Below are 57,391 nucleotides of genomic sequence, written 5' to 3' on the forward strand. Positions count from 1 at the left end.
GGGCTGTGCCCGTACCCGGGCTGTGCCCGTACCCGGGCTGTGCCCGTACCCGGGCTGTGCCCGTACCCGGGCTGTGCCCGTACCCGGGCTGTGCCTGTACCCGGACCGGAGGCCCGCACCCGGGCCGTACCTGGGGCCCGGATCCGGGCCGGGGCCCCGAGCGTCGGGAGCGCGGCCCCGCCCGGCCCCGCGGGGCCCGCCGCCGGGCGGAGGAGGGACGCGGTGCCGGGACCCGGGCCGCCCTCCCGGCCGTTCGGCAGGGCGCGTGGCGCGGCGGACGCCTCCACCGCCTCCTCCCCGTTTCCGCCGCCCCCGTTCCCGGCGCGTCCACGCGTGTCCGCCGTGCCGCCGTCCCTCACCGACCCCGCCGCCGTCGCGCGCGGGCGCTCCGAGTCGCCCCCTCCCCACCGTTCCTCCGCCTCGCGCCCGTGCCCGCCGTCCCCCGTCCGGCCGGGTCCGAACACGCCCTTCCCGGGCACGACATGATCCACAATGGCCCCGGGCCGGGGCGGCCGGGAACCGGTGCCGTCCGCCGCATGGACACGGCGAATGGTCTAGTCCACAATGGCTCTTGAGACCGGGCGTGCGCACGAGCACGCCGACGTAGGGCTTCCGCCTTCCCCGCACAGGAGGGCGGACCGAGGAGCCGGGCTCTCTGCCCTGACTGCCGGGTTCCTCACCCACGGCCGACCGGGACCGCACACCCCACGGCCGTTGTTTGCTCCGGGCTGCGGTGCCGGGAGGGCTGAGGGTCCCTCCCAGGCGCCGCGGCCCGTGGGTTCTCCCGGGGCCGCCGGACACCGCGGGGCGGCTGGTTTCGATCGCCTCCCCGACCGCCGGGTACGCTCGCCCCGTGCCCTCCATGAACGAACTCGTGCGCCAGCACACCGCCCTGGACGACTCCGACCTCGAGTGGCTCCACCTGCTGGTCTCGGAGTGGCAGCTCCTCTCCGACCTCTCCTTCGCCGACCTGGTCCTCTGGGTCCCCACCCGGGACGGCACGCGCTACGTGTCCGTGGCGCAAATGCGGCCCAACACCGGCCCCACCTCGTACCAGGACGACATGGTCGGCCATCTGGTGCCGCGGGGCCGCCGCCCCATGCTGGACATCGCCCTGGACGAGGGGCGGATCGTGCGCGAGGGCGACCCGGAGTGGCGCGAGGAGGTCCCGGTCCGCGTCGAGTCGATCCCGGTGCGCCGCCAGGAGCGGGTGCTCGGGGTCATCGCCCGCAACACCAACCTGTTGACCGTGCGCACCCCGAGCCGCCTGGAGCTCACCTATCTGCAGAGCGCCTCCGACCTCGCGCAGATGATCGCGGCCGGCGCCTTCCCGTTCGAGAACCAGCAGGTCGACATGGACGCCTCGCCCCGCGTCGGGGACGGCCTGATCCGCCTGGACGCGGACGGGATCGTCCACTACGCGTCACCGAACGCGCTGTCGGCCTATCACCGGATGGGGTTGGCCGCCGACCTCGTCGGGCACCACCTCGGGCGGACGACCGCCGAACTCGCCCCGTCCCGCGGCCCGGTCGACGAGGCGCTCGCCAAGGTGGCCAGCGGCTGGGCACCGCGCGAGTTCGAGGTCGAGGCGCGGGGCGGGGTGATCCAGTTCCGGGCCATCCCGCTCAAGCCCAAGGGCACCCGCATCGGTTCCCTGGTCCTGCTCCGCGACGTCACGGAACTGCGGCGCAGGGAACGCGAACTGATCACCAAGGACGCCACCATCCGGGAGATCCACCACCGGGTGAAGAACAACCTCCAGACGGTGGCCGCGCTGCTGCGGCTCCAGGCCCGCCGGATCGAGTCCGAGCGGGGGCGTGAGGCGCTGGAGGAGGCGGTGCGCCGGGTCGGCTCCATCGCGATCGTCCACGAGACGCTGTCCCAGAACCTGGACGAGCGGGTGGAGTTCGACGAGATCGCGGACCGGGTGCTGGCGATGGTGGCGGAGATCGCGCCGGGCAAGGTCATCGGCCGGCGCACCGGCCGCTTCGGCATCCTGGACGCCGAGGTCGCCACCCCGCTGTCCATGGTGCTGACCGAGGTGCTGCAGAACGCGCTGGAGCACGGTTTCCGCCAGGGGGAGACGGGCACGGTGGAGGTCTCGGCCGTGCGCGGCGGGACGACGAAGCAGGCCCGCCTCCTGGTCACCGTCCAGGACGACGGGGTGGGACTGCCCGCGGACTTCGACCCGCACCGCTCCGGCAATCTCGGGCTGCAGATCGTCCGCACCCTGGTGGAGGGCGAGCTGGGCGGTTCCTTCGACATGGTGCCCGCTCCGGGGCGGGGCACCCGGGTGATCCTCGACATTCCCGTGGCGACGCGGAAGGAACGGCCGAAGTAGCGGGAGCGCGGCGCGGAAGGGTCCGCCGCGCCGACCGGGGGTGTCCATCGGGTCAATCGGATGCGGGAGAGGGTGGCCCCGTCAACCTGATGTGGTGAAAGACAACGCCAAAGGGTTGTCGGCGGAATGCCTTTCCGGAAACGGCCCGGGACAGCGAAAAGCCCCGGACCGTGAAGTCCGGGGCCAATGCTCGTGCTTGCGCATCGGGGTACTGCGCGCTGCGGCTCGGGGGCGGGAGTTGCGTACACGCTGTACGCGCCGCCAAGCTCAGGCTGTCAGCAGGGGTGGCTGGTCAGGCGGAGGCCTGACGAGCCCGGTTGCGGGCGGCACGGCGCTTCATCGCGCGGCGCTCGTCCTCGCTGAGACCACCCCAGACGCCGGAGTCCTGGCCGGACTCGAGCGCCCACTGCAGACACTGCTCCATTACCGGGCAGCGACGGCAGACGGCCTTGGCTTCCTCGATCTGCAGCAGCGCGGGACCGGTGTTGCCGATGGGGAAGAAGAGCTCGGGGTCTTCCTCGCGGCAAACGGCGCGGTGACGCCAGTCCATGGCTGCTACCTCTCCTTGGTATTACGTGCAAGTGCTTGTGAATGTGAACGCTTTCACGAATCCCTCAACAAGGGAAGGGCCTACCGCCAGGTTCCCTGGCGCGGTCCTGTGTTTTGAGGAGGGGTTCCGGTGATCAGTGGAGGCCGGTGTTGCGGGCCGTCCCGATCGCCATGTAGAGATTCGCAAACCTCGGCGGCGGATACAACCCCTTCCGGAAAGTTTTTTTTGATTCTTCGGTGTCGACTAGGTCACAGCCGTACTTCCATGGGGTGGACCCTGGCCTAAACGTTCGAGTGAAAGGACTTTGGGCCCTTCTGCTCACACAATCACACGCAGTGCACGGCGTACGCCTGTGAACGTCACGCTGGTGCGCAGCCCCAGATGGTCACCGTCCATCTGGAGAGGCAGTGGCGCCTTCGAATGCAAGGTGAAGGCGCTCAGGTCGTGCAGGGAGACCGCGTGCCTGCCCCGGGGGCCCCGCTCGGGGGACGAAGTGAGCAACTGGGTGCCATACCGGGCAACCGCGGCGGTCGACAGGCGGCTGAGGCCGAGCACGTCGAGGCCGGTATCGAACGAGGCCTTAGGCGACGCGTAGATCGGGCGATTGCCGAGAAACGTCCAGGGGCACGTGTTCGAGACTATGGAGAGCACCAGACCCGTGACCGGGTCCTCGCCCTCCCGCTCCAGGGTGATCGTCCCGCTGCGGCGGTGCGGCTCGCCGATGAGCTGACGCACCACCTGGCGCACGTACAGGGCGTGCGTCGACTTCGCGCCCTGCTCGCGGTGCTGCTCGACCCGCCCGACCACCCCCGCGTCGAAGCCGAGCCCGGCGTTGAAGGTGAACCAGCGGGACGGCACCGACTCGTCGTCCGTGCCGGGGGTACCCGAGGCCACTCCGAGACCGACGGTCCGCTCGCGGCCCTCACGCAGCGCGTCCAGCAGGGCGCCGGTCGCCTCCACCGCGTGGTTGGGCAGGCCCAGGGCGCGTGCGAAGACGTTGGTGGAGCCGCCGGGGACCACCGCGAGGCGGGGCAGGCGGTCGGGGTCGGGCCCGGCGTGCAGCAGTCCGTTGACGACCTCGTTCACCGTGCCGTCGCCGCCGAGGGCCACCACCAGCTCGATGTCCGCGCTCTGCGCCGCCAGGCGGCCGAGGTCGCGTGCGTGGCCGCGGTACTCGGTGGTGACCGCCTCCAGCTTCATCTCGCTCGCGAGCGCGTGGATCAGGACGTCGCGCGTACGCGCGCTCGTGGTGGTTGCCGCCGGGTTGACCACGAGAAGTGCACGCATGGGGTGCAGGGTACCTACTGCGGGGTACCCGTCCCAGCCCGAGGTGGGTCTCCGGTGGGAGAAGCGGCGGAAGCGCGGGCGTAAAGGGCGGGGGAGAACGGGACGGACGCCCGGGGCGGGAACCGGCGGACCCGGGGCGGTGCGGAGCCGGGGCCGACACGGTGGACAGGGGGTCCGCCACGGCACCCGAGCGGTCGGCACCTGGCGCGGCGGTGCGCTCGGCCGGGATGCGTAGCGTAGGCCGTGACCCGCCCGGCCGGGATGTGTGTCCCGGAACACGTGCCGCTCAGGGAGGGGCCGACGCGTGGGGCGGGACGGTGCGCGTGCGGCGCGCGGCCCCCGCACGCCCCGGGCGGGGAGGGCACCCGCGTGGCCGCGCCGTCGGCGAACGCCCTTCGCGGGACGCCACACGTCCCTTCGCGGACATGTTCACCAGGGGACGGCGCGTCAGGAGAGGGCGCGCGAGGGGCACCCTTCCCCGGCGGGTGCGCGAGGCGCGCCGCCCGGCACGAACGCCGCGGGCGCGGAAGCCGCGTCGCTCAGGAGAACGCGTGCGCGCGAGAGGGCGGTACGGCGCGCCCGGCGGGCCCTCCGTGCCGGGGCTCGCCCGGGGAAGCGGGGCGCCCGGGGGCTACCCTTCCAGGGTGAGCAGTGAGCAGACCCCCGCCCCCGAAGCCCCCGCCGACGCGCCGGAGCCCCGCCCGGGCCGGCTGACCGCCGTGGCGGCGCTCGCCGCGCTGGAGGGGCTGGTGCTCGTCGTGGGCGGTGTGTGGGTGCTGGTGGAGGGCCTGACCGGGCATCCCGACGACCGGACCACGGCCCTCACCGGCGGCGTCACCCTGATGGTCCTCGGACTGCTGCCCCTGATCGCCGCGCGCGGGCTGCTCGCCTGCCGGGGCTGGAGCCGGGGCCCCGCCGTCATCACGCAGATCCTGGCCCTGCCCGTGGCCGTCAACCTGATCGGTTCCGACGGCGTGGCCGTCCCCGCGGGCGTCGCGCTCGGCGCGGTGGCCGTCACGGCGCTGCTCATGCTGGTCAACCCGGCCACGACGCTGGCCCTGGGGATCAAGGGGCCCGGCGGGAACAGGAAGTGACCGCTTCCTGAGCCCCGGGCGTCCGCCGCCCCCCCCGGCCGTCCGCGGCCCCGCCTCCCGGGCGGTGGGCCGCGGCGGCCGTCCCGCCCGCAGGCGCCACCGGGACGCGGCCCGGCGGCGCCTCCCGACGGGACGGCGGCTACTCCTCGACGAGGAGCTTCTCCCGCAACTGCGCCAGGGTGCGCGCCAGCAGCCGCGAGACGTGCATCTGGGAGATGCCGACCTCCTGCGCGATCTGCGACTGGGTCATGTTGCCGAAGAAGCGCAGCAGCAGGATGCGCTTCTCCCGGGGCGGAAGGTCCTCCAGCAGCGGCTTGAGGGACTCCCGGTACTCGACCCCCTCCAGCGCCTCGTCCTCGGCGCCGAGGGTGTCCGCGACGGCCGGGGACTCGTCGTCGGTGTCGGGGACGTCCAGGGACAGCGTGGAGTACGCGTTGGCGGACTCCAGGCCCTCCAGGACCTCCTCCTCCGAGATCGCCAGCCGCTCCGCCAGCTCGTGGACCGTGGGGGAGCGGCCGTGGAGCTGGGACAGCTCCGCCGTGGCCGTGGTGAGGGCCAGCCGGAGCTCCTGGAGCCGGCGCGGGACGCGCACCGCCCAGCCCTTGTCCCGGAAGTGCCGCTTGATCTCGCCGACCACCGTCGGGGTCGCGTACGTGGAGAACTCCACCCCGCGCTCCGGGTCGAAGCGGTCGACGGACTTGATCAGCCCGATGGTGGCGACCTGCGTCAGGTCGTCCAGCGGCTCGCCCCGGTTGCGGAAGCGGCGGGCGAGGTGCTCGACGAGCGGCAGGTGCATGCGGACGAGCCGGTTGCGCAGCTCCGCGTACTCGGGGCCGTCCTTCTCCAGCGTGCGCAGCTCCGTGAACAGGGCGCGCGCCCCGCTGCGGTCCTGAGGGTCGTGCCGCGCGTCCTGCGCGCCGCGCACGGCCGGCGCCGCGTCCTCGGAGTCCCGCTCGTGCTCGCTCATCGTCCCGTCCGTCGCCCTTTCCCGAGCAGGCGCCCCGCCCCGGCCGGGCCCGACGGGGGTGCTCCCCGCCGGTCCCTCCGGGGGCGCGTGCCGTACGGCACCGTCGCCGGGCCGCTGCCCCGCGCCGGGGACGCCGGCCTCGGGCGCGGCCTCGTCCTCCGGATGCGGCCGGGCCTGCTCGGGGATTCCGTCGATGCCGTCCGCCACGCGCCGGGCCTCGCTCGGCACACCCGTGCCCTCGGCCGACAGCTCCCGTGTCCCGCGCTCCTCGTCCCGCACCGGCCCGTCCCCGTTCCTCACGCCGGCCCGGGTCCGGCGCCGCGCTGTTTGTAGAGGCTGATCGAAACGGTGTTGTCCTCGTCCACGGCGGAGGAGACCTTGCCCGCGAGGGCCGACAGCACGGTCCACGCGAAGGTGTCCCGCGAGGGGGCGTGACCGTCCGTGGTCGGTGCCGAGACGGTGACCTCCAGAGAGTCGTCGACGAGGCGGAAGACGCAACTGAGCACCGAGCCGGGCACGGCCTGCTGCAGCAGGATCGCGCAGGCCTCGTCGACCGCGATGCGCAGGTCCTCGATCTCGTCGAGGGTGAAGTCCAAACGGGCCGCGAGGCCGGCCGTCGCCGTACGCAGCACCGACAGGTAGGCACCCGCGGCCGGCAGCCGGACTTCCACGAAGTCCTGGGTCGCGGGCTCGCCTGCGATCTGGGACACCCTCACCTCCAAGGTGGTACATGCGCTACCGGGCCGGGACGACCCCGGGGTAGCACGACACGTGGTTCAGCGGTGACGTTATCGCGCTCCGATGTCTCCCGTCCCCGGGACCCCGGCCCTTGCTGTCACTCATAGTAAACACGTGAACACGTACAGTGGCTAGGGGTTCGGCGGGTCCAAATCGGAAGAGCGCGCGCCGGGTTGACGTACCCATGGCTCAGACGGTCGAACCGTCTCCGGCACAGGTCACGGGCCGGTCACACCAGAACATGATCGACAAAGCACCAGCGCCAGTCCTCCCCGGGTTCGAAGGTCCGTATCACGGGATGGCCGGTCTCCTCGTGGTGCGCCGTCGCGTGCCGCCGCGGCGAGGAGTCGCAGCAGCCGACGTGACCGCAGGTGAGGCACAGCCGCAGTTGAACCGGGTCCGTGCCCTCGGCCAGGCATTCGGGACAGGTGCCGCCAAGCGGCTGCGGTTCCGGGTGCGGCAGCGCGTCGACGTGCGTGCACTGTTTCATGATGCCCAGGTTACGACGGGTGCGCGGGTGAGCGCGCGAACGCGGAGGACGGGCGAGGCCGATGGACGTGATGCCGCTCCTGCTGCTGGTGGCGGGGAGCGCCGCGGTCGCAGCCGCCGGCCGCCGCACCCCGGTCCCGGCGCCCCTGCTGCTGGTCGCGGCCGGCCTGGCGGTCAGCTACCTCCCCGGGGTCCCCGACTACACCCTCGACCCGCACGTCGTCCTGCCGCTGCTGCTGCCGCCCCTGCTGTACACGGCGGGCACCGACAGCTCCTACCTCGACCTGCGGGCCCACGTGCGGCCCGTGGCGCTGCTGTCCGTGGGGTACGTGCTCTTCGCGACCTTCGTCGTCGGCTGCGCCGCCTACCTGATCGTGCCGGGACTGCCGCTGACCGCCGCCCTGGTGCTCGGCGCGGTCGTGGCACCGCCCGACGCGGTCGCGGCCACGGCGGTCGCCCGCCGGGTGGGTCTGCCGTCCCGGATCACCACGATCCTCCAGGGCGAGTCCCTGGTGAACGACGCCACCGCGATCACCGCCTTCAAGGTCGCCCTCGCGGCGGCGGTCGGCGAGGGCGCCACCTGGGCGGGGGGCATCGGCGAGTTCCTGCTCGCGGCGGTCGGCGGCGTGGGTGTCGGACTGGTGCTGATGGTGCCGCTGCAGTGGCTGCGCACCCACCTGCGGGAGGCCCTGCTGCAGAACACGCTCTCCCTGCTCATCCCGTTCGTCGCGTACGCCGCCGCCGAGCAGGTGCACGCCTCCGGGGTCCTCGCGGTCGTCGTCGTCGCCCTGCACCTGGGCCACCGCGCCTGGGAGGTCGACTTCGCCACCCGCCTCCAGGAGGACGCGGTGTGGAGGATGGTCGCCTTCGTCCTGGAGTCGGCGGTCTTCGCCCTCATCGGGCTGCAACTGCCCGTCGTCCTCAGGGGCCTCGGCACCTACGCCGTCGCCGACGCGGCCTGGTACGCCGTTGCCGTGTTCCTGGTCGTCGCCGCCGCCCGCTTCGTCTGGGTGTACCCCGCGACCTTCCTGCCGCGCCTGCTCTCCGCCCGCGTGCGCGCGCGGGAGGACGATCCCGGCTGGAAGGCGCCCTTCGTCATCGGCTGGGCCGGGATGCGCGGCGTCGTCTCCCTGGCCATCGCCTTCTCCGTCCCGCTCACCGTCCACGGCGGCGGGCCCTTCCCCGAACGGAACCTGATCCTGTTCCTGACCTTCACCACGGTCATCGGCACCCTGGTCGTCCAGGGGGTGAGCCTGCCGCCGCTGATCCGGCTCCTGGGGTTCCCCGCCCACGACACCCGGGCCGAGACCCTCGCGGAGGCCAACGCCCAGGCCCAGGCGTCCCGGGCCGCCGAGGAACGCCTGGACGACCTGCTCACCGACGAGCGCAACGCCCTGCCCGGCCCGCTCGCGGACCGCCTGCGCATGGTCATGGAGCGCCGCCGCGACGCCGTCTGGGAACGGCTCGGCCAGGTCAACCCCGTGACCGGGGAGAGCGTCGACGACACCTACCGGCGGCTGTCGCGGGAGATGATCGGCGCCGAGCGCGCGGTGTTCGTCCGGCTCCGGGACGGCCGGTACATCGACGACGAGATGCTGCGCACCCTGCTGCGCAGGCTGGACCTGGAGGAGGCGGCGGCCTACCGGGAGGCGGCGTAGCCCGCGGGGGACGGCGGGCCGGTGCGGGGGCGCCACTCCGTCCGCCCTCCCGCGTGGGTGCCGCGGTACGGGCGACTCCGCCCCGACCGTCCACCGCGTCCCCCTCCCGCGCGCGGGTGCCGCCGTGAGGGCCCGCGAGGAGTCGGAGAGGCTCGCGCGCCCCCTCCCGCGCGCGGGTGCCGCGCCGCCCGCCCTCCCGCGCGGGTGCCCGGACGGCGCCCCGGTCAGGCGAAGGGCCGCCCGGTGACGACGGCCGCCAGCGTCGTCCCGCGCGCGAAGGCGTGCTCCCGGGTCAGGGCCAGCAGGCCGTACAGCATCTTGGCGACGTAGACGCGCTCCACGGGCAGCCCGTGGCGGTCCTCGAAGTCGTCGGCGAAGGCGTCCAGCCCGGGGGTGGAGCGGGCGTACCCGCCGCAGTGGAAGCGGTCGTCCAGGCTCCAGGCGCCCCGGGGGCCGCCGAACGCCTCCTCCTGGAGGCGCCGTATCTCCCCGGCGAGGAAACCGCCCCCCTTGAGGACCGGTATCCCGAGCGCCCGGCTCCCCGCGGGCAGCCCGGCGGCCAGGCCCGCGAGGGTGCCGCCGGTGCCGCAGGCCAGCGCCACCACGTCCGCCCGCCCGGCCAGCTCCACGCCCAGCTCCCGGCAGCCCCGGACGGCCGCCGCGTTGCTGCCGCCCTCCGGGACGACGAACGCGCCCTCCGCGCCCGCGGTCCGCAGCAGGGCCGCCAGGGTCCCCGGGTCGGACTTGCGGCGGTATGTCGCGCGGTCGGTGAAGCACAGCCGCATGCCGTCGGCGGCACACCGGGCGAGGGAGGCGTTGAGCGGCCGGTGCGCCAGCTCCTCGCCGCGCACCACGCCGACCGTGGGCAGGCCGAGCAGCCGTCCGGCGGCGGCCGTGGCCCGCAGGTGGTTGGAGTACGCCCCGCCGAAGGTGACGACCGCGCGCCCGCCGGCCCGGGCGAGGTTGGGCGCGAGTTTGCGCCACTTGTTGCCGACCAGCTCCGGGTGGATGAGGTCGTCCCGTTTCAGCAGCAGCCGCACCCCGTGCTGTTCGAACCGCGCGTCGGCGGCCGGCACCAGTGGCGAGGGCAGCCGGGGGCGCGGCAGGGAGGGCCTGCCGCTGCTCCGGCCGGTGCTGTCGATGCTGGTCACACGGCCATTGTGCCGTGCGCCGGGCGGCCCTGCCGGGTCACTTCAGCCGGTCCCGGACGCGCTCGCGCATCGACGCCATGGTGAACCCCCTGGGGTCCGACTTCCCGGGCTGCCACTCCAGGTGGCCGATGACGGACCGCTCCGTCCAGCCGTGGTGGCGGCAGACCGCCGCGGCGGCCCGCTCGACGGCCTCCAGCTGCGCGCGGGGCCAGGGGTCCTCCCCGTCGCCCAGGTTCTCGCACTCGAAGCCGTAGAAGTACCGGTTGCCGTCGGTGTTCGCCTCGTTGTCGCCGGGCAGGCGCTTCTCCGCGACGACCGCGCGCAGCACGTCGTCGTCACCGGACCCGGCGTGGTTGACGCGGCCGTAGCCCACCAGGTGGACCCGGCCGTCCTTGGTGATGACGCCGTGGCACAGCGGCCCCGGCAGGTCCTCGTGGCCCGTGCGGCAGATCTCCACGGTGCGCGCGCCGCCGCTGGTCACCGTGTGGTGGACCATCACGCCGTGCACGGGCCCCCAGGGGCCCTTGTGGTCGCGGTTGTGGTGCCGCCAGTCGCCGACCTCGACGACGGTGAGGCCCTCGGCCCTCAACGCCCCGAGGAAGCTGTCCGCGGACATGGGTGAGGCCATCGCCGGCTCCTCCGTTCCGTGCGACGGCCGCCGGACGCGGCCGCCGGGTACCGGGCTTGTACCGAAACGGAGCGATCCCTACTGCTTGTTCGAGCCGCCTTCCCCGTTGTTCGTATCGCGTGCGAACGATTTAAGACGAAATGGCGAATGAGTGACGGTGGAAGGGCCGTTGAGGGCCCTCGGGCCGGTACTTCGAACGAATGATCATCCCTGCCCCGCGCACCGATGATCCATTCTCGCTCTTTCGTGTAATAGCACTGGCGGGCTCCGTCGTGAAGGCTGACCCGTGCACATTGATGCCGGGCGCAGCCGTCCGGCATGACCGGGAGGGCAATTCCATATGTCGGTAGGCGAAGAGGTCCGCACCGAGCAGACGAGGCCGCAGCAGAGCCTCGGCACGGCGGCAGCGCGGAACCTGGCCACCACGACCAAGTCCGTGCCGCAGATGCAGGAGATCAGCTCGCGCTGGCTGCTGCGCACCCTTCCCTGGGTGGACGTCCAGGGCGGCACGTACCGGGTGAACCGGCGCCTGACGTACGCCATCGGCGACGGCCGGGTGACGTTTGTGAAGACCGGCGACCGCGTCGAGGTCATCCCCGCGGAGCTGGGCGAACTGCCCGCCCTGCGGTCCTACGAGGACGAGGGGGCGCTCGCCGAGCTGGCCCGCCGCTGCCAGCAGCGCGAGTTCGCGCCCGGCGAGGTGATCGCGTCCTTCGGCACCGAGGCCGACGCCGTCTACCTGCTGGCGCACGGCAAGGTGGAGAAGGTCGGCACCGGCCCCTACGGCGACGACGCCGTGCTCGGGGTCCTGGCCGACGGCGCCTACTTCGGTGACGGCGCCCTGCTCGACCCGGGGGCCATCTGGGAGTACACCGCCCGCGCCGTCACCGCCTGCACGGTGCTGGTCCTGCCCCGCCAGGACCTCGAACAGGTCGCCGAGCGCACGGAGTCCCTGCGCGACCACCTCCAGCAGCTCCGTTCCCTCCCCGAGCAGCGCACCAACAAGCAGGGCGAGAAGGCCATCGACCTCTCCGCCGGCCACACCGGTGAGCCCGATATCCCGCAAACCTTTGTCGATTACGAAGCCCGCCCCCGCGAATACGAACTGAGCGTCGCCCAGACCGTGCTGCGCATCCACTCGCGCGTGGCCGACCTCTACAACCAGCCGATGAACCAGACGGAGCAGCAGATCCGCCTGACCGTCGAGGCACTGAAGGAGCGTCAGGAGCACGAACTCGTCAACAACAGCGAGTTCGGCCTGCTGCACAACTGCGAGTACGACCAGCGCATCCAGCCGCACGCCGGGGTGCCCGGCCCGGACGACCTGGACGAGCTGCTCAGCCGCCGCCGCGGCACCAAGCTGCTCCTCGCCCACCCGCGCGCCATCGCCGCCTTCGGCCGCGAGCTGAACAAGCGCGGACTCGTCCCCGAGACGATCGACATCGCCGGCAACCGCATCCCGACCTGGCGCGGTGTCCCGATCTACCCGTGCAACAAGATCCCGGTCACCGAGGCGCGGACGACCTCGATCATCGCGATGCGTACCGGTGAGCAGGACCAGGGCGTCATCGGCCTGCGCGCCACCGGCATCCCCGACGAGATCGAGTCGAGCCTCTCGGTGCGCTTCATGGGCATCAACGAGCAGGCCATCATCAAGTACCTGGTCACGGCCTACTACTCGGCCGCCGTCCTCGTGCCCGACGCCCTCGGGGTCCTGGAGAACGTCGAGATCGGCCGCTGGCAGTGACGTCCGTCCCCTCCGCGCCGTGTTCCCGCCCTCCGGGGCGGGTACACCCCGGGGGTACGGGCAAGCACGCGGGCTGACGGGAGAGATGAGTCCATGACGGACGCTGGGTACGGCGCCACCGAACTGTCCCCTCCCACGGGAACGCTGGAACGGCACGAGCCCCTCGGGATACGCGGGGGCACGGAGCCGGGGGCGGTGCCCGAGGGGCAGGACGGTCCGGCTCCGGGCGGTTCCGGTACGGGGGCGTCCGACGAGGCGGCGGAGCTGCTGCGGCGGTCCCGGGCCTCGGTCGACCCGGAACTGCGGGACGCCGTGGCGTCGTTGCCCGCCACCATGCGCCGCATCGGGCTCTACCACTTCGGCTGGCAGCACGCCGACGGCAGCCCCGCCGACGGCAACGCGGGCAAGGCGATCCGCCCCGCCCTCGTCCTCGCCTCGGCCGCCGCGCTCGGGGGGCCCGCGGCCCGTGCCGCGGCCGTCCGGGCCGCGGCGGCGGTGGAACTGGTCCACAACTTCACCCTGCTCCACGACGACGTGATGGACCGGGACGCCACCCGCCGCCACCGGCCCACCGCGTGGACGGTGTTCGGCGACGCCGACGCCATCCTGGCGGGCGACGCCCTCCAGGCGCTCGCCCTGCGGCTGCTCGCCGCGGACGCGCATTCCGCGTCCGCGGCGGCGGCCACCCGGCTCGCCGACTGCGTCATGGAGCTGTGCGAGGGGCAGCACGTGGACACGGCCATGGAGCGGCGCCGCCCGACCGAGATCACCCTCGACGAGACGCTCGCCATGGCCGAGGCCAAGACCGGCGCGCTGCTCGGGTGCGCCTGCGCTCTCGGCGCGCTGTACGCGGGCGCCTCGGCCGAGGACGTGGCGGCGCTGGACGCCTTCGGTCGCGAGGCCGGGCTGGCCTTCCAGCTCATCGACGACGTCATCGGCATATGGGGCGACCCGCGCCGCACCGGCAAGCCCGCCGGGGCGGACCTGGCGGCCCGCAAGAAGTCGCTCCCGGTGGTGGCGGCGCTCACCTCGGGCACCCCGGCCGCCGCGGAACTCGCCGAGCTGTACGCGGCGCCCTACGCGGAGGGCACGGAGGACCTGGAGGAGACCACCAGGATCGTGGAGCGGGCGGGCGGCCGGGACTGGGCCCAGGCCCAGGCGGCGGACCGGATGGCCCGCGCCATGCAGGCGCTGTCGCGCGCCGTGCCCGATCCGGAGGCCGCGGGCGGTCTGCTGGCGCTGGCCGAGTTCGTCACCCGGCGCAGCGCCTGACGGCCGCCGCCCGGGCAGGACCCGGGGCCCGTGCAGGGCCGTGGGGCGTCGGACCGGCGTACGGCCGCACCGCCGAGGCCCCTGGCAGCGGGCCCCGCACTGCCCCACGGTGTGCGGGGCCCGTCACTCGCCCCGGCCCTGCGGAGCCGTGCGTCACCAGGAGCGGCCGGACGGGACGCCGCACCCGCCGGTGGATGCCCCGCGCCACCCGTTAGGCTTCAACGGCCGTGCAGACAGGTGAGGTTGAACCGAAGGGCGGGCGGACATGGGCGTGGCGATCCGGACGGCGGGACCCGGCGACCGGGAGTGGGTCGTCCGGCTGCTCGACGAGGCGTTCCAGGACGATCCGGTCAGCGGCTGGGTCTTCCCCGGCGCGGAGTACCGCCGCCGCACCCACCACCGGCTGATGGCCGCCTTCGCCGACGTGGTCCTCGCCGAGGGCCGCGTCGACCTGACCGAAGACGGCGCAGCCTGCGCGATGTGGCTCTCGCTGCCCGCCGCCGGGGAGGACGACGGCGCGGACGACGACACCCCCGTCCGGATACGCCTCGCCGTCGATCCCGGGAACGACCGGATCGAGCGGATCGCGCGGCTGACGGCGGACGTCCACCCAGCCGGGCGGGCGCACGAGTACCTCTGGATGATCGGCGTGGCACCCGGGCGGCAGGGCGAGGGCCTGGGCACCGCGCTCATCGGCACCGTCCTCGACCGCTGCGACCGTGAGGGCCGGCCCGCCTATCTGGAGGCCAGCAGCGACCGCAGCCGGTTGCTCTACGAGCGCCTCGGCTTCGCGGTCGTCGGCCAGCCCCTGGAACTGCCGGAGGGCCCTCTGATGTGGCCGATGTGGCGCGAGCCGCGCGGCTGACACGCGGTCTGCCAGGGGCTGCGGTGGCCTGGGGCGCTCGGAGGCTGGGGCCGGGGGCTCTTGGGGCTTGGGAACGCCGGGGCCCGGGGTGTCCGGGGTGTCCGGGGAGCCCGGGGCGGTTGAGCGGGCCGGACCCTGCGGGAGCCGCGCGCGCCCCGGTCCGAGCCCCGGCAACGCTGCCCTGCGCCGGGTCCCGGGCCTCCCGCGGAGCCACGTCGCAGGCCCGCCGCCCGGTCCGGGCCCGGAGGTCTGCCCGGGTCCGGTTCCGGACATCTGCCCGGCCAGGGCCCGGACGGCCGTCCAGCCCGCGCTCCGGACCTTTCCTCGGACCGGAGGCCGGACGCCGGACGCTGTACGCGCCCCGAGCTCCGTTCCGGAGATCCGACCGCGCCGGCTCCGGTGATCGACCCCGGCGTGGCGCGCGGCTTCCCTTCCCGCCGGGTGCCGGGTGCCGGGTGCTGCGGCGGGGTTCCGCCCGGCGGCCGGGGGCGGACCGCTCTACCCTGGAACCATGGACAGCGACGCACCCGTCTGTCCCGTCTGCGGACAGCCGGTCGGAACGGTCGTCCGGCGGCACAAGACGCTGGGCGCCTGGGTCCCGTCCTGGACGGCGGGCCCCTGCCGCAACCCGCGCTGCGAGGCGAACCCGGACGCGAGCACGGCCGGGCGCCCGCCGGAGCCGACGCGGAAGGCGACGCGCGGTGGCTAAGGGCTCTCCCGTAATCCCCGGCGGGCGTACGACGACAGCTACGGCGCCTCGCCGCGTTGTTGGATCGCCCGAATGCGCAGTATGAGGACGATCCTCCACCTTGCGATGCACCGCATCTGAGCCGCGCGCTGATCCACCGGGGATCACGGGACAGCCCTTGGTCGGGGCGTGGAGTTCCGGGTCGACGCGTGCCCCGTCGGCGGCGGAAGCGTGAAACAGGTCGATGAGCCCGGCCTTCTTGATGGCCTTCGCCGCGCGGGAGGCCCTGGCTCTTGGCGCTCGGTAGAACAAGGCTGACCGTTCGGAAGCCCACACCGGCGAGCGAACAGGTGCGTGGTGAGTACAACTGCCCCACCGGGCGCACGCCGCCGGACGATCGCGGAGCGAGCTCGATCGGTCGGTCAGGGCGTAGCCCTCACGATCTGACGACCCAACGCGGCGTCGGATCAGCAGGGGTGCTGATGGGTGGCGCACCGACAAGGTTCCGGGGAGACGGGATGACCCGAAACGGAGCGCCGCGAGCAAAACGGGCAGTACGGCGCCCACCCGGATCGCCCCCCTCCCCCCAAGACAACCGCACCCGGTCCCCGTGAGCGCCGGACGTGGCGGTCTGGGGCCGGGTGCGAATCAGCCGGGGATGGATTGGGCCAAGCCATCTCCGGCTCCTGGTGGTGGGCTGCGTCGGTGCCTGTGCGGACGGACCGCGTCGGCCTACAGATCTTCTTCGTCGAGTGGTTCGGGCTCGCGGATGTAGGCGAGATCCAGGACGTATCGTTCGGTGACAGGAGGGTTGTTCCACGCCTGGGTGAGGTGGTCCTCGAAGGTGTCGTCGGTGGGGTGGTCGAGCGTCCCCGCGTAGTAGTCGGCTGTCGCCTGCCGGTTCTCCCACCAGGCATGGCCTTCGTAGACACCCGGACGGGGCAGGGTCATTTCCCCTGCGGGGCCGTATTCCAGTTGGTTGACGACGAGAATGCCGGATTCCGATTCAATACTGACAGGAACATGTCCTTCGGCTTCGGCAGGCGGGTCAGGCGCGATGTCCCAGACGCGGATGGCCACCTCGACGTCGATGTCGGGTTGCAGGCTGAGCAGGTACAGGTGGTAGCCGTTGCCGGCCACCACCTGCGTGTGGGCGGCGGCCATGGCGTCGTCATCGCTGAGGTGGGCGTCGGCCTCGTAGACCTCGACGACGCGGCGGGCCGGTGTGGCCCTGCAACGGTATTCAGCCAGGAGCACCATGGTGCCGCTGCCCTTTCTGCTAGTTGGTGATCTTCATGTAAAAGGCGTCGCCGCTCAGCATGCGGTTGAGGGTGTACATCTGGTCGAGCCTGCGACCGCCGGTTTCGTTGTCGGCGCCGTCGATCAGTCGGACGGAGAACCGGTTGTCACCCTTGGTGGAACCTTCCTGTGTGGAGGCGAAGGGATACTCGTCACACTGGAGTTTGGTCCCGCTGTAGTCGCCCCACACCTTCTCGCACTCCTTGATGGAGCGCTTACGGTTCTCCTTCTGTTTCTCCTTGTTGACGAGTCGGTGCAAGGGCTCCTTCGTCCCTGGCACGCTCTTGCCGGGCCAGGAGGGGAAGGTCCGCTCGGGCCGGTTCAGGGCGTCGTGGATGTGAAGGGCACTTTCGTTGACGCCCGGGTCCTTCTGGCTCATCACGAGTTCCACGCGGGCCCGTGTGAAGACGGTGCCCTTGTGCTTGCCTGCTATCTTCCCGGCGTAGTCGTAGCGGACGCTGGAACTGTAGACGCCCCTGCCTCCGGTGAAGGGAGCGGCCTTGGGGGAACTGGCGCTCAGGTCCATGGACACGGTGGAGTACACGCGCTGCTGGTTGCCCTGGTCGAACAGGGCGCCCTTGTCGGGGGAGGTGTAGGAGAGAGACCATTGGGGCTTGCGGTCCCACCCTCCGAGCAATTCGTCACGCTCCTTCGTCCGCGGTGCGGTCACCCTGGGGTCGGGATCGCTCTTAGACGCGTTGATGTTGTGGCGGAAGTGCTGGCCGAGTCGCCACTTCGTGGCATCTTCGGTAGGTATGGGCTGGACACGTATGTTCTCGATGCTGGCGACATAGTCGACGCGGCGGCTGCCGTCGTAGGTGAAGCCGAGGATCCACTGGTCGAACCAGAGGCGGCCGAGCGTCGTGGTGCCTCTCACATCACGCAAGACCAGGTCGAAGGGGCGCTTCTGGCAGCTCTCGAAGCGGGACTTGACCCAGCCGGTGACGGCCTTGGCCTGCGTCGCATGACTGGCGCACTGCCGTCGCAGGTCTATTTCGTCGCCAGGCTCGGCGCCGGCCGCACTCTGTCGGGCTGCGGTCCTCGGAGTGCGGGTTCCAGCGTATTCGGCGTAGGGGATGGGCTGGTCGAGACTCCGCAGCTCGTTGGCGGGGAGGGACACTGCTTCGACGAACACTGTGCCGTCGACGGCCGTGTCGCTCGCGATCGGGGTGGCCTGAACGGTCGCGGTGCCCGCTGCGAGGAGTATCAGGACCGCCGCGGTGGCGCCGGCGGTGCCGCGGGCGAGATGGATAAGTGCAGTGACTGGGTTCACCGGTGGACTCCTTGGGCGTGTCGGGAAGCGACGGAACGGCGACGACGATCCGTGGCGATCACGAGACATCGCAGAGGTCGCCCCAGCACGCCTCCAGCAATGCGCCAGTGTGTGTGGAGTAGCGGGCGGTGAATCCGTCGAAGCGGCGGTCGGTGTGCTGCAGGCCGGAGGTGGGACCGGCGGAGGTGACCGTCCAAGAGCCGTCGTCACTGTCGGCGGCTGCGCGGAAGCGGGCCTTCAGTGCTCCCGCAGGCGAAGCGGTCGGCCTGACGCTCAGGGAGTCAGCCGGAACATTGAATGCGGCTGCCGCGCGCTCCCGGACAACGGCGGCCGATACGCCAGCATCGGGTCCGGTGCCCGTGGACGACTCGCGAGACGACAAAGCGGCTGCGTTGCACATCCGTACGGTGACCACGCACTCCGACAGGCCAGGCACGGTAGCCAGGCAACTGTCGGGGTTGTTCTCCATACAGGAGTGCAGAGCCCGCTGGTCCACTCCGTTGAATGTGGCGGGCAGGCTTTGCGCTCGGGTGGCGGCCGGACTGACCGCAGGGGCCGTCAAGGTGGTGGGTGAGTTCATGGCGGCGGCTTGCCGGCGGGGCTTGCTCGCGGTCCATTGGGTGAACTTGCTGTTGTCGGTCAGTTTGGTGGTGAAGCAGGTCGGCGGCTTGTGGCTCGTGCTGCACGCGGGCAGAGTGATGGACTTGGCCACGTTGGCTGTCGCCGTCTGCTGCCACACCTTGTTCCCCGTCATGAACTGCATGCGGTTCGCGATTGAGGGGACATCCACGTACTTCGGTCCGGTCACCTCAAGGCCGATGTCGACTCGGTTTGTGTTGCCACTGGTCACCTTGAGCTGCTTGGTGGTGGAGCCGACCTTGTTGAAGTCGTAGAGCACGTCCCACTGGTTGCCACTGTCCTGACGAACGGTCATGTAGGTGTGGTTGCGCTTGTCGGGCTTGGTCGGGTTGACTCCTGCCTTGATGGCCTGGGTGCGGCCACCGCTGGTGGTCAGCTCCGACCAGCGGGGGCCGTAGGCAGAGGTTGTCCTTCCTGTTTTCTCCGCGTACAGGCCGAGCTCGATGCTGGGGGCCAGCGGGCCGCTCGAAGTGTTCGGGCTGACGCGCAGATAGTTGGCCACCTGGACGGCGGCCGACCCTGTGTCGGTTTGATCGAACGTGATCGGCATGTTCCGCCACGTGGCGAAGTCGCCGATCATCGGCTCGCCTGGCTGGCTGCACGTCATCGCCCAGAACGTGCTACGGGCGCTGTAGAGACCGGCGCAGGCTTCCTTGGGTGCGGCAGCGCTAGCCGAAGGAGCAATGCCGAAAGCGGTGAGTGCGGTGACTCCGGCACAGACCGAGGCCAAGAATCTCGCGCGCGAACGCGACAAGGGTCCCCCTAGAAACGATCAAAAGTGGTCGCAGGGGAACTTACAGCTCTCCTTTCCCGATCTGTCCGTTAATAAGATAGGTTGACTTGATCTCGATGCGTGATCTGTGTCATGTCGGCACAGTCCAGGTGGAGGAGCTTGGAGCCTCCACGCAACGGTTTCCTTCCCGGCCTTCTGCCGAAGAGGAGCACTGATGCCGCTGGGACGACCGTTCTTGAGGAAGGGAAGGCTGCTCTCCGCTGCCGCCAGCCATCGAGAAGGGCCGCGGCCCGCCACTGAGCCCTTTCCGGCCTACGCCTGAAAGTGGAGCGGTTGGGCTGACAACGTGGTGAAGCCCTTGGCAGATGGGATTTCGGCCAAGAGAACTGTCTCGACCAGAGGTCTCACGTGCTTGTCTGTCCCGTCGGGCATCGACGTGTTCAGCTCTGCCCTCCGGTTCCTCGCGCAGCAGTTGCAGCGGCGGCGCCGCACGATCGGCTCCCGTTGACGGCGCCTGACCGCTGGCCGCCAGGGCCTGCTCGCCCTTGCCCATCTGAGGATGGGACACACGTATGCCCAGTTCGCCGCCGGGTTCGACGTCGGCACCACGACGCCATGCCGCCGAGACGGCCGAGCGCCTGGCCGCTCTCGCCCCCAGCCTCACCGAGGCGGCTGACCGCATCGGTGAAGGCGTTCTGATCCTGGACGGCACGCTACTGCCGATCGACCGCGTTGCCGCAGACCGGCCATTCCGCTCTGGCAAGCACAAGGAGCACGGGATTACATGCAGGTCATCGCCGATCCCTTCGGTCGGCTTCTGTGGGCATCACCGGCCCTGCCCGGGGCCGCCCACACCATCCGCGTGGCCTCTTCGGCAAGGGCCCGAATCATTGCGTGTTCACTGCCATCTGTCCTGCTGGGCGGGTCTCTCATCGTCCTCAGCACGGAATACGGACCGTGCAAATGGACGCCTCGGGGGACCGCGGGCCACGCCGTCGCCACCCTCAAGACCTGGCGACTCCTCAGCAAGGTGCCATCCGGATCACCAGCCCTGTCCGGACCGTCCTCATCCTTCATCTGACCAGCTCAGAGTGAAGATGGAAGAGACTTACCGGCACAGGGGCGGATGCCTTCGGCAGCGGTCTTCACGAAGTCCCTGGTGATAGCGCCGACGTGAACCCGGCGGACGAGGTCGGCGTGGAGCGGGGCGTGGACGCGTTCGTACTTCATGGGGTCCCAGCGGACGAGCGCGTCGAGACAACCGCACCCGGTCCCCCGTGGGCGCCGGAAGTGGCGGCCTGGGGGCCGGGTGCGGAATCAGCCGGGTGGGCCGGGATCAAGCCTTCTTCGTCTCCCAGAAGATCTTGTCGATCTGGGCGATCAGGTCCAGGGCCTTCTGGCCCGTCGCCGGGTCGGTCGACGCCTTCGCGGCCGACAGGGCCTTGAGGGTGTCGTTGACGAGCTGGTGCAGCTCGGGGTACTTCTCGAAGTGCGGCGGCTTGAAGTAGTCGCTCCACAGGACGGAGACGTGGTGCTTGGCCAGCTCGGCGCGCTGTTCCTTGATGACCGTGGCGCGCGCCTGGTAGTGCGGGTCGTCGTTGCCGGCCATCTTCTCCTGGACGGCCTTGACCGACTCCGCCTCGATGCGGGCCTGGGCCGGGTCGTACACACCGCAGGGCAGGTCGCAGTGGGCGCTGACCGTGACCTTGGGGGCAAACAGGCGGGAAAGCATGCAGCATTCCTTCCTCGTGATCGTCTTCTCAGGGGGGACATTACTCCCTGGGAGACCTGATTTCGCGGGTGCCCCCGTGGGCTTAGGACAAAAGTCCGTGGTGAGACTGAGACTGGCGGAGGAAGAACGGGGAGGTGCCGGGTGATGCCGGAGCTGTCGCGGGAGAACGGACGGTCCAGGGGGCTGCTGCCGTTGGGGCCGGCCGAGGTGACCGGGCCCTCGATGGTGCCCACGCTGCACCACGGGGACCGGCTGCTGGTGCACTGGGGCGCCAGGGTCGGGCCCGGTGACGTGATCGTGCTGCGGCACCCCTTCCAGCAGGACCTCCTCGTCGTCAAACGGGCGGTGGAGCGGCGCGGCTCCGGCTGGTGGGTGCTCGGGGACAACGCCTTCGCGGGCGGCGACAGCACCGACTACGGCGTCGTCCCCGAGGAGCTGGTGCTGGGCCGGGTGCGCTTCCGGTACCGGCCGCGGCGAAGGGGTCAGCGCTCGCCGCTGGCCGCCGCCCGCTGGGTGCTCTCCTCGTTCCGGCCGGTGCTGAGCGACCGCTCCGCCTCCCGGCGCTTGCGGGCGCGGTAGGCGGCCACATTGGCCCGGGTGGCGCAGCGGTCGGAGCAGTAGCGGCGGGAGCGGTTGGTCGACGTGTCCAGGTAGGCGTTGCGGCAGGGCGCCGCCTCGCACAGGCCGAGCCGGTCCACACCGTGCTCCGTCAGGTGGAAGGCGAGACCCATCGCGGCGGTGGCGGCGTAGCCCGCGGTCGCGTTGGACGGGTGGTCCGCCAGGTGCATGTGCCACAGCGGGCGGCCGTCGTCGTCGCGGTGGTCGTGGCCGGAGATCTGCGGGCTCACCGGGAACTCCAGCAGCAGGGAGTTCAGCAGGTCCACGGCCAGGGTCTCGTCGCCGCCGTCGGCCGCCTCGAAGACCGCGCGCAGGCGCCCCCGGACCGCGCGGAAGCGGGTCACGTCCGCGTCCGTGGCGCGGCGGGCCGCCGACTGGTTCACGCCGAAGAGATCGCGGACGGCCTCGACGGACGTCAGGCCGTCCCGTCCCCGGACCGGTTCCTCCGTGTTGACGAGACGCACGGCGTAATCCGAGTAATAGGCCAGTTCCACTTGTAGTCCTTACGAAGGGGCTCTAGGGTCGTGCCTGCGATCAGGTAATGGCTGATCGTGGCTACAGGGTATTACGTATGCGGGTGCGACGGAGGGTTTCATGACGGACACGGACACCGGGCGCGGCACGGAGGCGGGCACGGACACCGCTACGGGCGCCGGCGGCGCCACCGGCACCGGCGGGGGCGCCACCGCCGACTGGGCGACGGGCTGGCAGGAGAGCTGGGACCGGCAGCAGGAGTGGTACATGCCCGACCGCGAGGAGCGCTTCCGGATCATGCTCGACATGGTCGAGGCGCTGACCGGCCCCGCGCCGCGCGTCCTCGACCTCGCCTGCGGCACCGGGACCATCACCGCCCGTCTGCTCGCCCGCCTCCCCGAGGCCACCAGCACCGGCGTCGACCTCGATCCCGCGCTGCTCGCCATCGCCGCGGGCACCTTCGGGGGCGACGACCGGGTCTCCCTCGTCACCGCCGACCTCAAGGACCCCGACTGGACGGCGCAGCTGCCGTACGACTCCTACGACGCCGTGCTCACCGCCACGGCGCTGCACTGGCTCCACGCCGATCCCCTCGCGGACCTCTACGGCCGGATCGCCGGACTCGTCCGCGACGGCGGTGTCTTCATGAACGCGGACCACATGATCGACGACACCACACCCCGGATCAACGCGGCCGAGCGCGCGCAGCGGCACGCCCGCATGGAACGCGCCAAGCGGGCGGGTGCCGTCGACTGGAACGCGTGGTGGGAGCTGGCCGCCCAGGACCCGGTCCTCGCCGGCCCGACCGCCCGCCGTTTCGAGATCTACGGCGAGCACGCCGACGGCGACACCCCGCCGGCCGCCTGGCACGCCCGGGTACTGCGGGAGAAGGGCTTCGGCGAGGCCCGGCCGGTGTGGTGCTCGCCCTCGGACACCCTGCTGCTGGCGCTCAAGTAGCCCACCGGCCGGTCAGGACCGTCCCGTCCACCAGGTCCGCCCGTCCCTTCCGTCCGGCTCGCGGGCGCGGGGAGCCGGCCGGGTCCCGGGCGTGGGGGCCCCGGCGGGTCCGTATGCCGCGGCCGCGCCGCGCCCCTGCCGTACGCGGGTCGGGGGCGGTACGGGGACGCCGTACCGCCCCCGACGCGGGCCCCGTGGACGGTCTGCCGCCGACGCCGGCGCGCCGGTCAGAGGACCTTCGACAGGAACGCCCTCGTCCGCTCGTGCTGCGGATCGGTGAGCACGTCGCGCGGGCTGCCGGACTCGACCACCACCCCGCCGTCCATGAAGACCAGGCTGTCGCCGACCTCGCGGGCGAAGCCCATCTCATGGGTGACGACGACCATGGTCATGCCGGTGCGGGCCAGGTCCCGCATGACGTCGAGCACGTCGCCGACCAGCTCGGGATCGAGCGCCGAGGTGGGCTCGTCGAACAGCATCAGCTTCGGGTCCATGGCGAGGGCGCGGGCGATGGCGACCCGCTGCTGCTGGCCGCCGGAGAGCTGCGAGGGGTAGTTGCGCGCCTTGTCGGCCAGCCCGACCCGGTCCAGCAGCTCCATGGCGCGCTGCTGGGCCTCGCCCCGGCGGACGCCCTTCACCTGGACGGGCGCCTCCATGACGTTCTCGACGGCCGTCATGTGCGGGAACAGGTTGAAGCGCTGGAAGACCATGCCGATGTCCCGGCGCTTGAGGGCGACCTCGCTGTCCTTCAGCTCGTGGAGCCGGTCGCCCTTCTGGCGGTAGCCGACCAGCTCGCCGTCGACGTAGAGGCGCCCGGCGTTGATCTTCTCCAGGTGGTTGATGCAGCGCAGGAAGGTGGACTTGCCCGAGCCGGAGGGGCCGATCAGGCAGAACACCTCGCCCGACCGCACCTCCAGGTCGATGCCCCTGAGGACGTCGACGGCGCCGAAGGACTTGTGGACGCCCTCGGCCTTGACCATGGCGGGGGAGGACTCCGTCATGCCGCGGCCTCCTTGGTACGGCGGGTGGGCAGGACCGCGGCGCGCAGACGCTGCCAGGGCGTGGGCGGCAGGGAGCGGCTGGAACCGCGGGCGTAGTGGCGCTCGACGTAGTACTGCCCGATGCTCAGGACCGAGGTCATGATCAGGTACCAGGCCGCGGCCAGGAAGTACATCTCGACCGTGGAGCCCGCGTTCTGGCCGATGTCCTGGGCCTGTTTGAACAGGTCGTAGAACTGCACCGCCGAGACGAGCGAGGTCGTCTTCAGCATGTTGATGACCTCGTTGCCGGTGGGCGGCACGATGACGCGCATCGCCTGCGGGATGACGATGCGGCGCAGCGTCTTCGCGTGGCTCATGCCCAGGGCGTGCGACGCCTCCGTCTGCCCCTCGTCCACCGAGAGCAGCCCGGCCCGGCAGATCTCGGCCATGTACGCGGCCTCGTTGAGCCCCAGCCCGAGCAGCGCCGTGAGCAGCGGTGTCATGAAGGACGACCAGTAGTCCTTGTAGACGGGCCCCAGGTTGATGTACTCGAAGACCAGGCCGAGGTTGAACCAGACGAAGAGCTGCACCAGGACCGGGGTGCCGCGGAAGAACCAGATGTAGAACCACGCCACCGACGAGGTCACCGGGTTCTTCGACAGCCGCATCACGGCGAGCACGACACCGCCCACGATGCCGATCGCCATCGAGAGCACCGTCAGGAGCAGGGTGTTCCAGACACCGTCGATGATGCGGTCGTCGAAGAAGTAGTCGGGGATCGCGCCCCAGTTGATCCTTCCCCGGGCGAACGCGTAGACGACCGCGCCCAGCAGGGCCAGCGCGACCACGGCGGACACGTACCGCCCCGGGTGCCGGACCGGAACGGCCTTGACGGCCGTCGGTCCGGCGGGGGGCGTCGCGTCCGGACCGGCCGCCTTGTTGACGTCAACAGTCACGGAGGGAGCCTTTCAGCCGCGGCGATCGGGGCGCCTCAGGAACCGCCGTTGATCGTGGACTTGGTGACGGCGCCGTCGGCGACGCCCCACTTCTCGATGATCTTCTGGTACTCGCCGTTGTCGATGACCGCCTGGACGGCCGCCTGGAGCGCGTCCCGCAGTTCGTCGTTGCCCTTGGCGACGGCGATGCCGTAGGGGCCGGCCTCGACCTGGTCGCCGACGATCTCGAAGTACTCGCCGCCGCCGGAGTTCTTCACCGAGTACGCGGCGATGGGGAAGTCGGCGGAGACGATGTTCGCGCCCTTGGAGCGCATCCGGGTCTCGGCCTCGGGGTTGGTCGCGAAGTCCTCGATCTTCAGCGTCTTCTTCCCCGCCTTCTCGCACTTCTTCGCCTGGTCCTTGGCGAGGTCGTGGGAGAAGGTGTTGCGCTGCACGGCCATGGTCTTGCCGCACAGGTCGTCCCAGGTGGTGATCGACTGGTCGTCGCCCTTGTTGGTGTACAGGGAGACGCCCGCCGTGAAGTAGTCGACGAAGTCGACGCCGGCGCCGACCTTCTTGCCGGTGTCGCCGTCGATGCCCTCCTGGCGGTCCTTGGTGTCGGTCATGGCGGACATGGCGATGTCGTAGCGCTTGGCGGCGAGGCCGCCGATCAGCGTGTCGAACGTGCCGTTCTGGAACTCGAACCGCACGCCGAGCTGCTTGCCCAGGGCGTCCGCCAGGTCGGGGTCGATGCCGACCGTCTTGCCGGAGCCGTCCTTGAACTCGACCGGCGCGTACGCGATGTCCGAACCGACCTTGATCACGCCCTTGTCGCGGATCGCCTGCGGCAGCTTGTCCGCCAGCGGGGCCCCCGACTCCTTGGTGCCGCTGTCGCCGGAGTCCTTGGACTTCGTCTGGTCACCGCAGCCGGTGACCAGCAGGGCGCCTGCGACCGCGAGCGTGCCGACCACCGCCAGCCGGGAGTGCGCGGCGCTCGTACGACGGGTGAAGCGTGCGGTCATGGGGTTCCTCCGGCGGATCATGGGAGTTGCCGATGGGACGGGGCGCCGGCCGGGGACCGGCAGGCGCCGGAGGCCCGCGGAGCACATCTCTTCGAGTGCCGCTGCCTTGTGTGATTACGGCATCTTGCCATTCGGACTCCGCCGTTCAGGGGCCGTGCGATGTCAAAATCGGATAACGGGTCGCGGACCGAACCGGAGCAGGTCGGGACATCACGACCGAACCTTTTCGGGAATCCGGGCTTCCGGCCGGAAGATCTCCGGTACCCGCCGGTAATCGAGCAGGGTCGTCGGGCCCCGGCCGCCGCCGGGCGGACGCTCCCGCGGCCGGTCGAGAGACGCCGCCGGGCCGCCGGAACCCGGTGATGAGTCGTGTCACCGTCGTACCGCCTTCGGGGTCCGACATGTGAGCTTGCGCTTATCGGACTCGTCGGGGGAGGCATCCGTCGGGTAAGAAGGTTCATTACACCCCTCATCAGGGGCTCAGGGCGCGTGTGCGGCGCGCCCGTCGCGCGGGGACTCATGTGCGACCAGCGGTCCTGTTCCTGCGCGGTGCCCGCCCGCTCCTCACCTGGAGTGGACAACCCTCAACCATGAACACTTAAGGGGTAACACAAAGTGGCAGCGGAGATCGTCAATCCTCGCAGCGACACCGGTACGGAGGCGGGCGCCGAGCCGCTCGATTCCTTCGACCCGGCGTTCGCGCTCCACCGCGGCGGCAAGATGGCCGTGCAGGCCACCGTGCCGGTCCGGGACGCGGACGACCTGTCCCTCGCCTACACGCCCGGCGTCGCGAAGGTGTGCACCGCGATTGCCGAGCAGCCCGACCTCGTGCACGACTACACCTGGAAGTCGTCGGTCGTGGCCGTCGTGACCGACGGCACCGCCGTCCTGGGTCTCGGCGACATCGGCCCCGAGGCGTCCCTCCCGGTGATGGAGGGCAAGGCCATCCTCTTCAAGCAGTTCGGCGGCGTGGACGCGGTCCCGATCGCCCTGGACTGCACGGACACCGACGAGATCGTCGAGACCGTCGTCCGGCTCGCCCCCTCCTTCGGCGGCGTGAACCTGGAGGACATCTCGGCGCCGCGGTGCTTCGAGATCGAGCGCAGGCTCCAGGAGCGCCTCGACATCCCGATCTTCCACGACGACCAGCACGGCACGGCCGTCGTCACGCTGGCCGCCCTGCGCAACGCTGCGCGGCTGAGCGGGCGGACGCTGGGCGAGCTGCGGGCCGTGATCTCGGGCGCGGGCGCGGCCGGGGTGGCCATCGCCCGGATGCTCATCGGGGCCGGCATCGGCGACGTGGCGGTCGCCGACCGCAAGGGCGTCGTCTCGTCGGACCGCGAGGACCTGACCCCGGTCAAGCGCGAGCTGGCCTCCTTCACCAACCGGCGGAACCTCTCGGGCTCGCTGGAGTCGGCGCTCGCGGGCGCCGACGTCTTCATCGGCGTCTCCGGCGGTACGGTCCCGGAGCCCGCGGTGGCCTCGATGGCCGAGGGCGCGTTCGTGTTCGCGATGGCCAACCCGAACCCCGAGGTGCACCCGGAGATCGCCCGCAAGTACGCGGCGGTCGTCGCCACCGGACGCTCGGACTTCCCGAACCAGATCAACAACGTGCTGGCCTTCCCCGGCATCTTCGCGGGGGCACTCCAGGTGCGAGCCTCCCGGATCACCGAGGGCATGAAGCTCGCGGCGGCCGAGGCGCTGGCCTCCGTCGTGGGCGACGACCTCGCCGCGGACTACGTCATCCCGTCCCCGTTCGACGAGCGGGTCGCGCCGGCCGTGACCGCGGCGGTCGCTGCCGCCGCCCGCGCGGAGGGCGTCGCGCGCCGCTGACGGCGCCGCCGCACGAGCGCCGACGGCACCGCCCCTTCCAGGGGGCGGGGCCGTCCGACGTTCCGGGACCGGCCCGTCTCGCGGGACCGGGAGGGCGGCGCGGGGCACGGTGTGGAAATCCGTGAACACTCCGCCCCGAAGTGTTCACCGTTTTCGGACACCTGCCCCACCCCCGGGCCGATCCCCTCCGTGCAGCCGGGGCGCGCCCGTCGGCAGCACCTGCCGTGGGGCCGTGGCAAGAGGGGGTGTGTCACAGGGACGCGCGGTTTCGGATGTCGGGCGCGGAACCTATCGTCGAGGACATGTTCGCCGTCTACGCCGCCCGAATCGACCGCGACCACCCGCTCTCCGGCCTGGAGACCGGGGAGCGCCCGGCCCCCGGGGACCGCCCCGGCTGGAGCGTCGTCGATGTCCGGGCCGCCTCCCTCAACCACCACGACCTCTGGTCCCTGCGCGGCGTCGGTCTCCCGGAGGAGCGGCTGCCGATAATCCTCGGCTGCGACGCCGCCGGGGTCGACGCGGACGGCAACGAGGTCGTCCTCCACTCGGTGATCGGCCAGAGCGGCCACGGCGTGGGCCCCCGGGAACCCCGCTCCATCCTCACCGAGCGCTACCAGGGCACCTTCGCCGAGCAGGTGGCCGTGCCCACCTGGAACGTCCTGCCCAAGCCCCGGGAACTCTCCTTCGCCGAGGCCGCCTGCCTGCCGACCGCCTGGCTGACCGCGTACCGGATGCTGTTCACCAACGCCGGGGTCCGTCCCGGGGACTCGGTGCTGGTGCAGGGCGCGGGCGGCGGCGTGGCCACGGCCGCGATCGTGCTGGGCCGGGCCGCGGGGCTGCGGGTCTTCGCCACCAGCCGGGACGAGGCGAAGCGGCGGCGGGCCCTGGAGCTGGGCGCGGTGGAGGCCGTCGAGCCGGGGGCACGGCTGCCGCAGCGGGTGGACGCCGTCATCGAGACCGTGGGCGCGGCCACCTGGTCCCACTCGGTGAAGTCGCTGCGCCCCGGGGGCACCCTCGTCATCTCCGGGGCCACCAGCGGCGACCGGCCCTCCCACGCCGAGCTGACCCGGATCTTCTTCCTGGAGCTGAAGGTCGTCGGCTCCACCATGGGCACCAAGGACGAGTTGGAGGACCTGCTCTCCTTCTGCGCCGCCACCGGTGTGCGCCCGGTCATCGACGAGGTGCTGCCGTTGGACCGCGCCCGGGAAGGCTTCGCACGGATGGAGTCCGGAGACCACTTCGGCAAGATCGTGCTCACCACCACTTGACGCACCGTCATCCCCGCCCCGGAGACACGCGGCATCCTGGAGGCACGCGGCATTCCGGGGGCACGCGGCATTCCGGGGGCACGCGGCATCCCGGGGGGCACGCGGCGCCTCCCGGAGGCACCCGCCGTCCCGGAGGCGCACTCAGTCCGGGGGCGCACTCCGTCCGGGGGTGAGACACAGTCATGAGACCTGCGAGTCCCGCCCCTTGCGGTCGGCCCTCCTACCGGTCGCGCTCGCGGCCACCCCGACGGCGCCACCGTCCGGCCGACGGACGGCATCACCGCCCCGCCCAGCCCCGGCGCTGGCTCTGCCCTCTGCGCTCTGCCTCGACCCTGCTCTCCCGCCTCGAACCTGCTCCCTCCGGCCCTCCTTCCGGCTCCGGTCCTCCTCCCCGAGCTTGGACCGACGGTGGCACCGCCCCGGCGGCAGCCCTCGGTCCGGCGGGCACTCGGGTTGGGGGTGCCGGGCCGCGGGCGGCGAGGGTTTCGACGGCCATCGGCGTGTGGCCCGAGCGGGAGCCCTCGGTCGGTCTGGGCGGGCACTCGGACCGCGCCCGGCGCTCCGGGCGACCGGGCAACCGAGTGTCGGCCGGGGCTCGACGGTGGGACCGCCCTGGGGGTAGTCCTTGGTCCGGAGGACATCCGGGTTGCGGTTGCTGGGCCGCGGGCGGCGAGGGCTTCGACGGCCATCGGCGTGTGGCCCGAGCGGGAGCCCTCGGTCGGTCTGGGCGGGCACCCGGGCCGCGCCCGGCGCTCCGGGCGACCGGGTGTCGGCCGGGGTGCTCGACGGTGGCATCGCCCCGGCGGGAGCACTCGATCCGGGCGGGCACCCGGACCGTGCCCGGCGCTCCAGGCAGCCTGGCGTCGGCCGGGATTCCGGACAGGCGAGCGTCGGTCAGGGCCCAAGGGAGTGTTGGAGGTCTCTGTGCAGCACGTGGCGGGGCCGGTACATCGGCGATGAACACGTCCTCCTGATCCTCGTCGTCCGGCCCGGGACTCCGCCGAGGTGTCGGCCGATCACGGGGTGTCCCACGGCGCCCTCACCCGGGTGCTGGGCGGAGGCGGAGGCAGACGGCGCGCCTGAGGCCCGCCCGCCCGGATGCCCCTGCCCGGGGCAACCCCGCCTGACACCCGGTTGCCCGGACCGCGCCCGGCGCTCAGGGCAACCGGGTGTCGGCCGTGGGACTCGACGGTGGCACCGCCCCGGCGGGAGTCCTCGGTCCGGGTGGGCACCCAGGCCGCCATGGTGCTCCAGGCAGCCGAGCGTCAGCCGGGGCCCCAAGGGGGCTGGAGAGATCTCTGCGCAGCACGTGGCGGGACCGGTACATCGGCGACGAACACGTCCTCCTGATCCTCGTCGTCCGGCCCGGGACTCCGCCGAGGTGTCGGCCGACCACGGGGTGCCCCACGGCGCCCTCACCCGGGTGCTGGGCGGAGGCGGAGGCAGACGGCGCGCCTGAGGCCCGCCTGCCCGGATGCCCCTGCCCGGGGCAACCCCGCCCGGCTGCCCCGCCCTCCGGGAGAGCACCCCCCGCCATCTGGGAGCACCCCCCACCCGCCGGGCGTCAGGGCCTGGGTGTGTGCAGCAGGGCCGCGATGCGGGCCGCCGTCGCGGCCAGCTCCTGCCGGGCTTCGCGGAGCTGCTCGGGCGTGACCCCGTGGTCGCGGGCCGCGTCCCGGATGTCGTCCCGGAAGCGGTCCAGCAGCCGGTCCAGATCGCGGGCCGGATCGCCGCTCGACGCGGCGGCGTCCTCCTCGGCCCAGACGGGGGCGTACTCCGCGGGGAAGTCCTCCTTGGGCCAGTCGTACGTCGGCCCGTCGGCGCGGGCCCCCCGCTTCTGCTCCCCGCCACCGGCGCCGAAGCCCCACTCCTTGCCGAACTCGCCCATCTCCTTGGCCAGTTCGCCCAGGCCCTCCTTCAGCCCCGTCGGCCAGTCGCCACGGGAGAAGTGGTCCTGCACCTGCTCCTGGACGCGCTGGGCGATGCGCTGCATCTCCTCCTGGGCCCGGCCACGCGCCCACTCCTGCGCCTCCTTGGCCTGGCGGCGGGCGCGCTGGGCCTCCTCGCGGGCCCGGCGGCTCTCGTCCTTGGCGCGGCGGGCCTGCTCCTTCCACTCCTGCTTGACGCGCCGCATCTCCTCCTTGGCCGCGCGCCACGCCTCCTTCTCGCCGGTCTGGGCGGCCCCGTCGGTCTCCCCGCCGGCTTCTCCCCGGCGGGCCGCTCCGGCCGCCGCGCGCATCTCGCGGCGCAGATCACCCGCGGCGCCCCGCACGTCGGCCCGGATCTCGGCCGCCAGCTCGGCCACCGAGTCGCGGATCTCCAGCTCCAGATCGGCCAGTTCGCCGCTGCGGCCGGCCAGCTCGGCGCGGCCCGCGTCGGTGATGGCGTAGACCTTGCGGCCGCCCTCGGTGGTGTGGGTGACCAGGCCCTCCGCCTCCAGTTTGGCCAGCCGGGGGTAGACGGTGCCGGCCGAGGGGGCGTAGAGGCCCTGGAAGCGCTCCTCCAGGAGCCGGATCACCTCGTAGCCGTGGCGGGGGGCCTCGTCGAGCAGCTTCAGCAGGTAGAGGCGCAGGCGGCCGTGGGCGAAGACGGGGGGCATGTCAGAGCACCTTCTTTTCGTTCGTGCCGTCGTCCGGCGTGCCGGACGCACCGCCGCCGTCCAGGCCGGTGGCGGACGTGTCGTCCGGGCCGCCCTCCGGGCCGTGCTCCGGCTCCGCCGGGGTGCCCGGGGTGTCCTCGTCGTCCCGGCGAAGGAGGGCGATCGAACCGGTGACCGTCGTGGCCTTCAGCCGCCCGAGGCCCGTGCCGAGCCGGCCGGTGATCCGCTTGGTGCCCCACTGGCCGCTCACCCGCAGGTCCTCGAAGGTGCTGGAGACCGAGCCGCTGGCGCTGTTGGCCTCCACCCGGGCGTCCCCCGCGTGGGGCAGCCGGATGGCGATCTCGCCCGAGACGCTGTTGAGCCCGATGTCGGCGGGCCCGCCGGAGCCGGCGATGTCGACGATCATGGAGCCGCTCATGGAGTCGGCCCGCACCGAGGAGGAGCCCGCCTCCACCACGGTGAGGTCGCCGGAGACGGAGGAGAAGCGCAGGTCGCCGGTGAGGGCCTGGGCCTCCACGCTGCCCGTGACCGTCTCCGCGCGCACCGGGCCCGAGAGGCCCACCAGGGTGCTGTCCCCGCTCACGCCCCGGACCTCCGTCCGCCCGCCGATCCCGGAGACCACGGCCGCCGCGCCGACCACGCCGACCTCCACCCGGGTGTGCGCGGGCACGGCCAGCGAGACCACCGCGGAGCGGCGCCGACCGCCCCCGTCGAGCCACTTCAGGAAGTCCTTCCAGGGGAGGTCCTCGTAGCTCACGGTCAGGGTGTCGCCCTGCTGGGTCACGACCAGCGGCGGCCCCTCCAGCTCGGAGACCTCCAGGCGGGCGGAACCCTCCTCGACGCCCATGACGTTGACCGTTCCGTCGACGACGCGCACGCGGAGCCGGGCCACGGGCTCGTCGAAGGTGAGTTTCCCGGGCTCGGCGACGGACCATTCAGGCATGGCGCAGACCTCCTCGACCGAACGCGCCATATCGCGTTCTCATGTTCACGATATATCGCGGGTCGCGAAAGTCAAGACACCTGTTCTGATGACGTGCGGAGCGCACCGGGGGCTGCGGCGGGCCGGAACGGGCGCGGCGAAGGGGCCGGGTGCGGCCGGGGGAGGGGCGGCGCGGGCTGCGCGGGGGCGGACGGAGGCGGTCTTCGGACGCGCGCCGTGCCGTGGGGCCGCCTACCCGGGCGGCGGGGCGGGCCGACCGTGCCGCCGGAAGCCGTGCCGCCGGCCCCTGCCCGGTGCCGGGCCGTACCGCCCCCGGCCGTCCGGAGCAGACCGCCCCGGAGCCCGGTCGCCCGGAGCCAGACCGCCCGGCTCGCCGTCGGGCTCCGCCCGCCCCGCCGCCCGGGGAGGCGGCCCCGGAGGCCGGGCGGGTCCTACTCGTCGTCCTCGTCGTCCAGCCGGGCGAGCCAGGTCGCCAGCCGTTCCACCGGCACCTCGAAGTCGGGGTTCAGGTCCACGAACGTCCGCAACTGCTCGGCCAGCCACTCGAAGGTGACCTCCTCCTCGCCACGCCGCTTCTCCAGTTCCTCGATGCCTCGATCGGTGAAGTACATGCCCTCAGAATATGGGGCCCGCGACCCTGCCGGGACCGCCGCGGTGAACCCCGCTGACGGGACGCGACACCCGGAACGCGATACACACACGCGATACATGCCGGACCACCCGCCCGGCACCCCCGTACGGGTGAACGGCACACGGACCGGGCCCGCCCGGGCACCCGTGGACGCCCCGGGGCACGCGCCGGGGAGCGCCCCGGCACCGCCGCCCCCGGCCCCCACCGGGACCGAGCCGCGCCCACGCCCCGCCCACGCCCCGCCGGACCCGCGCCGCCCGCCCGCCGTACGCGGACCCGGCACAACGCGCGGACCCGGCCCCCGTCGCAACGGGAACCGGGTCTGCGTGGCTGTCGCACCGGACCCGTCACGGCCGCTCCGCCGCGGTGGCGGGCGGACCGGGACGGGCCCATCCGGGATCAGGCCTCGAACACCTCGCGCGCGAGCTGCTCCTGCTCCGCCTGGTGCCGCTTGGCGGAACCGACGGCGGGGGACGAGCTGCGCGGACGCGAGATGCGGCGCAGGCGCTCGCCGTGCGGGACGTCCGCGCCGACCGCCAGGTCGAGGTGGTCGATCAGGTTGAGCGCGATGAACGGCCAGGCACCCTGGTTCGCCGGCTCCTCCTGGGCCCACAGGTACTTCTCGGCGTTCGGGTACTTGGCGATCTCCGCCTGCAGCTCCGCACCCGGCAGCGGGTACAGGCGCTCGATGCGGATGATGGCCGTGTCCGTCACGCCGCGCTTCTTCCGCTCGGCGTCGAGGTCGTAGTAGACCTTGCCGGCGCAGAAGACGACCTTCCGCACCGCGGCCGGGTCGACCGAGGCGTCCCCGATGACCGGGCGGAACTGGCCCGTGGTGAACTCCTCCGCCTTCGACGCCGCGGCCTTGAGGCGCAGCATCGACTTCGGGGTGAAGACCACCAGCGGCTTGTGGTGCGGGTTGTGCACCTGCCACCGCAGGAGGTGGAAGTAGTTCGCCGGGGAGGTCGGCATGGCGACCGTCATGTTGTTCTGCGCGCAGAGCTGGAGGAAGCGCTCGACGCGGGCCGAGGAGTGGTCCGGGCCCTGGCCCTCGTAGCCGTGCGGCAGCAGCAGCACGACGCCGCTGGTCTGGTTCCACTTCTGCTCGGCCGCCGAGATGTACTCGTCCACGACCGTCTGCGCGCCGTTGACGAAGTCGCCGAACTGCGCCTCCCACATGACGAGCGCGTCGGGGCGGGCCAGCGAGTAGCCGTACTCGAAGCCCATCGCCGCGTACTCGGAGAGCAGGGAGTTGTAGACGTTCAGGCGGGCCTGGTCCTCGGACAGGTACAGCAGCGGCGTGTAGTCCTCGCCGGTGTTGCGGTCGATGATGACCGCGTGCCGCTGGCCGAAGGTGCCGCGCTGGGAGTCCTGGCCGGCGAGCCGGACCGGGGTGCCCTCCAGCAGCAGGGAGCCGATGGCGAGGGTCTCGCCCATGCCCCAGTCGATGGTGCCGTCCTCGACCATGGCCGCCCGGCGCTGGAGCTGCGGCAGCAGCCGCGGGTGCACGGTGACGTGGTCGGGGATGTTGACCTGGGACTCGGCGATCCGCTTGACGACCTCGCTGGACACCGCGGTGGAGACGGCGACCGGGAACTCGGCCTGCGGGTCGGAGGCGGGCACGGAGGACGGCTGCGCGGTGGCCTCGCGGACCTCCGTGAAGACCTTCTCCAGCTGCCCCTGGTAGTCCTGGAGCGCCTGCTCGGCCTCTTCCAGGGTGATGTCGCCGCGACCGATCAGGGACTCGGTGTAGAGCTTGCGCACCGAGCGCTTCTTGTCGATCAGGTCGTACATCAGCGGCTGGGTGAAGGCCGGGTTGTCGGACTCGTTGTGACCGCGGCGGCGGTAGCAGATGAGGTCGATCACCACGTCCTTGTTGAACGCCTGGCGGAACTCGAAGGCCAGCCGCGCGACGCGGACCACGGCCTCCGGGTCGTCGCCGTTCACGTGGAAGATCGGGGCCTCGATCATGCGGGCCACGTCCGTCGCGTACATGGAGGAGCGCGAGGACTCGGGGGCCGCGGTGAAGCCGACCTGGTTGTTGATGACGATGTGGACCGTGCCGCCGGTGCGGTAGCCGCGCAGCTGCGACATGTTCAGGGTCTCGGCCACCACGCCCTGGCCCGCGAAGGCCGCGTCGCCGTGGATCGCCACCGGCAGGACGGTGAAGTCCGTGCCGCCCTTGTTGATGATGTCCTGCTTGGCGCGGGAGACGCCCTCCAGGACCGGGTCCACCGCCTCCAGGTGGGAGGGGTTGGCGACCAGCGAGACCTTGATCTGCTCGCCGTCCAGGCCGGTGAAGGTCCCGTCGGCGCCCAGGTGGTACTTGACGTCGCCGGAGCCGTGCATCGACTTCGGGTCGAGGTTGCCCTCGAACTCGCGGAAGATCTGCGCGTACGACTTGCCGACGATGTTCGCCAGCACGTTCAGCCGGCCGCGGTGGGCCATGCCGACGACGACCTCGTCCAGGCGGGACTCGGCGGCCGAGTCCAGCACCGCGTCGAGCAGCGGGATGACGGACTCGCCGCCCTCCAGCGAGAACCGCTTCTGGCCGACGTACTTGGTCTGCAGGAAGGTCTCGAAGGCCTCCGCCGCGTTCAGCCGGCGCAGGATGCGGAGCTGCTCCTCGCGCTCCGGCTTGGAGTGCGGGCGCTCCACCCGGTCCTGGATCCACTTGCGCTGCTTGGGGTCCTGGATGTGCATGAACTCGATGCCGGTGGTGCGGCAGTACGAGTCGCGCAGCACGCCGAGGATGTCGCGCAGCTTCATCAGCGCCTTGCCGGCGAAGCCGCCGACCGCGAAGTCCCGCTCCAGGTCCCACAGGGTGAGGCCGTGCTCGTTGACGTCCAGGTCGGGGTGCTTGCGCTGCTGGTACTCCAGCGGGTCGGTGTCGGCCATGACGTGGCCGCGGACCCGGTAGGAGTGGATCAGCTCGAAGACGCGGGCGGCCTTGGTGACGTCGTCGTCGTGCGAGGCGTCGATGTCCTTGAGCCAGCGGACCGGCTCGTAGGGGATGCGCAGGGCCTCGAAGATCTCGTCGTAGAAGTCGTTCTCGCCGAGCAGCAGGTTGGCGACCTGGCGCAGGAACTCGCCGGAGGCGGCGCCCTGGATGACCCGGTGGTCGTAGGTCGACGTGAGCGTCATGACCTTGGAGATGCCGAGCTTGTTCAGGGTGTCCTGGCTGGTGCCCTGGAACTCCGCCGGGTAGTCCATGGCGCCGACGCCCATGATGACCGACTGGCCGGGCATCAGGCGGGGCACCGAGTGGACGGTGCCGAGGCCGCCGGGGTTGGTCAGGGAGACCGTGACGCCGGTGAAGTCGTCCATCGTCAGCTTGCCGTCGCGGGCGCGGCGGACGATGTCCTCGTAGGCCTGCCAGAACTCGAAGAAGTTCAGGGTCTCGGCCTTCTTGATCGCCGCGACGACGAGCTGGCGGTCGCCGTTGGGCTTGACCAGGTCGATGGCGAGGCCGAGGTTGATGTGCGGCGGCTTGACGAGGACGGGCTTGCCGTCCTTCTCGCCGAAGGAGTGGTTCATCGCCGGCATGGCCTTGATGGCCCGCACCATCGCGTAGCCGATCAGGTGCGTGAAGGAGATCTTCCCGCCCCGGGCCCGCTTGAGGTGGTTGTTGATGACGATGCGGTTGTCGAACAGCAGCTTCACCGGGACGGCGCGCACGGACGTGGCCGTGGGCAGCTCCAGGGACGCGTTCATGTTCTTGACGACCGCGGCGGCCGGGCCGCGCAGCGCCACCAGCTCGGGGCCCTCGGGGGCGCCCGCGGCGGGTTCGGCCTTCGGCGCGGCGGCCGGCTTGGCCGGGGCGGCCTTCGCCGGAGCGGCGGCCGGGGCCGGGGCGGCGGCGGGCTTCGCGGGCGCCGCGGCCTTGGCCGGGGCGGGCTGCGGAGGGGCGGCCGGGGCGGGTGCCTGGGCCTGCGGCGCGGGTGCGGCCGGCGGCGCGGAGGCGTCCGCCGGGGCGGCGCCCGACGCGGCCTGGGCGGCGGCCGCGCCCGGCTTGTAGTCGGCGAAGAAGTCCCACCAGGCCCGGTCCACGGAGTTCGGGTCCTGGAGGTACTGCTGATAGATCTCGTCGACGAGCCACTCGTTGGCACCGAACGCGGCTGCGGGGTTCTTGCCCGCTTGGTCGGTGTCGGTGGAGATGCTCGAGTTACTGGACTGTGGCGACACGGCGAGAACCGCCCTCTTCCGCTTCTTCACAAGATGGTGGACAGCGGGAATCAAGGCTACGCCTCCCGGGGCCGGAAGGTCAGACCGGGCGGTTCAACGTCGCGTAAGTCACACGACGGAGCGCGTTTCATCGCGGGAAATGGCGGGAAACAACCGGGGTTCCGTGTCTGGCGGGAATGCGAGAGCGGGACCCGGCGCGGCGTCGTCGCGGCTTCGCACCTGATCACACGTGTCCGCCAGCGGGGATGATCGTGGATCTTGGTCCTCCGCTTCGAACCCTACGTCAACTCATCAGGGAATTGTCCCCTGGAAGGGTGATGAGAATGCGGCATCCCCGCTCGGATTCGGCCACACCGATCCGGCCGCCGTGCAGCTCCACCGCCCAGCGCGCGATGGCCAGGCCCAGACCGGTGCCCCCGTCGCTGCCCGGACCGTGCGGCCGGGAGACCGCGCCCCGGTTGAACCGCTCGAAGACCCGGTGCCACTCGGAGCGCGGGATGCCGGGCCCCTCGTCCAGGACCTCCAGGGCCAGCGAGTGCGGATGGTCCCCGCGCCGGGCCCGCACCGTCACCCGTCCGTGCGGGGGGCTGTGCTTGACCGCGTTGTCGATCAGGTTGGCGACCACCTGGTGGATGCGCTCCGGGTCGGCGAGCGCGGTCAGGTCGCTGGGGAAGACGTCCAGGGCCAGGTGCACGTCGGTGCGGGTGTGGCTGCCGGAGCCGGAGCCTATGGCCGCGCGCGCCGAAGCGACCATGTTGGTCTCCTTCAGCACCCCCGACAGGTACGGCCACACCTCGAACCGGCGCTTGCGCAGCGGGACCACGCCGTTGTCCAGGCGGGACAGGTCGAGCAGGGTCTCCACCAGCCGGCCCAGCCGCTCCGTCTGCCGCAGGGCGGTGCGCATCGTCTCCTGGTCGGGCTCGGTGACCCCGTCCACGATGTTCTCCAGCACCGCCCGCAGCCCCGCGATGGGGGTGCGCAGCTCGTGCGAGACGTTCGCCACCAGCTCCTTGCGCTGGCGGTCCTGGGCCTCCAGGTCGTCCGCCATGCGGTTGATGGTGACGGCGAGATCGCCCAGCTCGTCGCGGCGGTTCTCGCGCACCCGGCGGGTGTAGTCGCCGTGCGAGATGGAGCGGGCCACGGCGTTCATCTCGTCCAGCGGCGCGGTCAGCGAGTGCGCCACGAACTGGGTGATCAGCAGGGTGGCGATCATCGAGAAGACGGTGATGAACCGCAGCTCGGTCTTGGTGTGCACGGCGATCACCGACAGACCGGTGGTGATCAGGACCGAGGTGACGACCAGCGCGCCCAGCTTGGTCTTGATGGAGAACGGCCGGACACCGCCCCACGGTTCCCCGGGGCTCCTCCGCGCGGCCTGCCGCTCCCGGCTCACGGCGCCGGTGTCTCCAGCGCGTAGCCCACGCCGTGCACCGTGCGGATGCGCTCGGCGCCGATCTTGCGGCGCAGCGCCTTGATGTGGCTGTCGACGGTCCGGGTGCCGGAGGCGTCCGCCCAGTCCCACACCTCGGCCAGCAACTGCTCGCGGGAGAGCACCGCGCGCGGGGTGTTGGCCAGGCAGACCAGCAGGTCGAACTCGGTGGGCGTGAGATGGACGTCCTCGCCCCGCACCCGCACCCGGCGCTGGGCGTGGTCGATCTCCAGCTCGCCCAGGCGCAGGATGCCGCTGCGGGGGGTGGTCGCGGCCAGCGCCGCCCGCTCCACCCGGCGCAGCAGGACGTGCACCCGCGCGGCCAGCTCCCGCATCGAGAACGGCTTGGTCATGTAGTCGTCGGCGCCGACGCCGAGCCCGACCAGCATGTCCGTCTCGTCGTCGCGCGCCGTCAGCATCAGCACCGGCACCGGGCGCTGCGCCTGGACCCGGCGGCAGACCTCCAGGCCGTCGAAGCCGGGCAGCATGATGTCGAGGATCAGCAGGTCGGGCTGCCACGCCTCGGCCGTGTCGACGGCGGACGGTCCGTCACCCGCCGTTTGCACCAGGAACCCCTCGGCGCGCAGGCGGTTCGCGATGGCGTCCACGATCGTCTGGTCGTCCTCGACCACCAGCACCCGGCGCTGTGCGCCCTGCGTGGCGCCCGCCGTGCCGCTGTGGGAGGTCTGTGTCTGGTCCATCGCCCGCCCCTGAGGTGTGCTTTCCGGAATCCGTGGGGTGATCCCATGACTGCGCCCGACGCCCGGAAGATCCGCGTCAGGGCAGCAGCGTACGGGGGATCGCCGCGGCTTTGCTATCCAGGCCCGACGCCGAGATGGACCACGTCGGGAACGCCCCGGGCAACCGGGATCTCTTCGGTACGCACCCGTTGGAACCCGGCATTGCGCAACGTCTCTTCAAAAATCGGAGAAGGTCGCGCGGACCAGACGGCGATCACCCCGCCGGGCCTCAACACCCTTGCGCATCCGGCGAGTCCGGCCGGTGTGTAGAGCCCGCCGTTGCTCTCGGTGACGGTCCAGTCGGGGCCGTTGTCGATGTCGAGGCAGAGCGCGTCGTAGGTGTCCGGCGTCTCGTTGACGTGGGTCACGAGATCGGCCCGGACGATCTCGGTGCGCGGGTCCGCCAGGGCCTGCGCGGAGAGTTGGGAAAGCGGCCCGTCAAGGTGCCAGTCGATGACGGCCGGTTCGCGTTCGACGACGGCGACGCGGCCCCAGCGCGGGTCGGCGGCGGCGTGTGCGAGCGAGAAGCCGACACCGAGCCCGCCGATCAGCAGATGCGGCGCGGGCCGTCCGTCGAGCGCCTCGGCCGCCGCGTCGACGAGCCGCCGTTCCGAGCGGCCGTCGGAGGTGTCCATGAGGAAGCAGCCGTTGGCGATGATCTGCAGCAGGTCGCCGTGGCGGCGCAGGACGACCTCGCCGTGGGGTCCCTCGCGGCGATCGAGGACCTGGGGGCGGTCGTGGGGATCGGGGGTGGTGATGGCGGGCATCGGTCCATCCTGACAGGCGCGCCCGCGCGGCGGGGGCGGTGGCCGGAAGTGGGGGCGCGAACCGGGAGCCGGGCGCCGCCGGGAGCGCGGTGGCGCTGCCCGGGGGCGGGTCCGGGCCCTCCCGGTCCGGCCGCCGCGGCCCGCCCGGCCCGTTCCCCGTCCTTTGCACCGGAAGATGTGCGGTTGCGTCGTGACCGGGCGTCGGGCCGCGGGACGAACGGCGGCGATGCCCCGCGTGGTCCGGTTCCGCGCGCAATGACACCGTGATTCCGGAGGGCGGGTGCCTGGTCTCGGGTCCGGAACCGCCGGGGGCGCGCCCGAGGCCGGTCCGGTGATTCCCGTCCGCCTCACGACGCCGTGCAGGCACTCCCGCCGCACCGGCCCCGGCCCCGAGCGCGTCCCGTGGGAAGGCCCGGGGCCGGCGCGCCGGGAGCACGCACCCGACGCCGCGCGGCCGCCCTGCGGGCCGGGCGACGACGGCCATTGTCGGACACCCGCCCGTCAGCCGCGTCAACAACGCTGCGGGTCGATACGTCTAGCGGGCGCTGACCCGGTCGGCGACCGAGAAGTCGGTTTCGCAGTCCGGGCAGGTCGCGTTCCCGAAGACATGGGTCAGCACGTGGGCGATCTCGTGTTGGCCGTCGGTGAGCGCGATGTCGTGGAGACGCGAGCCGATGCCTTCCAGGCTTGTGGGGCTCGCCGGGCGGAGCGGGCGGGTTTCGACGGTGCCGTCCGACAGGGCGTAGTCCTCGCCGGTGCAGAAGAACCCGTGTTCGCCGAGGACGATGAACAGGTCGGTTTCGCATTCGGGGCAGGAGATCTCGTACTCCTCATTCCCGATTCCCCAAGCCAGGTCCTCGCTCCATCCCGCGACGCCCTCGAAGGCGAGCATGGACTCCAGGAGGTGGATGTACTCGGTGCGGTCGGCCGCGGTCCGGAGGCGGCGGTTCACCGATGCCAGCAGGGTCGCGATCTCGGCCGGGTACCGAGTGCGGACATCACCCGCTCCGTGCGGCTGCCCGGCGCCCGCCATGATGGCCCCCGCCAGGCCCAGGGCGTTCACGGCCTGCCCCCGGTCCTCGTTCTCGGCCATGTCGGCCAGCCAGGGCAGCGCCGCGAAGCTGGCCGAGTAGACGCTGCCCTGATGGCAGAGCGCGGACCACAGTTCGTCCCAGGGACCCGATCCGCGCTCGGACGCGATGCGTGCCAGCAGGGCGGGTATGTCTTCGGCGGAGCCGTAGGCGTGGCTGAGTCGGGACCAGTCCGTCATGCCATGGATCCCATCATGCCGGTGGTCGCCGGAAGCGGGGGGCGGCCGCTCTCCGGCCCTTGGACCCGATCGTCCGAACCCGGTCGTCACCGAACGGCGTGGTGACGACCGCCGCCGTTCGGGGCGAGTGCGTGCCTCCGCCCGGCGGCACCGATGGCGAACCCGCCACGACTCACCGGTCCGGGCCGGCGACGGAGGACCGGGTGGGGCGTGAGGCCGCGAAGCGAGGGGTCCACGCCCCAGGACACCTCTGATCGCTCACAGCGAACGCGGCGCCGGGGCGGGAACAATGGACCGCCTCCACGCATTGAGCCGATGTAACTCAACTTGACTGTCAAAGGGGAGATCATGGCTGCTGAGTCCGACGCCTTCACACCGCTCGCCCTGCCGGTGCTGCCGCTCGACGACGAGGTCGTGCTGCCCGGGATGGTCGTCCCCCTGGACCTGAACGACGCCGAGGTGCGGGCCGCGGTGGAGGCCGCCCAGGCCGCCGCGGGCGGCGGCTCCGGCAAGCCCCGGCTCCTCCTCGTCCCCCGCGTCGACGGCGCCTACGCCGCGACCGGCGTCCTCGGCACCGTCGAGCAGGTCGGCAGGCTGGCGGACGGCGACCCCGGCGCCCTGATCCGCGGCCGCGGCCGGGTGCGCATCGGCGCCGGCACCACCGGGCCCGGCGCCGCGCTGTGGGTCGAGGGCACCCGGGCCGACGAGTCCCTGCCCGAGCCGCTGCCCGGCCAGGTCGCCGAGCTGGTCACGGAGTACAAGGCCCTCGTCACCGCCTGGCTGCGCAAGCGCGGCGCCTGGCAGGTCGTCGACCGGGTCCAGGCCATCGAGGACGTCTCCGCGCTCGCGGACAACTCCGGCTACTCGCCCTTCCTCACCACCGAGCAGAAGCTCGCCCTGCTGGAGACGGCCGACCCGGTCGCCCGGCTGCGGCTCGCCACCCAGCAGCTCCGCGACCACCTCGCCGAGCAGGACGTCGCCGAGACCATCGCCAAGGACGTCCAGGAGGGCGTCGACAAGCAGCAGCGCGAGTTCCTGCTGCGCCGCCAGCTCGACGCGGTGCGCAAGGAGCTGCGGGACCTCAACGGCGACGGGGAGGGCGAGGAGTCCGACGACCACCGGGCCCGCGTGGAGGCCGCCGACCTGCCCGCGCACGTCCGCGAGGCCGCGCTCAAGGAGGTCTCCAAGCTGGAGCGGTCCTCCGACCAGACGCCCGAGGGCTCCTGGATCCGCACCTGGCTGGACACCGTTCTGGAACTCCCCTGGAACGAGCGCACCGAGGACGCCTACGACATCCGGGGCGCCCGTGCCGTCCTGGACGCCGAGCACGCGGGCCTGGAGGACGTGAAGGAGCGGATCACCGAGTACCTGGCGGTGCGCAAGCGCCGCGGCGACCGGGGCCTGGGCGTCGTCGGCGGGCGCCGCGGCGGTGCCGTGCTCGCCCTGGTGGGCCCGCCCGGCGTCGGCAAGACCAGCCTCGGCGAGTCCGTCGCCCACGCCATGGGCCGGGCCTTCGTCCGGGTCGCCCTGGGCGGCGTCCGCGACGAGGCCGAGATCCGCGGCCACCGGCGCACCTACGTGGGCGCGCTGCCCGGCCGGATCGTACGGGCCGTCAAGGAGGCGGGGTCCATGAACCCGGTCGTCCTGCTCGACGAGATCGACAAGGTCGGCTCCGACTTCCGGGGCGACCCGGCCGCCGCCCTGCTGGAGGTCCTGGACCCGGCGCAGAACCACACCTTCCGCGACCACTACCTGGAGGTCGAACTCGACCTGTCCGACGTCGTCTTCCTGGCCACCGCCAACGTCCTGGAGGCCATCCCGGAGGCCCTGCTGGACCGGATGGAGCTGGTCCGGCTCGACGGCTACACCGAGGACGAGAAGGTCGTCATCGCCCGCGACCACCTGCTCCCGCGCCAGCTGGAGCGGGCCGGTCTCGGCGCCGACGAGGTCACCGTGGAGGAGGACGCGCTGCGGCGGCTGGCCGGCGAGTACACCCGCGAGGCGGGCGTGCGCACCCTGGAGCGGCACCTCGCCCGGCTGCTGCGCAAGGTGGCCGCCCAGCACGAGCTGGGCGAGGCGGAGCTGCCGCGCACGGTCACCGGCGCCGGGCTGCGGGAGCTGATCGGACGGCCGCACCACGTGCCCGAGTCCGCGCAGGACCCGGCGGAGCGGCGCACCTCGGTGCCGGGCGTGGCCACCGGCCTCGCGGTCACCGGGGCGGGCGGCGACGTGCTGTACGTCGAGGCCTCGCTGGCCGACCCGGAGACGGGCGCGGCGGGGCTGACGCTGACCGGGCAGCTCGGCGACGTGATGAAGGAGTCGGCGCGGATCGCCCTGGGCTACCTGCGCAGCCGCGGCGCCGAACTGGAGCTGCCGGTGGCCGACCTCAAGGACCGGGGCGTGCACATCCACTTCCCGGCGGGCGCGGTCCCCAAGGACGGCCCGAGCGCCGGCATCACCATGATCACCGCCCTGGCCTCGCTGCTCTCCGGCCGTCCGGTGCGCATGGACGTGGCGATGACCGGTGAGGTGTCGCTGACCGGACGGGTGCTGCCGATCGGCGGGGTCAAGCAGAAGCTGCTCGCGGCGCACCGGGCGGGCGTCACCACGGTGATCATCCCCAAGCGCAACGAGCCCGACCTGGACGACGTCCCGGCCCAGGTGCTGGCGGCACTGGAGGTCCACGCCGTCACCGATGTCCGCCAGGTGCTGGAACTGGCCCTGGCCCCGGCCGCCGGCGCCGGACGGCGGGAGGCTCCGCTGGCCGCGTGAGCCGCCCGCGCACGGGCCCGGGACCCCCTCCCGGGTTCCGGGCCCGTGCGCGCGGTGCGGAAGGGGGCGGGGTCAGCCGTTGGCCAGCGCCTGGACCCGGTCCAGGGCGCCGTTGAACCGGTTGTGATCGCCCACCGTCGGGCCGGAGGAGGTGTACTGCCACATGGTGTGGAAGTCCCACCCGGCGGGCAGCGTGCCCACCGCGTCCGCGTACCGGGCGATCCACAGCGGGTTGTTCACCGCGAAGCCGCCGTAGTTGCCGGTGCACTGGGTCCACCAGCTCGTGGCCGTGTAGATGACGGCGTCGCGGCCCGTGCGGGCCTTGTAGGTGTTCAGGAAGTCCGCGATCCAGGAGACCATCTGGCCCGCGGTCTTCCCGTAGCAGGTGTCCCCGTACGGGTTCCACTCGATGTCGAGCGCGCCCGGCAGCGTCCTGCCGTCCCGGGACCAGCCGCCGCCGTGGTCGACGAAGTAGCCGGCCTGGACGGCGCCGCTGGTGGTGTCCGGGGTGGCGAAGTGGTACGAGCCCCGGATCATGCCGACGCCGTAGGAGCCGTTGTACTGCTGGGCGAAGTAGGGGTTGGTGTAGTACGTCCCCTCGGTGGCCTTGGCGTAGGCCCACTTGACGCCGCCGGACCACAGGGTGGGCCAGTCGACGTCGCCCTGGTGGCTGGAGACGTCGACGCCCTCGGTCTGGACGGCGGCGTTCGCGGCGCGGCCGGAACCGCGCTGCTGCCCGTCGTGGGCGACGACGCCCATGCCGAGGTGGGCGCTGCCGCGGGCGGGGGTGTCGGCGGCGGACGCGGGGGAGGCCGACAGGGCCGGCAGCAGCCAGAAGGCGGCGAACAGGACGGCTGCCGCGGTCCGGCGGCGGTGGGGGGACCCGGATCTGGGCGCGAGCATGACGTGTCTCCGATGGCTCGGTGGTGCTCGGTGGGGGGTGTGGTGCGTGGGGGTGGGCACGACGGGCTCCGCCCGCATGGCGTGACCACGCCAGTCGTGTCCTGTCCATGACGCTACGCACGTAGAACGGGGGTGGGAAGGGAACGGGAAACCTCCGTTGGTCTAAGCCTGCGAAATACTTGTGGAGCTGCGGTGATGGGGGCCGTTGGCGGAAACTTTCAGGACCGGGAACTTCGAGACAGGGGCTGACGTGCGCGAAGACGGAAACGGCGGTGGTCACGGGGACGAACCGGCGGCGCCCGCGAGTGGTGTGAACCAGCCCGGATTCCTGGCGCTGGAGCGGGAACTGACGGTCCTGCTGCGCCGCGCCCGCGCCAGCCAGGGCGAGATGGCCCGGGAGGTCCACCCCGACCTCGAACCCTCCGCGTACGGGCTGCTCGTCCGGCTCGGCGAGTGCGGCGGGCAGCGGGCCACCGAACTCGCCGCCTACATCGGCGTGGGCAAGGCCACGATGTCCCGCCAGCTGCGGGCGCTGGAGGAACTGGGCCTCGTCGCGCGCGAGCCGGACCCCGGCGACGGGCGCGCCTGGCTGATCACCCTGACCCCGCGCGGCCAGGACCGGGTCGGCCGGGTCCGCGACGCCCGCCGGGCCCGCTACGCGCGCCGGCTGGCCGGATGGGACCCGCGCGAGGTGACCGAACTCGCCAGGCTGCTGCACGAGCTGAACCGGGGCACGGACAAGTAGCCGCGCGCCCGCGTCCGCTCACCCGGCCCGAGCCGGATCGGACCGGGCCGCGCCCCGGCCGGCCGCGGCTGGTCCACCCACCCCGCCCGCGCCGCGTTCCGGTCGGCCCCGGCCAGTGCCCGGCGATCGGCCCGCCCATCGGTCGGCCCGCGCCGGTCGCGTCCGTCCGGCCCGCCCGCGCCGGTCGCGTCCGTCGGCCCCTCCGCGCCGCTCGGTCCACTCGCCCGTGCGGGGTCCGTTCACCCCGCCCGCGCCGCGTTCCGGTCGGACCCGGCCGTGCCCACGGTCGGGTCCGGCCATCGGTCCGCCCGTGCCGCGTCCGCCCGTCCGGCCCGTCCGCGTCGTGACGGGGCCGCCCGCGCCGTGTCCGGCCCGCCCGGCCGTTGGCGGCTCCGGCCCCGGGCGGCTCCGGAGGCGTACCGTCCCGGCTCCGCGCCGTCCCGGCTCCGCGCCGTCCGGGGCCGTACTGTCCCGGGACCCCGGCGGCGCCGCGCGGGGGAGGGGGCGCGCCCGGCGCCGGGTCACAGTTCCGCGTGGACCACCGTCGCGTCGTCGTGTGTCTTGGAACGGCCCAGGAAGGCCCGGGACCGCGCCGCGTCGGACCGCTCCAGGTGCCGGACCCGCTCCACCAGGGCGCGGGCGCCCTCCTCGCGGATCACCGACAGGCAGTCCGCCCAGTCGCCCTCCCCGAACGTCTCCACCCAGCGCGTCGCCCCGTCCGTCAGCGCCGCCAGCGTCCGCACCGCCGCCCGGGGCAGCACCCCCGTCACCGCCCGCGCCGCCACCGCCGGATCGGCCGCCGCCGTGAAGAAGCCGCCCTCCTTGTTCCGCAGCCTCGCGTCCACCTCCGCCTCCGAGGCCAGCGCCGAGCGCGGCAGCCGCGCCAGCCGGTCGTCGAGCAGCGCCCTGACCCCGCCGTCCGGCCCCTCCACCAGCAGCGCCGAGTCGCAGAGCACCAGGTACTCCACCCAGGAATCGGACCAGCGGGCCAGGGCCACCGTCGCCTGCGGCGTGCGCGGGTGAGAAAGGTCACAGGTCTCCGCGTGGGCCGACGCGGTACGGGCGATGGCGCGGGCCAGCACCCCCGCCAGGGAGACGTCCGGGAGCGAGGCGGCCAGTTCGGTCAGCGCGCCGCCGAGACGCGCGGTGAACCACGGAACGGAATGCAGACAGCCCGTGGCACCCCGGGGCGGCGTCACCCCGTCCAGGACGACGAGCGCGCCACCCCGTCCGGACGCCGGTAGTCCGACGCTCGCGAAGTCCTCATTGGGGCGGTCGGGCCGGCCGGGTTCCGAGACGAGTTCCGTACGCATCCGGCCAGTCTGCACGAGCCCTTCACGTGACCCGCGAAAGCCCGCCAACTCTCACCAAAACGACGCGGCAGCCCTGTTCCGGTGCCGCTTTTGACGGGGAATACGGTGGTCCCGGAAGGCGCGGCGGCACATCCTCCCACCGCCCGTCGCGGACGTCCAACCGGCACGCCAGCGGTGCGGCCGACATGCGCCAGGGGAACTTGCCCCTCAACTCCCCTCCGGGGTTCACTCCTTCGGGTGGCGGGTCAGGTGATGCCCGCCCACCGCATACCGGCACTGGAATGGTCGGGAACCGGTGGGGGGTCTGCCCCGCTCACGCGGCCACCCCGCCCGACGCGCAGCCGACGGGGAGGGACGGCCGGGAGCTTGGGGGAGGGCGCACGCCGCCCGGCCAGTTTGACGGAGCGCCACCCGGGCCCACGGGTACACGAGTCAGGAATGCGAGCACCGGTGCAGAAGACGCGGCCTCGTCGCAGAGACAAGCAGACGGCCCCCGCGGAGAGCGCGGAGCGGACCCCCGGCACCTCCGCCCCGGGAACGCCCGCCACCCCACCGGCCCCCCCGGCGCCCGCCGTCGGCAAGGGCAGGCCCACGCACGTCCGCAACCGCCTCATCGTCGCCGTGGCGGTCGTCGCCGCCGCCGTCGCCGGGGCCGGGGCGCCCTCGATCGTCGCCGCCTCCGGGCAGCTCCACGACACCCAGGAACTCGTGACCCTGGCCGGCCGCACCCAGGACGCGCTGACGCTCGCCCACTCCCTCGCGGACGAGCGGGACGAGGTGACCCCCTACATCGCCGCCGGGCGCCCGCGGTCCAAGGCGCCCTCCGAGCAGCGCGGCGCCCGGGTCGACCGCCAGGTGGAGGAGATGCGGGCCGATCCCGCCACCCCCGCCGCCCTGCGCGAGGACCTGGAGGCCATCGCGACGCTGCGGAGAGCGGCGCTCACCGGCAAGAGCACCGCTCTCGAAGCGCACGAGGAGTACACCCGCACCATCACCGAGCTGCACTCCCTGGCGACGGAGCTGGCCGAGCGGATGCCGCCCCGCGCGGGCTCCGGCGCCCAGGCCCTGGCCGAGCTCGACACCGCGGTCCAGCAGGCCGCCGCCACCCGAGGTCTGCTGCTCGCCGCCCTCGGCGTGCCCAGCAGCACCCAGACCGTCATCGACCCCCTCACCGGGCTGCCCACCGAGACCACGGTCACCTCCGACGCCGACGCCGAGCGCCGCGACGCCCTCACCACCGCCGCCCAGCAGGCCCGGGTGCGCTCCGACGCCTCCCTCACCGCCTTCCGCGAGGGCGCGCCCAGGGAGAGCCGCGACCGCTACGACGCCGCCGTCACCGGGCCCGAGGTCAACTCGGCCGAGAAGTACCTGGCCGGGCTCACCGACCGGCCCGTCCTCTCCGACGAGGAGCTGCGCACCTCCGTCAAGCGGCTGGACGCCGCCCTGTCGGCCCGGATCGACGCGATGCGCGGCGCCGAGTCCGCCCTCTACGAGAAGCGCACCGCCGGCCTGGAGCAACTGCGCGACGACGACGTGACCGGGCTGGAGCTGCGGATCGCGGCCCTCGGCGCCCTGATCCTGCTCGCCCTCGGCGTCGCCACGGCCATGGCCCGCACCCTCACCCGCCCGCTGTCGGTGCTGCGCCGGGGCTCCGCCCGGCTGGCCGCCGCCGAGCAGCCCGCGACCGAGCAGCCCATCGCCTTCACCGGCCGCAACGACGAGTTCGCCCAGGTCGTCCGCTCCGTCAACGCCCTGCACGCGCACGCCGCCACGCTGGCCGAACGGGTCGTCACCCTGGAGTCCGACCGCAAGCACCTGGTCGGCCAGCGCCAGCGGATGGCCGACGCCCGCGAGGAGCTCCGTTCCGAACTGGCCGAATCCACCGCCCGGCTGGAGACGGTGCGCAAGAGCATCGGCGGCACCTTCGTCAACCTCGCCCTGCGCACCCTCGGACTGGTGGAGCGTCAGCTCGCCGTCATCGAGAGCCTGGAGCAGCGCGAGCAGGACCCGGACCGCCTGTCCACCCTGTTCAAGCTGGACCACTTCGCCACCGTCATGCGGCGGCACAGCGAGAACCTCCTCGTGCTGGCCGGCACCGAGCACATCCAGCACAGCTCCGGGCCGGTGCCGCTGGTCGACGTCGTACGGGCCGCGGTCAGCGAGATCGAGCGGTACGAGCGGGTCCGTATCGCCGCGCTGCCGCCGCGCGCGCACGTGGCCGGGTTCGCCGCGGACGACCTCTCCCACCTGCTCGCCGAGCTGATGGAGAACGCCACCTCGTTCTCGCCGCCGGACCTGCCCGCCGAGATCTCCGGCTGGCTGCTGGAGAGCGGCGAGGTGATGCTCTCCGTCCAGGACGAGGGCATCGGCATGACCGCCGAGCGGCTGGAGCGGCTCAACGCCCGCCTCACCGACTTCGACCCCGAGGCGCCCTACGAGCAGGACGAGGAGGACGGGCTCGGGCTCGGCCTCTACGTCGTCGCCCGCCTCGCCCACCGGCACGGGGTGCGGGTGCGGCTGCGGGAGCAGAAGCAGGGCGGGATCGCCGCCGTCGTGGTCCTGCCGACCACGCTGCTCGCGGCGGAGCCGCCGGCCGCGGTCGCGCCGTCCGCCGCCGCCCCGGGGGCCGAGGAGCCGGGCACGGTCTCGCTGCCGGGCGCCGATTCGGAGGCCGACTCCAACGCCCTGCCCGAACGCGCCCCCCGGGGCTCGGCGAAGACGCCCACCGTCCCGGCGGCACGGAGCGCGGAGCCGGACACCGCGACGGAGGCCGCCACGGACACCGCGACGGAGGGCGCCCGGATCCCGGCGAGGGATGAGGCGGACGCCCCGGCCCGGGACGAGGCGGGCGGGGACACCCCGACGCCGGACGTGCCCGGCAGGGATGCCCCGACGCCGGACGCCCCGAACCCGGTGGCCTCGAACGCGGACGCCCCCGGCGCCCCCGCCCCCGACGCGGATGCCCCGGCCCCGGACACCTCCGGCACGGGCGCCCCGGACCTGGACGTCCCGAACCCGAACGTGCCCGGCTCGGATGCCCCGGGCCCGGACGTCCCCGGCTCGGATGCCTCGGGCCCGGACGTCCCCGGTTCGGACGCCGCCGCGTCCGAGCGGCAGGGTGCCTCCTCGCCGGGCGAGGACACCGAGGGGTCGGCCCCGCCCGCCGCCCCGGGACCGTCCGACGCCGTGTCCTCCGTCCCGGCTCCCGACCCCGGGCCCGACACCGTTCCGGCCGGGGACCCGGCCGCCCCCGGAACCGAGGGCGCCGAGACCACCGCCACCTCCGAGACCTCCGGCGGGACCCGGCCCGGCGCCGGAGCCACGGCGGTCCCGGACACCGCGACCGTGGACGGGGCCCCGGACTCCCCGGAGCCCGCCCCGCCCGCGGAGGCCCCGCGCACCCCGGCGGCTCCGAAGGACTCCGCCTCCGCCGACCCCTCCGCGGCCCCCGGCAGCCCCCTCGCGGACCGTGCGCCCGCCGCCGGGGAGGCCCCCGGGACCCCGCAGCCCGGGATCCCGTGGACCTCCGCGACCGGAACCGTCCCGCAGGCCCCCGCCGACCCGGCCGCTCCGGAGACCCCCGAGTCCTCGGCGGCCCCCCGCACCCCCGCGCCCCGCTCCGGAAGCGCCCCCGACGGAGACACCCCCGACGAAGACGCCCCCGACAGGGACGGCCCCGCCGCGGCCGCCGCCCCGGTCGCCCGCGGCCGCCGGGAACTGCCCGACGACACCACCATGGCGCTCCTGCTCCCCGCACAGGCGCAGGCCCCCGCCGACGACCCCTACGCCATCGGCCCCGACGCCCATGAGCGCACCCCCGACGAGGCCACCGACCAGCAGGCCGAGCCCGTCACCGAGAAGGGACTGCCCAAGCGGACCCCGAAGCTCACCACTCCCACGCCGGCCGAGCGGCCGCGCACGGGTTCCGTCGACGCCGAGGCGCTGCGACGCCGCCTGGGAGGTTTCCGCCGGGGGGCGGAGGCCGGGCGGCGCGATGTCGAGGCGGAGATCGCCGACCGGACGGCCGGGCACCGGTCCCCGGCGGCAGCAGGGACGACCGAGGAAGCCACGGGGGGCACCGTCGAGGAGGCAAGCAGTTGACCGCGCCCAGTACGCTCCGACCGAGCAGTGAAGCCCGCAACCTGCACTGGCTGTTGACGAATCTGGTCGAGGAGGTCCCCGGCATCCGGTCCGTCGCCGTGGTCTCGTCGGACGGCCTGCTGCTCCTCTCCTCCGACCCCGGCCGCCACGACGAGGCCCGCAGGAACCACGACGACGCCCCCGCCGGGCCCCGGGGCCACGCCGCCGACCTGGCCACCGTCGTCTCCGGCGTGGGCAGCCTCACCGTCGGCGCCGCCAAGCTGCTGGAGTTCGGCGGCGTCAAGCACACCATGGTCGCCATGGAGGAGGGCAGCCTCTTCGTGATGTCGATCAGCGACGGCTCGCTGCTCGGCGTGCACGGCTCGGCCGACTGCGACATGAGCGTGGTGGCGTACCACATGGCCCTGTTCGTCGGCCGCGCGGGACACGTGCTGACCCCCGAACTCCGCAGCGAACTGCGCAGGTCGCTGGAGGGCGAGCCGGCCGGGAGCGCGCGATGACCGACCCTGCCGCCGCGAACCGCGGCGACCTGCCGGTGCGCGGCGCCGACCGCAAGCCCGCCCGGGTGCGCCCCTACTCGCTCACCAGCGGACGCACCCGCTTCGGCCACGTCCTGCTGGTGGAGACCTTCGTCGGCGCCACCGCGATCGAGGCCGCCGGGGAGCGCCGCGAACTGGCCGGTCCGGCCTCCCGGGTGATGCCCGAGATGCGGGCCATCGTCGAACTCTGCCGCCGGATGCGTACGGTGGCCGAGATCTCCGCCCTGCTGAGGATGCCGCTCGGCGTCGTCCGCGTGCTGCTCAGCGACCTGGCGGACCAGGGAAGGATCCGTGTCTACGGCACCGGGACCGGCCATGGCACGGGCCGCCCGGACCGTGTTCTGCTCGAAAGGGTGCTCAGTGGGCTCCGCCGTCTCTGACTCCGCCGTCTCCGCCGCCGTCGGCGGCGCTCCGCTCGCCGGGACCGACGACGGACCGCTGCTGCCGTGGCAGACCGACCGCACCCGCGCCCCCGTCGCCACCAAGATCGTGGTGGCCGGCGGCTTCGGCGTGGGCAAGACCACCCTGGTCACCACCGTCTCGGAGATCACGCCCCTGCAGACCGAGGCGCTGATGACCGAGGCCAGCGCCGAGACCGACGACCTCAGCGCCACCCCGGGCAAGCTCACCACCACCGTGGCCATGGACTTCGGCCGCATCACCCTCGACGACAGCCTGGTCCTCCACCTGTTCGGCACCCCCGGCCAGCAGCGCTTCTGGTTCATGTGGGACGACCTGGTGCGCGGCGCGATCGGCGCCGTCGTGCTGGCCGACACCCGCCGTCTGAAGGACTGCTTCCCGGCGCTGGACTACTTCGAGAGCTGCCGGCTGCCGTACATCGTCGCCGTCAACCACTTCGACGGCAGTGAGCTGTTCGACGCGGCGGACGTGCGCGAGGCGCTGTCGGTCCCCCCGCACATACCCGTCGTGATCATGGACGCGCGCGACCGGGTCTCCGTCGTCGGGACGCTGCTGTCCCTCGTGGGCCACGCGCTCGACGAGACCCCCGAGTAGACCGGCCCCCGGACACCCGGGGACCCCGAGCACCCGGACCCCCGCCGGAACCGGCCGGCCGCGCCCCAGCAGACGCAACCCGAGTAGGAGTCGAACGCCGCATGCGGAAGATACTCGTCGTCGGAGCCGGGCAGTCCGGCCTGCAACTGGCCCTGGGCCTACAGTCCCACGGCTACGAGGTCACCCTGATGTCCAACCGGACCGCGGACGAGATCCGCACCGGCCGGGTCATGTCGACGCAGTGCATGTTCCCGACCGCCCTCCAGCACGAGCGCGACCTCGGGCTGAACTTCTGGGAGTCCCAGGCGCCGAGGATCGAGGGGCTCGGCGTCTCGGTGGCCGTACCCGGCTCCCACGACCCCGGCCCCACCCGCCGGGCGGTCGACTGGCTCGGGCGGCTGCGGGGCTTCGCCCAGTCCGTCGACCAGCGGGTGAAGATGGCCGGCTGGATGGAGACCTTCGCCCAGCGCGGCGGCCAACTGGTCATCCACGGCGCCGCGGTGGGCGACCTCGACTACTTCTCCCGCGCCTACGACCTCGTCCTGGTCGCCGCGGGCAAGGGCGAACTGGTGGGGATGTTCGGCCGGGACGCCTCCCGGTCCCCGTACGCCGAGCCGCAGCGGGCGCTGGCGGTGGCGTACGTCCACGGGCTGGGCCCGCGCCCCGAGCACCCGGACACCGAGGCCGTCCGCTGCAACCTGGTGCCCGGCGTCGGCGAGATGTTCGTCATGCCGACCCTCACCACCTCCGGCCGCGCCGACATCCTCTTCTGGGAGGGCATACCCGGCGGCCCCCTCGACGTCTTCCGGGGCGTCAAGGACCCGGCGGAGCACCTCTCCCTCACCCTCGACCTGATGAGGACCTTCCTGCCCTGGGAGTACGCGCGGGCCACCGGGGTCGAGCTGACCGACGCGGGCGCCACCCTCGCCGGGCGCTACGCCCCCACCGTCCGCCACCCCGTCGGACGGCTGCCCGGCGGAGGGCTCGTCCTCGGCGTCGCGGACGTCGTCGTCGCCAACGACCCGGTCACCGGCCAGGGCTCCAACTCGGCCGCCAAGTGCGCCGCCGGCTACCTCGCCTCCATCGTCGAGCACGGCGACCGGCCCTTCGACGAGGAGTGGATGCTGCGGACCTTCGACCGCTACTGGGACACCGCCCGGCACGTCACCAAGTGGACCAACGCCATGCTCGCCCCGCCGCCCGGACACGTCCTGGACCTCGTGGGCGCCGCCGGGCAGCTCCAGCCCGCCGCCGACCGCTTCGCCAACGGCTTCGACGACCCCTCCGACTTCGAGGACTTCTTCTACGACCCCGAACTGACCGGCTCCTACCTGGCTGAGCTGGGCGCCACGCCCCCGGCCGCCCCGGCGGAGGCCCCCTGAGGCCCGCCCGCCCCTTCCCGTCCGCCGCACGGCGCCGAGCACGCACTCCCGCCGCGCCGGCCCCGGCCCCGAGGAGGTCGCGTACGAAGGCCCGGGGCCGGCGCGGGGGAGCGCACGCCCGACGCCGCGCGGCGGCGCTGAGGGCGACGACGGCAGGGGCCGGTCAGGCCCCGGGCCGGCGGCCCGGGGCACCCGGCGCCCGCCCGCCCCCCGGGGCTACCCGGCGAACCCCGCGTCGGACCCGGCCGTCGCCCCCGCCGGCAGTGACGGCGGCGTGTACCGGCGCAGCGGCACGCCCTCCGGATCGGGGCGCACGGCGCCGAGGACCGGGTTGGCGGCGACCGGGGAGACCTTGACCCGGGCCCCGGGGCGCGGCGCCTGCACGACCAGGCCGCCGCCGAGGTAGAGCGCCACATGGGTCGCCTCGGGGAAGTAGACGACCAGATCGCCGGGGCGCAGCGCGGACATCGGGACCCGGCGCAGCCGCGCCCACTGCTGCTGGCTGGTGCGCGGGATCGCCCGGCCCGCCCGCCGCCAGGCCGCCGAGGTCAGCCCCGAGCAGTCGTAGGAGGACGGGCCCTGCGCACCCCAGACGTAGGGCTTGCCGAGCTGCCGCACCGCGAACCGCACCGCGCTGCGGCCCGCCTCCGACGGCTTCCCGTCGTCGCCGAGCGCGCCGGACGCCAGCAGCCGCTCCTGCGCCAGGGCGGTGCCCGAGCGCTCCAGCGCGGCCACCCCGGCCCGCTGCTCCGGGGTGAGCGCGGCCAGCAGCCGCTCCACGTCGGCGAGCCCGCGCCGGACCTCGTCGCGCTGCCGCCGCTGCTCGGCGGCCAGGGCGAGCTGGGCACCGAGAGCGGTGCGGGCGCGCCGGGCCAGGGCCTCGGTCCGCCGCTCGTCCCGGGCCAGGCGGCCCACCACCCCGGCCCGCTCCCGGGCCAGCCGGGTGAGCACATGGCCCTGTTCGAGGGCGCCCTGCGGATCGCGGGCCAGCAGCAGCCGGAGGTAGAGGGAGAGGGCGCCGCCGTCCCGGTACTGCTGGCGGGCCAGCGATCCGGCGGCGGCCCGGCTGTCGCCGAGGGAGGTCCGGGCCCGCGCCAGCTCGGTGTCCAGCCGCTTGACCTCGGCGCGCCGGGCGCCGAGCCGCTCGGCGGTGCCGTTGTAGGTCTCGGTGGCCTTCTCGGCCTCCCGGTAGAGCCGCTGGAGGTCCGTCAGCAGTTCGGCCGGGGTCCGGCCGCCGGCCGCGCCGCCCGGCCCCGGGGCGGCCCCGGCGGGCAGCGGGGCGAGGACGAGACCGGCCGTCAACGCCGCCGTGCACACCAGACGCGGGAACCTTCCTGACACACCATCACCTCCGCTGCGGGGCGGGCCCTCCGCTCCGCACGGTGAATATCGGGCGACGGCGCCCGGTCCGCGCGCCGGATGTGCGCGGTTCGGCGCAACGGAGTCACCCGTGGGCGTCGTCCGGCTCGCCGTCCGGCGTGGCGTGCGGCCGGGACCAGGGCCAGCGCACCCGGGGGCCCCGGTCGCCCCCGGGGTCGTAGGCGTACTTCCAGCGGGCGAACCCGGCCCGGGGGCGTTCGGAGCGGGGGACGCGCCGGTAGACCAGCACGGTGGGCGGACCGCCGCCGGGGGCGGGGACGGGGATGCGGTAGGTCTTCGGGGGGTGGCCGGTCATGCCGACCAGCACGGGCAGCACCCGGCCGTCCATGGGACCGCCCTCGAAGGGGGTGTCTTCGCTCTTCACCGGATCAGTGTCGGACATCCGCCGGCCGGACCCCGAGGGGCGCGGCGGTCCGCGGGTCGTGCCGGGCGGTGACCGCCGGCGCCGCGAGGAACCGCTCCACCGGGTTCACCGGGTCGAGCGCGTCGACGAAGTCCTTGCGCAGGGGCGAGTCCAGCGAGGCCCGGAGGCGGGCGATGCCGACCCGGGCGGGACGGTGTCCGGAGGTGTCCATGCGCCGGATGCCGGATCCCGCCCCAACCACCGCTCGGCGGCAGGTGGTTGAGGCGCCGGAGCCCGCCGGGCCGGAGCCCGCCGGGCCGGAGCCCGCCGGGCCGGAGCCCGCCGGGCCGGGCGCGGCGGCCGCCCGCCCCGGCTCAGCCGCCGAGCACCGCCTCCATCACCGCCCGGGCCACCGGCGCCGCCAGCCCGCCCCCGCTGATCTCCTCCCGCTCCCCGGGCGCCCCCTCCACCACCACCGCCACCGCGACCCGCGGCCGGGCCTCCCCGTCCCGCTGCGCCCAGGACACGAACCAGGCGTACGGCGTGCCCGCGTTGCCCACCCCGTGCTGCGCCGTGCCGGTCTTGCCGCCCACCAGGGCGCCCGGGATCGCCGCGTTGGCACCGGTGCCGTGCTCCACGACGCCCGCCATCAGCTCCTTCAGCCGCCGGGCCGTCGACGGCCGCATCGCCTCCCGCACCGGCCGCGACCCGGCCGCCGCCACCAGGCTGCCGCCCGCCCGCACCGTCCGCTCCACCAGGTAGGGAGCCCGCACCTGGCCGCCGTCCGCCACCGCCGCCGCCACCATCGCCATCTGCAGCGGGGTCGCCCGGGTGTTGTACTGGCCGATCGAGGACAGCCCGAGCTGCGCCCGGTCCACTTCGGTGTCGAAGGTCGATCGGGCGACGGAGAACGGAATGCGCAGCCCCTCGTCGTTGAACCCGAACGCCTCCGCCGAGGCCGCCATCCCCGCCACCCCCACGTCCACGCCCAGCTTCGCGAAGACCGTGTTGCACGACCACTCGAAGGCGTCCCGCAGCGAGGCGTTCCGGCACCCCTCGCCCTCGTTGGTCAGCCGCGTCCGCGTCCCCGGCAGGGT

At 73.1% G+C, this 57,391-nt stretch carries 46 protein-coding genes and 2 pseudogenes (1 of these 48 cut by a window edge); 19 read left to right on the plus strand and 29 right to left on the minus strand.

Annotated features, from left to right (window positions below):
• Positions 1-862: 862 nt before the first annotated feature.
• Complete coding sequence (locus tag GTY84_RS21345) at positions 863-2,341, plus strand: PAS domain-containing sensor histidine kinase (RefSeq protein ID WP_161228045.1); 1,479 nt, start codon at positions 863-865, stop codon at positions 2,339-2,341.
• Between the two features lie 292 nt (positions 2,342-2,633).
• Here the strand turns inward: GTY84_RS21345 and GTY84_RS21350 are convergent, their stop codons facing one another.
• Both GTY84_RS21350 and GTY84_RS21355 read right to left on the minus strand, forming a co-directional pair.
• The gene (locus tag GTY84_RS21350; RefSeq protein ID WP_003973730.1) at positions 2,634-2,891 is read right to left on the minus strand and encodes a WhiB family transcriptional regulator; all 258 of its coding nucleotides are present in this window, start codon (positions 2,889-2,891) and stop codon (positions 2,634-2,636) included.
• A 318-nt stretch (positions 2,892-3,209) separates the two neighbouring features.
• Positions 3,210-4,178 carry a diacylglycerol kinase family protein gene (locus GTY84_RS21355; protein WP_161227921.1) on the minus strand — a complete coding sequence of 323 codons (969 nt, stop codon included), beginning with the start codon at positions 4,176-4,178 and terminating at the stop codon, positions 3,210-3,212.
• 644 nt (positions 4,179-4,822) lie between these two features.
• On the opposite strand from GTY84_RS21355, the gene GTY84_RS21360 reads away from it, so the two are divergent.
• Positions 4,823-5,272: a hypothetical protein gene (locus tag GTY84_RS21360; protein WP_161227922.1), complete on the plus strand. Its 450-nt coding sequence runs from the start codon at positions 4,823-4,825 to the stop codon at positions 5,270-5,272.
• A gap of 139 nt (positions 5,273-5,411) precedes the next feature.
• Here the strand turns inward: GTY84_RS21360 and GTY84_RS21365 are convergent, their stop codons facing one another.
• From GTY84_RS21365 to GTY84_RS21375, 3 genes are all read right to left on the minus strand, one after another.
• Positions 5,412-6,539, minus strand: coding sequence for a SigB/SigF/SigG family RNA polymerase sigma factor (locus tag GTY84_RS21365; protein ID WP_345943496.1), 1,128 nt, complete (start codon positions 6,537-6,539; stop codon positions 5,412-5,414).
• Positions 6,536-6,949 carry an anti-sigma regulatory factor gene (locus GTY84_RS21370; protein ID WP_019326945.1) on the minus strand — a complete coding sequence of 138 codons (414 nt, stop codon included), beginning with the start codon at positions 6,947-6,949 and terminating at the stop codon, positions 6,536-6,538. The genes GTY84_RS21365 and GTY84_RS21370 overlap by 4 nt, the downstream gene beginning before the upstream one ends.
• 257 nt (positions 6,950-7,206) lie before the next feature.
• Positions 7,207-7,467: a UBP-type zinc finger domain-containing protein gene (locus GTY84_RS21375; RefSeq protein ID WP_161227923.1), complete on the minus strand. Its 261-nt coding sequence runs from the start codon at positions 7,465-7,467 to the stop codon at positions 7,207-7,209.
• 61 nt (positions 7,468-7,528) lie between these two features.
• Between GTY84_RS21375 and GTY84_RS21380 the strand changes: the two genes are divergently transcribed.
• Positions 7,529-9,124, plus strand: a complete 1,596-nt coding sequence (locus GTY84_RS21380) for a Na+/H+ antiporter (RefSeq protein WP_161227924.1) — start codon at positions 7,529-7,531, stop codon at positions 9,122-9,124.
• A 224-nt stretch (positions 9,125-9,348) separates the two neighbouring features.
• Here GTY84_RS21380 and GTY84_RS21385 read toward each other — a convergent pair whose 3' ends face one another.
• Together GTY84_RS21385 and GTY84_RS21390 are read right to left on the minus strand one after the other, a co-directional pair.
• On the minus strand, positions 9,349-10,266 hold the full coding sequence (locus GTY84_RS21385) for a pyridoxal-phosphate dependent enzyme (protein WP_161228047.1): 918 nt from the start codon (positions 10,264-10,266) through the stop codon (positions 9,349-9,351).
• A gap of 46 nt (positions 10,267-10,312) precedes the next feature.
• Complete coding sequence (locus GTY84_RS21390; protein ID WP_161227925.1) at positions 10,313-10,903, minus strand: N-acetylmuramoyl-L-alanine amidase; 591 nt, start codon at positions 10,901-10,903, stop codon at positions 10,313-10,315.
• Between the two features lie 340 nt (positions 10,904-11,243).
• Here GTY84_RS21390 and GTY84_RS21395 point away from each other — a divergent pair, with 340 nt between their 5' ends.
• From GTY84_RS21395 to GTY84_RS21410, 4 genes are all read left to right on the plus strand, one after another.
• A complete protein-coding gene (locus GTY84_RS21395; protein ID WP_161227926.1) occupies positions 11,244-12,650 on the plus strand; it encodes a family 2B encapsulin nanocompartment shell protein in 1,407 nt (468 codons plus the stop codon).
• A 93-nt stretch (positions 12,651-12,743) separates the two neighbouring features.
• Positions 12,744-13,922, plus strand: a complete 1,179-nt coding sequence (locus GTY84_RS21400; RefSeq protein WP_161227927.1) for a family 2 encapsulin nanocompartment cargo protein polyprenyl transferase — start codon at positions 12,744-12,746, stop codon at positions 13,920-13,922.
• A 265-nt stretch (positions 13,923-14,187) separates the two neighbouring features.
• Positions 14,188-14,787 (plus strand): GNAT family N-acetyltransferase, encoded by a 600-nt coding sequence (locus GTY84_RS21405; protein ID WP_161227928.1) that lies wholly within the window; start codon positions 14,188-14,190, stop codon positions 14,785-14,787.
• 511 nt (positions 14,788-15,298) lie between these two features.
• Positions 15,299-15,496: a hypothetical protein gene (locus GTY84_RS21410; RefSeq protein WP_161227929.1), complete on the plus strand. Its 198-nt coding sequence runs from the start codon at positions 15,299-15,301 to the stop codon at positions 15,494-15,496.
• 711 nt (positions 15,497-16,207) lie between these two features.
• On the opposite strand, the gene GTY84_RS21415 is transcribed toward GTY84_RS21410, so the two are convergent.
• The 3 genes from GTY84_RS21415 to GTY84_RS21425 are packed head-to-tail and all read right to left on the minus strand — an operon-like array spanning position 16,208 to position 19,293.
• Positions 16,208-16,735, minus strand: a complete 528-nt coding sequence (locus tag GTY84_RS21415; protein ID WP_161227930.1) for a hypothetical protein — start codon at positions 16,733-16,735, stop codon at positions 16,208-16,210.
• 19 nt (positions 16,736-16,754) lie between these two features.
• Positions 16,755-18,047: a NucA/NucB deoxyribonuclease domain-containing protein gene (locus tag GTY84_RS35025; protein ID WP_161227931.1), complete on the minus strand. Its 1,293-nt coding sequence runs from the start codon at positions 18,045-18,047 to the stop codon at positions 16,755-16,757.
• A 58-nt stretch (positions 18,048-18,105) separates the two neighbouring features.
• The gene (locus tag GTY84_RS21425; protein ID WP_237532487.1) at positions 18,106-19,293 is read right to left on the minus strand and encodes a hypothetical protein; all 1,188 of its coding nucleotides are present in this window, start codon (positions 19,291-19,293) and stop codon (positions 18,106-18,108) included.
• Between the two features lie 538 nt (positions 19,294-19,831).
• Between GTY84_RS21425 and GTY84_RS21430 the strand changes: the two are divergent.
• Positions 19,832-20,281, plus strand: a pseudogene (locus GTY84_RS21430) (IS5/IS1182 family transposase); the annotation flags it as partial.
• A gap of 474 nt (positions 20,282-20,755) precedes the next feature.
• On the opposite strand, the gene sodN reads toward GTY84_RS21430, so the two are convergent.
• Complete coding sequence (sodN, locus tag GTY84_RS21435) at positions 20,756-21,151, minus strand: superoxide dismutase, Ni (RefSeq protein WP_161227932.1); 396 nt, start codon at positions 21,149-21,151, stop codon at positions 20,756-20,758.
• A gap of 144 nt (positions 21,152-21,295) precedes the next feature.
• On the opposite strand from sodN, the gene sodX reads away from it, so the two are divergent.
• Entirely contained in the window at positions 21,296-21,730 is a 435-nt protein-coding gene (sodX, locus tag GTY84_RS21440) for a nickel-type superoxide dismutase maturation protease (protein ID WP_161227933.1), read from the plus strand.
• Here sodX and GTY84_RS21445 read toward each other — a convergent pair.
• Positions 21,634-22,263 carry a CGNR zinc finger domain-containing protein gene (locus tag GTY84_RS21445; protein WP_161227934.1) on the minus strand — a complete coding sequence of 210 codons (630 nt, stop codon included), beginning with the start codon at positions 22,261-22,263 and terminating at the stop codon, positions 21,634-21,636. The genes sodX and GTY84_RS21445 overlap by 97 nt on opposite strands.
• Positions 22,264-22,363: 100 nt before the next feature.
• On the opposite strand from GTY84_RS21445, the gene GTY84_RS21450 reads away from it, so the two are divergent.
• On the plus strand, positions 22,364-23,200 hold the full coding sequence (locus GTY84_RS21450) for a class I SAM-dependent methyltransferase (protein ID WP_237532489.1): 837 nt from the start codon (positions 22,364-22,366) through the stop codon (positions 23,198-23,200).
• A gap of 227 nt (positions 23,201-23,427) precedes the next feature.
• Here the strand turns inward: GTY84_RS21450 and GTY84_RS21455 are convergent, their stop codons facing one another.
• The 3 genes from GTY84_RS21455 to GTY84_RS21465 are packed head-to-tail and all read right to left on the minus strand — an operon-like array spanning position 23,428 to position 26,137.
• Complete coding sequence (locus tag GTY84_RS21455) at positions 23,428-24,201, minus strand: amino acid ABC transporter ATP-binding protein (RefSeq protein ID WP_161227935.1); 774 nt, start codon at positions 24,199-24,201, stop codon at positions 23,428-23,430.
• The gene (locus GTY84_RS21460) at positions 24,198-25,136 is read right to left on the minus strand and encodes an amino acid ABC transporter permease (RefSeq protein ID WP_161227936.1); all 939 of its coding nucleotides are present in this window, start codon (positions 25,134-25,136) and stop codon (positions 24,198-24,200) included. Before GTY84_RS21460 ends, GTY84_RS21455 begins: the two co-directional genes overlap by 4 nt.
• A gap of 35 nt (positions 25,137-25,171) precedes the next feature.
• Positions 25,172-26,137, minus strand: a complete 966-nt coding sequence (locus GTY84_RS21465) for an ABC transporter substrate-binding protein (RefSeq protein ID WP_161227937.1) — start codon at positions 26,135-26,137, stop codon at positions 25,172-25,174.
• 615 nt (positions 26,138-26,752) lie between these two features.
• Here GTY84_RS21465 and GTY84_RS21470 point away from each other — a divergent pair.
• Together GTY84_RS21470 and GTY84_RS21475 are read left to right on the plus strand one after the other, a co-directional pair.
• A complete protein-coding gene (locus tag GTY84_RS21470) occupies positions 26,753-27,970 on the plus strand; it encodes an NADP-dependent malic enzyme (protein WP_161227938.1) in 1,218 nt (405 codons plus the stop codon).
• A gap of 302 nt (positions 27,971-28,272) precedes the next feature.
• Complete coding sequence (locus GTY84_RS21475) at positions 28,273-29,238, plus strand: zinc-binding dehydrogenase (protein WP_161227939.1); 966 nt, start codon at positions 28,273-28,275, stop codon at positions 29,236-29,238.
• 1,564 nt (positions 29,239-30,802) lie between these two features.
• Here GTY84_RS21475 and GTY84_RS21480 read toward each other — a convergent pair.
• The 8 genes from GTY84_RS21480 to GTY84_RS21515 form a co-directional block, all read right to left on the minus strand.
• Positions 30,803-31,837 (minus strand): PadR family transcriptional regulator, encoded by a 1,035-nt coding sequence (locus GTY84_RS21480; RefSeq protein ID WP_161227940.1) that lies wholly within the window; start codon positions 31,835-31,837, stop codon positions 30,803-30,805.
• Position 31,838: 1 nt separating this feature from the next.
• Entirely contained in the window at positions 31,839-32,780 is a 942-nt protein-coding gene (locus tag GTY84_RS21485) for a DUF4097 domain-containing protein (protein WP_161227941.1), read from the minus strand.
• Positions 32,781-33,211: 431 nt separating this feature from the next.
• A complete protein-coding gene (locus GTY84_RS21490) occupies positions 33,212-33,391 on the minus strand; it encodes a DUF6104 family protein (RefSeq protein WP_003992906.1) in 180 nt (59 codons plus the stop codon).
• A gap of 419 nt (positions 33,392-33,810) precedes the next feature.
• Positions 33,811-37,596 (minus strand): multifunctional oxoglutarate decarboxylase/oxoglutarate dehydrogenase thiamine pyrophosphate-binding subunit/dihydrolipoyllysine-residue succinyltransferase subunit, encoded by a 3,786-nt coding sequence (locus tag GTY84_RS21495; RefSeq protein ID WP_161227942.1) that lies wholly within the window; start codon positions 37,594-37,596, stop codon positions 33,811-33,813.
• Positions 37,597-37,879: 283 nt separating this feature from the next.
• On the minus strand, positions 37,880-38,989 hold the full coding sequence (locus GTY84_RS21500) for an ATP-binding protein (RefSeq protein WP_161227943.1): 1,110 nt from the start codon (positions 38,987-38,989) through the stop codon (positions 37,880-37,882).
• Positions 38,986-39,726, minus strand: coding sequence for a response regulator transcription factor (locus tag GTY84_RS21505; protein ID WP_161227944.1), 741 nt, complete (start codon positions 39,724-39,726; stop codon positions 38,986-38,988). The genes GTY84_RS21500 and GTY84_RS21505 overlap by 4 nt, the downstream gene beginning before the upstream one ends.
• A gap of 113 nt (positions 39,727-39,839) precedes the next feature.
• Positions 39,840-40,532: a spermidine synthase gene (locus tag GTY84_RS21510; RefSeq protein ID WP_161227945.1), complete on the minus strand. Its 693-nt coding sequence runs from the start codon at positions 40,530-40,532 to the stop codon at positions 39,840-39,842.
• Positions 40,533-41,067: 535 nt separating this feature from the next.
• Positions 41,068-41,802, minus strand: a complete 735-nt coding sequence (locus GTY84_RS21515; protein ID WP_161227946.1) for a hypothetical protein — start codon at positions 41,800-41,802, stop codon at positions 41,068-41,070.
• A 348-nt stretch (positions 41,803-42,150) separates the two neighbouring features.
• On the opposite strand from GTY84_RS21515, the gene lon reads away from it, so the two are divergent.
• Positions 42,151-44,574, plus strand: a complete 2,424-nt coding sequence (gene lon, locus GTY84_RS21520; RefSeq protein ID WP_161227947.1) for an endopeptidase La — start codon at positions 42,151-42,153, stop codon at positions 44,572-44,574.
• A 72-nt stretch (positions 44,575-44,646) separates the two neighbouring features.
• Here lon and GTY84_RS21525 read toward each other — a convergent pair whose 3' ends face one another.
• Positions 44,647-45,477 (minus strand): lysozyme, encoded by an 831-nt coding sequence (locus GTY84_RS21525; protein ID WP_161227948.1) that lies wholly within the window; start codon positions 45,475-45,477, stop codon positions 44,647-44,649.
• A 250-nt stretch (positions 45,478-45,727) separates the two neighbouring features.
• On the opposite strand from GTY84_RS21525, the gene GTY84_RS21530 reads away from it, so the two are divergent.
• Entirely contained in the window at positions 45,728-46,222 is a 495-nt protein-coding gene (locus GTY84_RS21530) for a MarR family transcriptional regulator (protein WP_161227949.1), read from the plus strand.
• A gap of 521 nt (positions 46,223-46,743) precedes the next feature.
• On the opposite strand, the gene GTY84_RS21535 is transcribed toward GTY84_RS21530, so the two are convergent.
• A complete protein-coding gene (locus GTY84_RS21535; RefSeq protein ID WP_161227950.1) occupies positions 46,744-47,535 on the minus strand; it encodes a protein phosphatase 2C domain-containing protein in 792 nt (263 codons plus the stop codon).
• Positions 47,536-47,985: 450 nt separating this feature from the next.
• Between GTY84_RS21535 and GTY84_RS21540 the strand changes: the two genes are divergently transcribed.
• The 5 genes from GTY84_RS21540 to GTY84_RS21560 all read left to right on the plus strand — a co-directional run bounded on the left by GTY84_RS21540 (position 47,986) and on the right by GTY84_RS21560 (position 54,571).
• Positions 47,986-51,636 (plus strand): nitrate- and nitrite sensing domain-containing protein, encoded by a 3,651-nt coding sequence (locus GTY84_RS21540; protein ID WP_161227951.1) that lies wholly within the window; start codon positions 47,986-47,988, stop codon positions 51,634-51,636.
• A complete protein-coding gene (locus tag GTY84_RS21545) occupies positions 51,633-52,136 on the plus strand; it encodes a roadblock/LC7 domain-containing protein (RefSeq protein WP_161227952.1) in 504 nt (167 codons plus the stop codon). The genes GTY84_RS21540 and GTY84_RS21545 overlap by 4 nt, the downstream gene beginning before the upstream one ends.
• On the plus strand, positions 52,133-52,555 hold the full coding sequence (locus GTY84_RS21550) for a DUF742 domain-containing protein (protein ID WP_161227953.1): 423 nt from the start codon (positions 52,133-52,135) through the stop codon (positions 52,553-52,555). Before GTY84_RS21545 ends, GTY84_RS21550 begins: the two co-directional genes overlap by 4 nt.
• Positions 52,536-53,189, plus strand: coding sequence for an ATP/GTP-binding protein (locus GTY84_RS21555; protein ID WP_265292576.1), 654 nt, complete (start codon positions 52,536-52,538; stop codon positions 53,187-53,189). The genes GTY84_RS21550 and GTY84_RS21555 overlap by 20 nt, the downstream gene beginning before the upstream one ends.
• Before the next feature lie 101 nt (positions 53,190-53,290).
• Positions 53,291-54,571 carry a styrene monooxygenase/indole monooxygenase family protein gene (locus tag GTY84_RS21560; RefSeq protein WP_161227955.1) on the plus strand — a complete coding sequence of 427 codons (1,281 nt, stop codon included), beginning with the start codon at positions 53,291-53,293 and terminating at the stop codon, positions 54,569-54,571.
• 216 nt (positions 54,572-54,787) lie between these two features.
• Here the strand turns inward: GTY84_RS21560 and GTY84_RS21565 are convergent, their stop codons facing one another.
• From GTY84_RS21565 to GTY84_RS21580, 4 genes and pseudogenes are all read right to left on the minus strand, one after another.
• Complete coding sequence (locus GTY84_RS21565) at positions 54,788-55,912, minus strand: C40 family peptidase (RefSeq protein ID WP_161227956.1); 1,125 nt, start codon at positions 55,910-55,912, stop codon at positions 54,788-54,790.
• Positions 55,913-56,015: 103 nt separating this feature from the next.
• The gene (locus GTY84_RS21570; RefSeq protein WP_161227957.1) at positions 56,016-56,315 is read right to left on the minus strand and encodes a hypothetical protein; all 300 of its coding nucleotides are present in this window, start codon (positions 56,313-56,315) and stop codon (positions 56,016-56,018) included.
• A gap of 103 nt (positions 56,316-56,418) precedes the next feature.
• A pseudogene (locus GTY84_RS21575) lies at positions 56,419-56,526 on the minus strand (DUF3291 domain-containing protein); the annotation flags it as partial.
• A 142-nt stretch (positions 56,527-56,668) separates the two neighbouring features.
• A protein-coding gene (locus GTY84_RS21580; protein WP_161227958.1) for a penicillin-binding transpeptidase domain-containing protein crosses the window boundary here: on the minus strand, positions 56,669-57,391 show its 3' portion. Its footprint extends 735 nt past the window's final position; the window shows 723 of its 1,458 coding nt (coding positions 736-1,458); its start codon lies off the right edge, out of view — the gene reads right to left on this strand; the stop codon is at positions 56,669-56,671.

The organism is Streptomyces sp. SID8352 (assembly GCF_009862265.1).
Taxonomy (GTDB): domain Bacteria; phylum Actinomycetota; class Actinomycetes; order Streptomycetales; family Streptomycetaceae; genus Streptomyces.

Excerpts from the sequence above, each read along its gene's own strand:
- GTY84_RS21415 (WP_161227930.1), bottom strand. The coding sequence starts at position 16,735 with ATGGTGCTCCTGGCTGAATACCGTTGCAGGGCCACACCGGCCCGCCGC.
- GTY84_RS21350 (WP_003973730.1), bottom strand. The coding sequence starts at position 2,891 with ATGGACTGGCGTCACCGCGCCGTTTGCCGCGAGGAAGACCCCGAGCTC.
- sodN (WP_161227932.1), bottom strand. The coding sequence starts at position 21,151 with ATGCTTTCCCGCCTGTTTGCCCCCAAGGTCACGGTCAGCGCCCACTGC.
- GTY84_RS21560 (WP_161227955.1), top strand. The coding sequence starts at position 53,291 with ATGCGGAAGATACTCGTCGTCGGAGCCGGGCAGTCCGGCCTGCAACTG.
- GTY84_RS21505 (WP_161227944.1), bottom strand. The coding sequence starts at position 39,726 with ATGGACCAGACACAGACCTCCCACAGCGGCACGGCGGGCGCCACGCAG.
- GTY84_RS21410 (WP_161227929.1), top strand. The coding sequence starts at position 15,299 with ATGGACAGCGACGCACCCGTCTGTCCCGTCTGCGGACAGCCGGTCGGA.
- GTY84_RS21480 (WP_161227940.1), bottom strand. The coding sequence starts at position 31,837 with ATGCCCCCCGTCTTCGCCCACGGCCGCCTGCGCCTCTACCTGCTGAAG.
- GTY84_RS21450 (WP_237532489.1), top strand. The coding sequence starts at position 22,364 with ATGACGGACACGGACACCGGGCGCGGCACGGAGGCGGGCACGGACACC.
- GTY84_RS21400 (WP_161227927.1), top strand. The coding sequence starts at position 12,744 with ATGACGGACGCTGGGTACGGCGCCACCGAACTGTCCCCTCCCACGGGA.
- sodX (WP_161227933.1), top strand. The coding sequence starts at position 21,296 with ATGCCGGAGCTGTCGCGGGAGAACGGACGGTCCAGGGGGCTGCTGCCG.
- GTY84_RS21425 (WP_237532487.1), bottom strand. The coding sequence starts at position 19,293 with ATGACGTGCAGCCAGCCAGGCGAGCCGATGATCGGCGACTTCGCCACG.
- GTY84_RS21390 (WP_161227925.1), bottom strand. The coding sequence starts at position 10,903 with ATGGCCTCACCCATGTCCGCGGACAGCTTCCTCGGGGCGTTGAGGGCC.
- GTY84_RS21375 (WP_161227923.1), bottom strand. The coding sequence starts at position 7,467 with ATGAAACAGTGCACGCACGTCGACGCGCTGCCGCACCCGGAACCGCAG.
- GTY84_RS21395 (WP_161227926.1), top strand. The coding sequence starts at position 11,244 with ATGTCGGTAGGCGAAGAGGTCCGCACCGAGCAGACGAGGCCGCAGCAG.
- GTY84_RS21355 (WP_161227921.1), bottom strand. The coding sequence starts at position 4,178 with ATGCGTGCACTTCTCGTGGTCAACCCGGCGGCAACCACCACGAGCGCG.
- GTY84_RS21485 (WP_161227941.1), bottom strand. The coding sequence starts at position 32,780 with ATGCCTGAATGGTCCGTCGCCGAGCCCGGGAAACTCACCTTCGACGAG.
- GTY84_RS21550 (WP_161227953.1), top strand. The coding sequence starts at position 52,133 with ATGACCGACCCTGCCGCCGCGAACCGCGGCGACCTGCCGGTGCGCGGC.
- GTY84_RS21465 (WP_161227937.1), bottom strand. The coding sequence starts at position 26,137 with ATGACCGCACGCTTCACCCGTCGTACGAGCGCCGCGCACTCCCGGCTG.
- GTY84_RS21535 (WP_161227950.1), bottom strand. The coding sequence starts at position 47,535 with ATGCGTACGGAACTCGTCTCGGAACCCGGCCGGCCCGACCGCCCCAAT.
- GTY84_RS21345 (WP_161228045.1), top strand. The coding sequence starts at position 863 with ATGAACGAACTCGTGCGCCAGCACACCGCCCTGGACGACTCCGACCTC.
- GTY84_RS21380 (WP_161227924.1), top strand. The coding sequence starts at position 7,529 with ATGGACGTGATGCCGCTCCTGCTGCTGGTGGCGGGGAGCGCCGCGGTC.
- GTY84_RS21525 (WP_161227948.1), bottom strand. The coding sequence starts at position 45,477 with ATGCTCGCGCCCAGATCCGGGTCCCCCCACCGCCGCCGGACCGCGGCA.
- GTY84_RS21490 (WP_003992906.1), bottom strand. The coding sequence starts at position 33,391 with ATGTACTTCACCGATCGAGGCATCGAGGAACTGGAGAAGCGGCGTGGC.
- GTY84_RS21405 (WP_161227928.1), top strand. The coding sequence starts at position 14,188 with ATGGGCGTGGCGATCCGGACGGCGGGACCCGGCGACCGGGAGTGGGTC.
- lon (WP_161227947.1), top strand. The coding sequence starts at position 42,151 with ATGGCTGCTGAGTCCGACGCCTTCACACCGCTCGCCCTGCCGGTGCTG.
- GTY84_RS21510 (WP_161227945.1), bottom strand. The coding sequence starts at position 40,532 with ATGCCCGCCATCACCACCCCCGATCCCCACGACCGCCCCCAGGTCCTC.
- GTY84_RS21475 (WP_161227939.1), top strand. The coding sequence starts at position 28,273 with ATGTTCGCCGTCTACGCCGCCCGAATCGACCGCGACCACCCGCTCTCC.
- GTY84_RS21455 (WP_161227935.1), bottom strand. The coding sequence starts at position 24,201 with ATGACGGAGTCCTCCCCCGCCATGGTCAAGGCCGAGGGCGTCCACAAG.
- GTY84_RS21515 (WP_161227946.1), bottom strand. The coding sequence starts at position 41,802 with ATGACGGACTGGTCCCGACTCAGCCACGCCTACGGCTCCGCCGAAGAC.